The sequence below is a fragment of the Brachyspira sp. G79 genome (assembly GCF_002379365.1).
Taxonomy (GTDB): Bacteria; Spirochaetota; Brachyspiria; order Brachyspirales; family Brachyspiraceae; genus Brachyspira.
In genome coordinates this window covers 983,257-1,040,927 of record NZ_JQIU01000008.1, presented here as the reverse complement: position 1 = coordinate 1,040,927, position 57,671 = coordinate 983,257, and the positions used below count along the sequence as shown (strand labels likewise).

Sequence of the window (57,671 nt, the reverse complement as noted above, 5' to 3'; positions counted from 1 at the left end):
ATTAATATGATTTGCAGGATTAAAAAGCGACTGATGTTCATGCTGCCCATGAATATCAACTATTAAATCTCCAAGTTCTTTTAATTCAGCAACTTTTACCCCGACATTATTTATAAATGATTTACTTTTTCCGTCTTTAGTAATTTCTCTTTTTATAGTAAGTTCATCATTATTAATTTCTATATTCCATTCTTTTAATTTATTTTTTACTATTTCTGAAGATGACTGAAGTTTGAAGTTTCCAGTAACAATGAGTCTGTCTCCGTTAGAGCCTACCATTCTTATAGAGCCTTTTTCACCAGTAATAAGTTCTAAAGCACTGATTATAATACTTTTTCCAGCTCCAGTTTCTCCAGTAAGTACATTAAAACCGCTACTGAAATTAATTTTTAATTTATCTATCAAAACAAAATTTCTTATTTCAAGATACTTAAGCATTATCTGCCCCAATTAAGTTTATTTCTAAGTATATCATAAAACAGTCTGTTAGCACTTTGAAATATATAACAGCTTTTATCACTTATTTGTGCCTTTATTTTATCATAATTTTTAAATTGGCATATATCATATCCATCTATAATAACCATAGCTTTTAGAGATTTTTCTGTTAATTCTAATTCTATAGTATCATGTTTTGGAATAACAAGCGGTCTGAACGTAAGCGAATGCGGAGCTATAGGTACAAAAGATATGGCATCAATACTAGGCGACACTATAGGACCTCCAGCACTTAATGCATATGCAGTAGAGCCTGTAGGTGTAGCTATTACTACTCCGTCTGCTACTATTGAAGATATAAGTTTGCCTGATATCATAATATTAATATATATAGCCCTTCCAGAACATTTGCTAAGTACAAGTTCATTAACAGCTAAATATTCTTTAATAACTTTCTTATTAGAAGAATATAGACTTACAGATAATAAAGTTCTAGGCTCTATTTCATAAAGGGTTTTTTTTCCTTCAAAATATTCATTAAGTATCATATATGCTTCATTTGGAGGAATCTCTGATATAAAACCAAGTGTGCCGTTATATATTGGAAGTACAGAAATATCATATTTTATGGCTATTTTTAAAGCGGATAATAATGTACCGTCTCCGCCAATAGATATAAGCATTGATACATCTTTTAATTTTCTTATTGCTTTTTTGATATTCATATAAGTAGATATATCATAATCTATTATGATAGGTTCTATATTGTATTTTTTTAATATCTTTTTAATATTTTTTAGAATGCAAGCAGGATCACCCCTAAGCGTATTTACTATAATTCCTATTTGCTTTTTTGCTTTGTTGTTCATATTAATAATCAAAACTCAAAAAATAATTCATTTGATTATATCAAACTGTTTCCAATATATCAAGTTATATATTGATAATTTTTTATTTTTATAATAAACTATTGATATGATATTGTTTAGTTTAATTTATTTTTTGTTGGGATTTATCCATACATTATTATGCATTATTATAGCATTTCCTATTTATCCGTTTATACGTATATTTAGTAAAAAGAAAGCAAAATATTGGGTGCATTCAATGGCAAAAGTTTGGGGAAGAGGACTCATGAAAATGGCTTTTATCTCTTTTGATTTGGAGGGAAAAGAAAATTATAATCCTAATAAAACATATCTCCTCACTCCTAATCATCAAAGTTCATTTGATATATTTGCATGTTTTTCAATATTTAAAAAGTCATATGCTTTTGTTTCAAAAGATACTTATGGGAAAGTACCTTTAATAGGTTTTGGTATGTCGCTTGCCAATTATATATTTGTAAAAAGAGGTACTGTGGGTGCTGTAAAATCTATAGATGATATGGAAGACAGATTAAAAAATGGTACTAGTATAGTTATATATCCAGAAGGAAGCAGAAGTGTTGATGGAGAAATAAGAAAGCCTAAAAGAGGAATATTAAAAATAGCAGAGAGATGCCCTGATATAGAAATACTGCCTGTTGTTATATATGGAACTAGAGATATTATGAAAGCAAAGAGTATTAGAATTAATCCTTTTAGAAAAATAAAAGTAAGATTTTTAAAACCTTTCTATTTAAAAGATATAGAGGGAGATGATAATACCAAATTAAATTATTGGTATGAAATTATGGATAAGAATTATAATGAGCTTAAAAATAGAAAATAAACTATAAAAAATTATCTGTCCATTACTAGTTTATACTTGAACAATTTTATTTTGTCAATTGGTACATATTATATAGAATTATTAACCTTTTTGCCGCACAAAAAGTTTTTATCCTTGTATAGGTTTCATGAAAAATGCAATTGCTAGAACTTTATATTTTAAAAATATGCATTAAATGTATGATAATCTCTAAAATTTGGGTTAAAAATGCAGTTTTTTTGGTTATTTTATACCAATAAAAGAACTGGGGTGCTGCGTAGCACACAGCATGGTTGGCAAAGCCCTGCAAATATTTTAAATTTAAACAATTAATCTTTACAAATTGTAATTGTTTAGGTATATATGAATCGGTAATCAATTTTTATTAATAAATAATAATTTATAACTTTAAAAAAGTAAATCGCTACAAGAATAACTTATAGCGATTTTGGAGTTTTATGTACTTATAAAAAATTGATAATTTTCTTTTTTAATAAAGAGCTTTTAGTAAATTAAATAAACTATTATTTTTAGTAGTAATACTATATTAAATAAGTATTAAAGTCAATATATTTATATGCATTTTTTTATAATTTTAAATTAAAGCCGTAAAGCTGATTAAACTTTACGGCAATGGTGTAATAAAATTTTATTTTTAATTTGTTTAACTTGCTAATGCAGCTTTAGGATCTGTATATTCAATTCCAAATGCTTCAGCAACACCTTTAAATGTACATTTTCCATTATAAGTATTAAGTCCAGTAAGCAAAGTATTATTTGTTTTGCAAATTTCTTCTAATCCTTTTTCTGCAAGCATTATTCCATAATGAGTTGTAGAATTGGTAAGTGCTATAGTAGAAGTTCTTGCCACAGCCCCCGGCATATTGGCGACACAGTAATGAACAATATCATCTACTATAAATATAGGATCATCATGAGTAGTAGGGTGAGATGTTTCAAAGCATCCGCCTTGGTCAATAGCAACATCTACTATTACAGCCCCTTTTTTCATAATTTTTAAATGTTCTTTTCTTAATAGTTTAGGAGCTTTAGCACCCGGTATAAGTACGCTTCCAATTACAACATCAGCAGTTTTAAATAACTCTTCTAAAGTTGAAGGAGCACTAAAATATGTATTTATTCTCATATTGAATATTTGATCTATATACGATAGTCTTGCTACATTAATATCAGTAATAGATACATTAGCCCCAAATCCCATAGCTATCTGAGCTGCATTAAGACCTACAACACCAGCACCTAATATAACAACATTCGCTTTTTGAACACCCGGAACACCGCCTAATAATACACCTTCTCCTCCGAATTTCTTTTCCATATACTTAGCAGCTTCCTGAATAGATAACCTTCCAGCTATTCCGCTCATAGGAGCTAAACAAGGCAGCTGATTCATTTCATCTTTCATAGTTTCGTATGCTATTGATCTTATTTTTTTCTTTAAAAGCATTTCAGTTAAAGGTTTATCAGCAGCTAAATGCAGATATGTATATAATATTTGATTTTCTCTAAAATATTCATATTCTTCTTCTATAGGTTCTTTTACTTTAATAATCATATCTGCTTCAAATACTCTTTTTTTATCAGCTATTTCAGCACCAACTTTTTTATATTCTTCATCGCTAAATCCTGAACCTTCACCTGCACCTTTTTCCATAATTACTTTATTGCCATGCAGTATATAATCAGCAGCATTAGCTGGTGTTAATCCAACTCTGTACTCTTGATTTTTAATTTCTTTTGGGCATCCTATAAGCATATAAAAACTCCTTTAAAATTAAAATTACTTCATATAGAAGTATATTATATTATATATAAAATTCTATATATATACAATATAGTTATTTAATTATGGTTTGTCAAGAAATAAATTAGTTTTTTATTTAATTTAATATGTTTTTATTTTGTATTTTTGTTTGATTATTACATATTTAATATGAATACTATATACAATAAATTTTTGTACATAATTTGAATATTATACTTGAAAAAATTAAATTTCATATTATAATATATGATAATAAAAATGGTATTAGTTAATTTAATTTAATATCAAATCACTTAAAAATAATAGGAGAATATAAGGTGAATATTAATAATAATGCCTCTCAATTAAAAAAGGAAATTTTGGTAAAAATAGCATTAATGTTTATTGAAGACAGATTGATAGAGGATATAGATAGATTGCCTATAGAAATTATACCAAGAGATAGTAAATCTATAAGATGCTGTATACATAACGACAGGGAAATCATAAAAAATAGAATTATGGCTAGACTTGGAATAAGTGTTGAAGGTAAAGAAGACAGCGGAATACCATTATCTGAATATGCTAAATTAGCATTAGAGAGAGAAAAACCAACTTGGCCTATGCTTACAGTACTTGATGAGGCATGCAATGCTTGTGTTAGGGCAAATTTTATGGTTACTAATGCTTGTCAGGCTTGTTTAGCAAGACCTTGTATGATGAACTGTCCTAAAAATGCAATTACCATTTTAGATGAAAAAAGGGCACATATAGACAGCAGCAAATGTATAAACTGCGGATTATGTTTAAAAAATTGTCCTTATCATGCTATAATATATATACCTGTTCCTTGTGAGGAATCATGTCCTGTAGGAGCAATTAATAAAAATGAACAGGGTAAAGAAGTAATAGATTATCATAAATGTATATTCTGCGGAAATTGTATGAGAGAATGTCCTTTTAGTGCTATGATGGATAAGGGGCAGCTTTTAGATGTTTTAAAACATCTAAAAGAAGATAAAAAAGTTAATGTTATGTATGCTCCAGCCATAGCTTCACAATTTAATGCTAAACCAGGACAATTAAAAAGTGCTTTATTAAAAATAGGATTTAATAAAGTTTGGGAGGTAGCTTTGGGTGCTGATGTTACTTCTGACAGAGAGGCAGCTGAGTTTGAAGAGAGGATGGAGAGAGGAGATAAACTTATGACTACTTCCTGCTGTCCTGCTTATGTTAAAGCTGTTAGAAAACATGTACCTGAATTGATACCTTGTGTATCCGAAACTAAAACTCCTATGCATTATACTGCTGAAATGATGCATGCTGAAGATCCTGAGGCTGTTAATGTTTTTATAGGTCCTTGCCTCGCTAAGAGAAGAGAGAGCATAGATGATGATTTGGTAGATTATTGTTTATCTATGGAAGAGCTTGATGCTTTATTTATAGCTACTGGTACAGAAGTTGCTAAGGAGCCTGATTTGGATATAGAAACTGTTCCTACTGCTTCTGGAAGAAAATATGCCATGAGCGGCGGTGTAGCTGAAGCTGTTAAAATAAGATTAAAACACCCTGAAAAATTAAAATCTGCTGTTATTAACGGACTAGATAAAGAAGGTATGAAACAGCTTAAAGGATATGGTAAAGTTCAGTCGGGAGAAACCCCTGTTACCGCTGATACACCTAATCTTGTTGAGGTTATGGCTTGTAACGGAGGCTGTGTAGGAGGTCCTTGCGTAGTAAAAAATCCTAAAGCTGCTGCTGTTCAATTACAAAGATACGCTTCTACTGGTACTGAAGTTAAAAAAGACTAATAGTTTTGTTAAATAAATAAGTAATAATTAAAGGCAGGAGTTTAATACAATGGCTCTTGCCTTTTTTATGTATTTAATTATTCTGTCAATAATTTTTCTATATTTTTCAAATTTCTTTCTTTAGCATAGTATAAAGCATCATTTCCTTTACTGTCTTTTATGTTTTTGTCAGCATTATGCTCTAATAGAAGTTTTACTATTTCTACATAGTTAATAGTGTCTTTTCCAAATATTGCTATTTCAAGTAAAGCGGTTCTTGATAAGTTATCTGCATGATTAACATTTATATCAGTATTTTCAAGCAGAAATTTTACTGTTTCCCAATGTCCTTTTTCGCATGCCAGTGTTAAAGCATTTGCTCCATATATATTAACTACTTTAGTATCAGCATTAACATACATTATTTTTATTGTATTTATATATCCTTTCTCGCAGGCATATAAAAAAGGAGAATTAAATTTATTATCTTGTATATTAACATTTGCCCCATTATCAATAAAAAGTTTAGCCATTTTCATATCATTTTTATATATTGCTATCATTAATGGAGTTCTTTTCATATCATCTTGTATATTAACATTAATACCCATTTCTATATATTCCTGTACTGTTTTTATATCTCCACTATGTACAGCTGAAAAGAAACCTATTTTTATATCTGCAAATAATATTGCATTTGATATTAATAAACTGATAATAATTAACAATTTCATATTAAATCCTTAAATTGTAGTCTTTTTGCCAAGTCAAACAATATATTTTTATATTGCTAAAATAACATTACTATTAAAATAACTGAAAAATACTTCCAAATATAAAAATTATGATAACATATTTTAATTTTTTTTTATATTTAAAATATAGTATTTATTTTGATATATTTTTACAGTTAGTATAAATATATAGTTTTTAATAGACGTTTTTATTATATTTTTAATAATGGAATTAAAAAAATATCCGAATAATTATTAAAGAATTATAAAAATAATTAGGAATTGAAAGTGCGTTATATAGGCAGTTTTATAGCGTTTATTTTATTTTGTACAGTCAATCTAAATGCGGCTGTTATTAATGTTTTTTCTGATACAAATAATATTTATTACAGTTCAGTAGATAATATTACTAATAGTTTTGTATTAAATAATGGTAATTCAGATGAAGTATCAAATGATATGACATTGATATTTGAGAGAACTATTTTAGGGTCTTCATATTTTCATGGATTAAGCTACAGTTCAGATATAAAATATATAACTGGTGCTAATGGAGGAAAGGCTGTATTTTTTCCAAATATTAGGTCTTATGTAAAAATAGATCATTATTTAGATAGTTCTGATGATGTTTCTATGTCAAGTTTTACTTTTGAATTTTATTTAAATCCTTATAGAGTAAGAATGAATTCTAAAGTTCTTTCAAAAATGGCTATATATAATGATAATGGTGTTACAAAATATGCAGGTATAAGAGCAAATATTATTAATGGCAGATTAGTTTGGCAGTTTAATAATTTATTTTCTTATAATGGTCAGTATACAAATGTTACTTTATCAGGAGGAGAGTATTTAAAGGAAAATGAATGGAGACATCATAGTGTTAGTTTTGATGCTTCTACAGGAAAATTAGTAAAATATATAGACGGACTTGAAGAAGAAGTTATATATTTAACAAGTACAGGGGATAGAAACGGATCTCCTTATGTTGCTGAATTTGAAAATATCAAATTAGATCCGCTGTATTTGGGACAGGGTTTTATAGGAGGGTTAGATTCTTTCTATTTTACACCTGATTATAAACATGATTTTAATTTATATAGGTATTCATCAAATGGAGAAATAATAAGCAGAGTTATAGATTTTGAAGATAAAAATACATTTATAGACTCTATAAATTATACAGGAAGTTTTACGAATGGCTGCTATATAGACCTTTATTATAGAACTTCAGATTATTATTTTGCCCCAGATGATAATAATATAGCTTGGCAGTATTTAGATAATAATACTAATGCTATTACATCTAATGTAAGATATCTTCAGATAAGAGCTGTATTGAATAGTAATGCTGATAGAAATATAACTCCTATATTAAATAATGTTGATATTTTATACCATAAGGGAAGACTTCCGCAGACACCTGTTAATTTAACGGCAACAGCAGTTAATAATAATTCTGTTATGTTAAAATGGGATAGTGTTCATGAAGATGTTGCTGGCTATAAAATATATTACGGCACAAAGCCAGGAGTTTATAACGATGCTGAGTATACTCCTATACGGATAGGAAATCAGACTGAATACTATATAGAAGGACTTAATACAAATGAGGTTTATTATTTTACTATAACTGCTATAGGTGGAGAAGGCGGGAATATAGAGAGCGGTTTTTCTAAAGAAGTTTATGTCAGACCAGTTCATTAAAATAAAAAAGGAGATTAACGTGTCTACTAATACTAAAGCAATGAAATTAAGTAATCTTGCAGAGGAACTTTTAAAGAAAGGAGTAAATGAAGAAGCTATTGAGGCTTTAAAAAGAAGTATGAGATTAAGTACTTCTGAAGACATGAAGTCGTATTTACAGGTAGCAGTTTCCTTATTTGAAAACGGTGATTATGAACATGCTAAAATATTTTTAAACACTTTCTTAGAATATTGGATGGCAGCTGAAGCATATTTTATTTTGGGGGCTATTGCCAAAAAAGAATACAGACTTCAGGATGCTTTTGAACTTTATAGAAAAGGAATTACATTATATACTTCTCAGAATCTTGATCCTTATTATGAGTTTTTATCTTTATGTACTATGCTTAAGGAAGAGGACAAAGGATTAGAAGCTGCTAAAAATGTACTTAAAATTAATTCAAAAGACAGAGTTGCTTTAGTTTATATGGCTAATTACTTCTTTAGAAATGAACTTTATAAAGAAGCTATGAATTTTTATAAAATATTAGTAGATAATAATTTGGCTGACCATAATGATTATCATTATTATGGCGTATGTCTTCATGAAATTAAAGATTATAAAAGAGCTGAAAATATGTATTTGCAGGCTTTGGCTATGTATCCTGCTGATACGCCTGAAATTCTTGCTCTTAAAAACCTTAGAAGCAAAAGTTTGAGAGATAATTATCCTAATTTGGAAGAAAGCAAGGCTAAATATACTAAAAAAATAAAAGAAAATCCTGATTCTAGTTCTTATTTCCATTTAGGCAATATTGAATTTATCAATGGAAATTATGAAAAAGCTGCAGAGTTTTATTCTAAAGCTAAAGAAGTTTATGAAGAGAAAGTATGTGTATATTAAATAATACTTTATTTCTAAAATTATTTATAATAAAATCTTTTATTATAAATCTGAATTATATATCTTAACTCTATTATTTTACAAAATAATAGAATTACTGATATATAAATAATTATATTTTGTCAGAATAATTTAATTAATAAAATAATCATTAGTTTTGAAGCAAGTATAATATTAAGATTATTACCTATTTTTATTATACATTTCATATATTTGTTGTATATTTTACATATTCATTAATAAAACTTTTACAATTTCATAATTATATAAAATTAATTTACTTTATTGACACTTATATATAATTGTACTATACTAAATTTATAAATTTTACATTTATCATTCATTTAATACAAATTTAGTGTTTTATTTAGGAGTCTATTATGAAGAAAATCCATAGTTTATCTTTTAAACTTCCAGTTACTATTAGTGTAATGTCTATATTGATGTTATTATTTTTATTATCGGCTTCAGTATATTTTTCAAATAAAGGTATAACCGAAAGTACAAATACAGGATTTGAAAATACTGTTGAGGGTTATGCTAACTTATTTGATTCTATATTAAATGCTCAGGTAATGGTTAACAAATCATATACAAGCGGTGCTAATATTAAGAATTTCTTTTCAAATATGACAGCATATAGTAATAATGTTTATTTAGATATAACTTCATTTGTAGAAAATAATAATTTTATAGAAAATATCTCTATTATGGATACAAGAGGTGTAATAGTTTTTGATAGAAACTCACAATTAATAGGCAGAAATTTTATGGATTTAAGACCTACTATGATGAATAAATTATTAGCAGGTGAAGAAGTGGCATTTGGAGATGATATTGTTAAATCAGCTGCTACAGGAGATCTTACAATATCTTTAGGTGTTAGAATACTTGATTATAATGATCAATTAATAGGTTATTTAGTTTCTATTATAAAAATAATGTCTATATATGATACTTATTTTAGTAATGTACGATTAGGACAGTCTGGTAGAATAGTAACTGTTAATAATAAATCTGTAGTTATAATGGATACTGATCCTGCAGAAATAAATAAACAAGCCCCAAGTGAATATAATAATATAATGCAAGGTACATCTGTATCTGGAAAGTTAAGATATGGTGTAAGAGAAGGATTTTATAAAAAAATGACTGCTCAGCCTTGGATAGTCGCTTATGCTATGGATACTAAAGAGATATACGAAGTTAATAGATCTATTATTGTAATAAGTGTAATAATAGGCATTATATCCATGGTTATTATGACATTAGTAGTATTTTTATTTACTAGAAGCATAATAAAACCTCTTAATATTATAGTTGAGGAAGCCAAAGAGATAGAAAGCGGTAGACTTATTATGCATAGAAGAAAGTTGAATAGAAAAGATGAACTTGGAGAATTATCACATTCTTTCCATAATATGAAATATAAATTAATAGAAGTGATAGAAACCACTTTGAATAATGCTGATAAGATGTCTCATGCGGCTAATGCCCTTGCTTCTGGAAATAAGAATTTAGCTGCAAAAGCAGAAAATACAGCAGCCAACCTTGAAGAGACTGCGTCTTCTATGGAAGAAATATCTTCAGCAATATCTATGGCTACGAATAATTCTGTAAAAGGGAATAATATGATGAATAGCTGTAAAGAATCTATAGAGAATGCAGCTTCAGTAGTATCAGAAACGGTAAAAAGTATGAATGAAGTTAATAATGATAGTGAAAAAATTAAAGATATAATAAAAGTTATAGAAGGAATTGCTTTTCAGACTAATATTTTAGCACTTAATGCGGCTGTAGAGGCAGCACGTGCAGGAGATCAAGGTAAAGGTTTTGCTGTTGTAGCAAGCGAGGTTAGAAGTTTGGCACAAAATAGTCAGACTTCAGCAAAAGATATTACAGAATTGATTAATCAGGTATATGATAAAATTAATAAGGCTAATGAAATTGTAGAGAGTCAGGAACAATTATTTATAGGAATAAAAGAGCAAATAGAAAATACAGCAAATATTATAAAAGATATAAGTGCCGCTGCCGTAGAACAGCAGTCTGGAGTAGCTCAGGTTAATAAAGCAGTTATGGAAATGGATACTATTACTCAGGAAAATGCTGCTTTGGTGGAAGAGTCTACGGCTTCTTCTATATCGCTTTATAATGATGCTAAAGAACTGCAGAATGTTGTGAGCTTTTTCCATATAGAAAAATAATTATAAAAAATTAATAAAAGCTATTTACAAAATAATTCATAGTTTTATAATAAAATAGCCTAAATGAATAACTGTTAATGTTTATCATAAAGGAATATATTTTTTAATTATATTTATCTTTTTTGGTGGTTTATGGAAAATAATAGAATTGCTGTTATAGGTATAATAATTGAAGACACCAATGCTGCGGCAAAGGTGAATGAAATTCTTCATAGCTACAGTGATTTTGTTATAGGAAGAATGGGTATACCTTACAGAGAAGAAAATATAAATATTATAAGCATAGTATTAAATGCTCCTATCGATAAAATTAATAGTTTAACAGGCAGACTTGGCATGATTGAAGGTGTTTCTGCTAAAGCACTTTATGCAAGTAAAAAATAATTAACAGTTTAATTATAAAATAGGAGTATATTTTATGTCTTTAGAAACTTTATTCAAGTACGATTCAAAATCAAAAAATGCAAATGAGTTTATTAATGATGAAGAGATATTAAAAACAATATCCAAAGTAGAAAGCGGCGATTATAATATAAGAGAGATATTAGATAAAGCAAGTCTGATGAAAGGCCTTGAACCTTATGAAGCATTAGCTTTACTTCTTTGCAATGATAAAGATGCTGAAAATGAAATGTTTGAGATAGCAAAGAAAATTAAATTAGAGATATATGGTAAAAGAATAGTTTTATTTGCTCCGCTTTATTTATCAAATTATTGTATTAACGGATGCGTTTACTGTCCTTATCATGCTAAAAATAGCCATATAGCAAGAAAGCAATTGAGTCAAGATGAGATTAGAGCAGAAGTTACAGCATTACAGGATATGGGACATAAAAGACTTGCATTAGAAACTGGAGAAGACCCTGATTATGCTAGTATGGAATATTTACTTGAATCTATAAAAACAATATACAGCATTAAACATAAAAACGGAGCTATTAGAAGAGTTAATGTAAATATTGCTGCTACGACAGTTGAAAATTATAAAAAGCTAAAAGATGCAGGAATTGGTACTTATGTATTATTCCAAGAGACTTATCATAAACCTACTTATGAGAAAGTTCACCCAAGCGGACCTAAAAGCAATTATGAATATCATACTGAGGCAATGGACAGAGCTATGGAAGGCGGTATTGATGATGTAGGTATAGGTGTATTATTTGGGCTTTATGATTATAAATATGATTTTACTGCTATGCTTTATCATGCTAAACATTTAGAAGATACTTTCGGATGCGGACCTCACACTATAAGTGTTCCTAGGATAAGACCTGCTGATGATGTAGATGTTAAAAGTTTCCCTAATGCTATTGTTGATAGTTTATTCAAAAAAATAGTTGCTGTTTTAAGAATTGCTGTTCCTTATACTGGAATAATAGTTTCTACAAGAGAGAGCCAAAAATCAAGAGAAGAAGCATTAGAGGTTGGAGTTTCTCAAATAAGCGGAGGATCAAGAACTAGCGTAGGAGGATATGTTGAAGAGGAAGAGGAGAATTCAAAGCAGTTTGAAATATCTGATAACCGTTCTCTTGATGATATTATTAAATGGCTTTCTGATATAGGATATCTTCCTAGCTTTTGTACTGCTTGTTATAGGGAAGGAAGAACAGGAGACAGATTTATGGCTTTTGCTAAGAGTGGACAAATAAAAAATTTCTGTCAGGCCAATGCTATAATAACTTTAAAAGAATATGAAAACGATTATGCCAAAGACGAAACTAAAAAATCTATAGATAAAGTTATGGCAAATGAAATAGAGAGAGTACCTAATGAAAAGGTTAAAATGAAATTAGTAGATGCTTTAAAAGGCATAGATGAGGGAAGAAGAGATTTTAAATTTTAATTTGTATATTATCTAATTTTATATATTGGGATATAAATTATTGATTTAATTTTATGAGATATTTATTGCACCGAGCAGAAAAATGCTTTTATTTGCTCGGTGTATTTTATATACCTAAATAATTATAATAGACTTGTTTCAAAACTCAATTTATTAATACTTATAGCTTTTTAATTTCACATTTTTTAATTATAGCTTGGACTTCACAGTTGTGCGTACTTTTTTCCAACGCTCTGTGTACCGTAGTCAGAAAAAATCTATACTTGATACTAAATTTAGAAATTTATCCTGCATATAAAATATAATTTAGTATTATTTTACACTTGTACTTTTATGAAGCATATCTGAAGTATCGAAGTACGACCGCTACTAAAGGAAGTATGATTAGGTATGGTGTGAGGCTGGCTTCACCAAAAGTTGAATAAAAAAATTAACAAACTTAAAAATTTTCAGTATATTGTATAAGTCATGAAAATTATAAGTGCTTGACTTTTTATATTTTTTATATATAATTTCTTACTATGAAAGGTAATTTAATTTCACTTACTTTTAAAAGTATCTATGCTTATTACTTCTTCTACTATGGCGTTTAAGACGCCAGAGTATCTATTTTTCTAATTAAAACAAATTTATATATTTAAACTTTTTATCAATACTTAATTTTTATATTTTAGCTTATCGATTTTAAATTAATTATTTTATTTAAGGAGAATTTATTATGATAGTAGTAATGAAACCAAATACTAAAGAAGAACATATTAATAATATTATAGAAAGATTAAAAAATGCAGGTCTTGGCATCAATAAAAGTGTAGGAGTAGACTATACAGTAATAGGTATGGTTGGGGATACTTCAAAGATAGACAGAGATTTAATTTCATCTTTACCAGGAGTATCTAAAGTATTAAAAGTGCAGGAACCATTTAAAAGAGCAAATAGAGCATTCAAAAAAGAAGATACTGTAGTTGATGTAAGCGGTGTAAAGATAGGAGATGGCAAACCTACAATTATTGCAGGACCTTGTTCTGTTGAAAGCGAGGAGCAGGTTATTAATATAGCTAAAAGTGTAAAGGCTTCTGGTGCTTCTATACTTAGAGGCGGGGCTTTCAAACCTAGAACTTCCCCTTATGCATTTCAGGGGTTAGCTTTGGACGGACTTAAAATATTAAAACTTGCAAGAGAAGAGGTTGGAATACCTATTGTAAGTGAGATTGTATCTATAAGACATTTAGAAGATTTTGATAATACAGTGGACATGATTCAGATTGGGGCAAGAAACATGCAGAACTTTGAACTTTTAAAAGAAGTAGGAAAATTAAAAAAGCCTATACTCTTGAAAAGAGGTTTGTCAAACACTATAGAAGAATGGCTTATGAGTGCTGAGTATATACTTAATCAAGGCAATGAAAATGTTGTGTTATGTGAGAGAGGCATAAGAACATTTGAAACTTATACTAGAAATACATTTGATGTGAGTGCAATACCTGCAATAAAACGTTTAAGTCATTTGCCTGTTATAGGAGATCCTTCGCATGCCAGCGGAAAATCATGGATGGCTCTTCCCTTAACATTGGCAGCTATTTCTGCAGGTGCTGACGGTATGATTATAGAGGTGCATAATGATCCAGAGCATGCTTTATGTGATGGAGCACAATCTATAAAACCCGATGTATTTGATGATATTATGGAAAGTGTTAATATGATATCTGATACAGTTCAAAAAATAAAGAAAACATAACGGTAAAATTATACTAAATAATTAATTTATATAATTATTATTATCTTTTTTAAGAGATGAATATATTTTGTTCTGTTCATCTTTTTTATTTGAATAATATTTTATATTGATTTATATAAAATATATTATAAAATCTTTCAAATAAAAATTTAGGAGATATTATGAGATCAGCACAGATTGACAAATATTCAAAAGACATTGATATAAAAATTAGAGATATAGCAATACCAGATATAACTGATGATGAAGTATTGGTTAAAGTAAAGGCAGCTGCAGTAAACCCGCTTGAAATATTAATACTAACAGGCAGTGTAAGACTTATACAGGATTATAAAATGCCTCTTACATTAGGAAATGAATTTTCTGGTATAGTTGAAAAAATAGGTAAAAATGTAAAAGATTTTAATGTTGGCGATAAAGTTTATACTCGTATGCCTATACAAAAAATAGGTGCTTTTGCGGATTATGCTGCGGTAGAAAGTAAGTTTTTAGCCTCTATGCCTAATAATTGCAGTTTTATTGAATCGGCAGCAATACCTCTTACGGCACTTACAGCTTATCAGGCACTTAAAGAAGAATTAGAAGCCAAAGCAGGTGAAACTGTATTGATAACAGGAGGGTCTGGAAGTTTCGGAGAGATGGCAGTGCCTATTTTTAAATATTTCGGGCTTAATGTCATAATTTCTGGTAATGATAGATCTAAAGAGCATTTTATAAGTTTGGGTACTGATAAATATATTGATTACCGTAAAGAAAATTATTGGGAGTTAGTTTCAGGCGTTGATTATGTTATTGATACTCTTGGGGCAAAAGAGTTTGATAAAGAGTTATCTGTTTTAAAGAAAGGCGGACGTATATTGAGTTTAAGAACAAGTCCTAATAAAAAATTTGCTGAAGTTCATCAATTTCCTTTCTTAAAAAGAAGTTTATTTTCTTTGGCAGGTTCTAAATATGATAAAAAAGCTATGAAAGAAGGAAAAGAGTATAGATTTATGTTTGTAAGAGCTGACGGCAGAGAGCTTAAAGAAATTACAAGAATAGTAGAAGATAAAAATATAAAGCCTAAAATATTCTCTAAAGTATTTAATATTGAAGATACAAAAGAAGCTATTCAAACTATGTCTAAAGGCGGTATTGAAGGTAAGATCATCATATCTATGTGATTATTTTTTAATAAAAAATTAAATAACTTGCATGCAGTATAATTTGAGAAAACTATATGAAATTATATTGTAAAGCAAGTTTTTAAATAGCCGATAATTTTAACGAATAATTTTATTTACAGCAAGGAGGCGTTAAAATTATGGGAGTCAAAAAGTATTTCTTTTTATTGCTAGTATTATTGGCAATGAATAGTATATATGCATTTGCAAATCAAAATATTATCAGAGTACAATTAACAGATGTAAAAGCTCCATATACTATTAATATCAAAGGTCCTTATAAAGCGTACAATTACAAATATGAAAGCGAAATAATATCAGCTTTAACTAATGAAACTGTAATGGTTGTAGAAAACAGATTAGGTTTAAAAGTTAATGAAGTAGGTGTTTATAAAGAAGGAATAGTATTTGAAACACAAGACGGATTTACTTTAAACGGAAAAGAATATTATGGTTCTTTAATGTTTATTCCATATAATGATACCATGATAGTGGTTAATGAGCTTAATATTGAAGACTATGTTAAAGGTGTTTTACCTCATGAGATGTCTCCAGATTGGCCTATGGAAGCATTAAAAGCTCAGGCAGTTGCAGCCCGCACTTATGCAATGTATCATATATTAAAAAATGCTAATAAACTTCCTTTTGATGTTGATAATACTACAAAATATCAGGTTTATAATGGCAAAGAAAAAATGAGCTGGTCTGTAGAACAGGCTGTTGACAGAACAAGATATGAGATTGCCGTTTATAAAGGTAAAGTTATAGCTACATATTTCAGTGCTTTATGCGGCGGACATACTGATAGTGCTGAAAATGTATTCGGTGTTGCTGTGCCTTATTTGGAAGGTGTTTCTTGCCCTTACTGCAATGCTCAGATTAAACCTTGGACTAATGCTTTAAGCTATAATGAACTTAATGATGATTTAGCTAATTATTCTGTACATGCAAGCGAAAAATCTTCTATTGGTATTAGCACTGATCCTAAATCTGGAAAGGCTACTAATATAAAAATAGATGATAGCGATATTACTTCAAGAGATTTTAGAAGTACGCTTTCTCCTAAATTGGTACCATCACTTAATTTTACTATTAAAAAAGTAGACAATGGTATAATAATCACTGGTAAAGGAAGTGGACATGGTGTAGGTATGTGCCAATGGGGTGCTTACGGTATGGCTCAGGTTAAAAAAGATTATAAAGAGATTTTAAAGTTCTATTATAATGGTATTGATATTGTTGATTATAATAGAGTTAATAAAGAATTTGAACCTGATGTTTGGGGAAAATAAAACTTTATAGCTAGATAAAAATTAAAGGCTTGTATTAATGAATTTTAATGCAAGCCTTTTTTCTTATTATTAAATAAAATTATTTCTTTACCAAATTATATAATAAATTAACTTCCTTAATTTTTGTAGAATAAGGCGGATATTTTGTTTTTACTTCAAAACCATATCCTTTAGTTAAAACGGTTGTTTCTTTTGAAAAGCATTTAAAACTGTAATAACCATGATAATTACCCATTCCGCTGTTTCCAACTCCTCCAAATGGGGCATTAGAATTTAATATATGGCTTATAGTATCATTAACAGAGCAGCCTCCGTAACTTATCTTCTCTATAAAATAATAATTAAAATCAATATCTTCAGAGAATATATACATAGCAAGAGGATTAGGACATACTTTTTCTATTATATCTCTGGCTTCTTCTTTTGTTTTATAATAAAGTATTGGGAAAATGCTACCGAATATTTCATCTTTTATAATATTAGTTTCTAAGTTTTTTGGTTCTACTAATGTTATAGAAATAGACAAATTATTATCATCATATTCCCCGCCGTAAATAATTTTGCCGTCATTTAAATATGATTTTAATCTTTTATAGTGGTTTTCATTTATTATTCTGTGTAGCTTTTTTTCATCATTGAATAATTTTATTTCATCATTAAATGCTTTTAAAAATTTTTCTTTTAAGTCTTCTCTAATTAGTATATAGTCTGGGGATACGCAAGTTTGACCCGAGTTTATAAACTTGCCCCATATAATTCTTTTTACAGCCTTATTAAAATTATCTCCTTTTATATCATCAATTATAACAGGTGATTTTCCACCAAGCTCTAATGTTACAGGTGTAAGAAACTCTGAAGCGTTTGACATAATAATTTTTCCAACTCTTGGAGAACCTGTAAAAAATATTTTATCATATTCTATTTTGCTTACATTTTCTGGCGGTATACTTTTATCTACAACAGCAATATATTCTTCATCAAATGTATCTTTAATAGAATTATATATTACATCATAAACAGTAGGTGTTAATTGAGAAGGTGCTATTATAGCGGTATTGCCAGCTCCTATTGCACCTACAAGTGGAAGAAAAGTTAATTGTATTGGATAATTCCAAGGCGATATTATTAATGATACTCCAAATGGTTTATTTATTATAGTGGTTTTTGAATCTATAGTTACCATATTCCTTTTTGCATTTTTATTATGCATCCATTTTTTTAGATTTTTTATGAATGTTTTAATCTCTTCCATTACAAAAAATAATTCTGTACCTATAGCTTCAAATTCTGACTTCTGCATATCTTTATACAGAGCGTCTATAAAATCTCTTTCATATTTTATCAGCATTGATTGTAATTTTTTTAACTGTTTTATTCTAAAATCGTATGATAATGTTTTTGAACTTTTGAAAAATTGTTTTTGTTTATCTCTTAATTCTGTTAAATTCATTTTCCCTCCGTTTTTTGTTTAAATATATAAAAAATAATAAGAAAATTACATACTTTTTTATAAAATTTTAATTAAATATATAATCATTATGGTAAGTCAAAATGTAAAATTTGTTTGCAAAAAATGAAAAAAATAATAAAATAATAATTACTATATAAAAACTATTTTTGATGAGGTTCAATGAAAAATCAAATTCTTCATATATTTAATAAAAGAGTATTATTATTTGCCGTTTTTTTTGAAGCTATTATTATAATAATGACTTCTATGTTAGATGCTAAGGGAATATCGTTAAAAGAGAATATTATATCAAAAAACAAGATTAATTATGGAACTGCTTTAGAACTCTATAACAGAGAGAAATATTTAGAGGCTTATAATCAATTTACAAATATAATGAATACTCAAGAAGATTTGCTTATAAAAGATTATATTATATATTATGGGGCTAAAAGTGCATTATATACTAATATGTATAATGAAGCTATAGATTTGTATTCATTACTTATGAAAGAGTATCCGCGTTCATCTTTGTATCCTTATGCAGAACAGTATAAGGCATTGGCGGAGTTTTATAGAGATGATTATCCAGTGAGTAATTTTTTTAACAGTAAAGCACAGAAATGGATTAAAGAGTTTGTAGGTATTAGAGCATTAAGAGATACTGATGATACCAATAAGGCTAAGATGATAGCTTATGAGCTTTTAAGCAGATTTTTAAATAGAGAAGCTATTATATATTATAATAATAATTATGAAGAAGATATAATGTCATTTGATAATGATTTGAAATATAAAGTTTCTACTGAGCTTTATGAGGCTGGTTATAGAAAAGCATCTTTACAATATTTTGAATATTTTTATGATAATAATTTATATAAAGCAAATTCTACTTACTATATGGCAAGAATAAAACAGCAGGCAGGAGAGAGAGAAGATGCGGCAAAATTATTTGATGAGTATTTGTCAAATGCAAATAATAAAACTCATAGAAGATTAGGTATTTATTATTCTGCTGATAATTATAACAGATTAAAAAACTATGATAAATCGCTTGAACTTTATAATACTTTTTTGAAAGAATACCCAAGAGATGATTATGTGCCTAGAATATATAATAATTTTGTGAGTGTAAGTTTAAATAGAAATAATCTTGTTCAGGCAAAAACTTATTTAACAAATGTTATGACAAAATTTCCAAAAAGCTGGCAGACAGAACTTGCTTTAAAATCATATTTAAGAAAATCATTTAAGTTAAAAAACAAAACAGAAACTTATTTTGCAACTAAGGCTTTAGAAGATAGATATCCTAGTTTTAGGCATGATTTTGCTTTATCTTGGAATATGTGGACTGCTGAAGAGTTTGGAGATGATGAAAAAAGAGATGACTATATAATGAAAAGCCTTTTAAGCAGTAAAAGTCATTATTTTATTAAAGGGGCATTAAGTCTTGCAAGCGATGAGATGATTAGTAATGTAAAACTTAGCAATACTTATTATTTAAATGAAGCTAAAAAGTATTATGCTGACTCTAATTTTACTAAATCTATGGAGATGCTTGATAAAGTGCAGTTTTTAAATTATGCTGCTACAGGGAAGGAAGATAAAACTGAAAAAGAGGCTAGAAGTATAGCAAAAAATATACTTATGCAAAGCAGATTTGTAAAAGAGATGTATTCTAAAATGAGTGAGAATGATCTCTTTAATGAACTGTCTCTTCAAACTAGAAGAGAAATTAATAAGGCTATAGTGCTTTATTATTACGGAGATTATGACAATGCATATACAGAGTTTGATAAAGTATTCAAAAAAACTCAGGTAACATATCCATTATATTATTTTGCTGAGAAAATATTTATAAGTTCTGAAAATACAAAAAGGCTTATGCAGATATCAGCTAATATAGGTAAATATTTCGGATATCCATATTCAGATAATACTGACTTGCTTCCAGATGAGCTTAGAAGAAAAGTTTATCCTAGATATTTTGATGAGTATGTAGTACCAGAGGCTAAGTATTATAAGATAGAGCCTGCATTTGTATACGGAATAATGAGAGAGGAGAGTTTATTTGATCCTAAGGCTAGGTCTTGGGTTGGAGCTATGGGGCTTATGCAGCTTATGCCTACAACAGCCGCTGCTGAGAACAAAAAAGCAAGATACAGATATGATCCTTTAGATTTAACAGACCCTAAACAAAATATTAATTTGGGAGTTTCGCATTTGGGCTGGCTTTTCAGCAGTCAGAAAGCAAGCAATTATATACTTGTGGCAGCAAGCTATAATGCAGGTTCAGGACGCGGAAGAAGGTGGAAAGCTGAATACGGAACTAATAATATGTACCGTACAGGAAGATTTATTGATATAGAAGAAACTGAGTATTATGTAGAGCGTGTTATAAAGAGTTATGAGTTTTACAGTAAGTATTATAAGGATTAGTATTATAATATTTGTTATTTTGTTAAGTATTTAATAGTATGATATATTACATTTTTGTATATATTGATGTTATTATTAAATAATTTTAAATAATAATTAAAATTATTTTTAAGTATATAGCTAAACAACTATATTTTGTCAAATTTCAATTATTTAAAAATGTAATGATGACTTATAAATAGTATAAAGTATTATTTAGTATTAATAAAATAAGTTTAAAATGTATTATAATAACTATGTTTTGCTTAAAAAATGCATTCTTTTTGTCACCAAAAGAAGTGGGGATTCGGGGGCTAGCCTCAGAAAATATTAAAAACATGAAAAACAATTTTTGACAAACTTAAAAATTTTCAGTATATACTGTAATAATTTTATTTTATCAACTGATGCACTTTATATAGAATTATCGAGTTTTTTGATGCCCATGCTATTCGGACTTCGTAAAAGTTTTTATATTCGGATACGCTTCGCTAAAAATATAATTGGTAGAACTTTATATTTTTAAAATATGTATTTAATAATACATAAGATTCAGGTTACACCTTGCCTACTGCACGCAGAGCGAGGTTTATACTCCACGAGTGTACAGGTGTCATAAAAGAACTGGGACACAACTGTGAAACCCTGCAATATTTAAAATTAAAAAATTAATTTTTTACAAATTGTAATTATTTAAGTATATTCTCTATTTTAGAAGTTAAATTTATTTATGAATAAAATATTTATTTTTTACAAATAAAAAAGCCCTGTTTATATAAAACAGAGCTTATTATTTTTACGATTTTTTATTATATTTTTTTAAATACTATAGAAGCATTATGTCCGCCAAAACCGAAAGAATTACTTATGGCATATTCTATTTTGTAATCTTGAGCAGTATTAGCAACAACATCTAAATCACATTCAGAATCTTGTTCATCTACATTGATAGTAGGGTGAACTTTTCCTTCAATCATACTCATAATTGTAGCAATAGCTTCTATACCGCCTGCAGCACCCAAAGCATGACCTGTCATAGATTTAGTAGAGTTTATTTTTATTTTTTTAGCATGATCTTCGCCTAAAGCCTTTTTAATAGCTTTTATTTCAGCAATATCTCCTACAGGAGTAGAAGTACCATGAGTATTAACATAGCTGATTTTATCAGGTGAAATTTTAGCACTTTCTATAGCCAAAGACATAGCTCTTGCTCCCATAGCACCGTCTTCTAAAGGAGCAGTGATATGATTAGCATCAGCAGTAAAGCCGTAACCGCAAACTTCAGCAAGTATATTAGCATTTCTTTTTTTGGCATGTTCATATTCTTCAAGTATCAATATACCAGCACCTTCAGCAATAACAAATCCGTCTCTTCCTTTATCAAAAGGTCTTGATGCTTTTGAAGGCTCATCATTTCTAGTAGATAAAGCTCTGGCATTATTAAAACCAGCTATAGTAAGAGGATTGATAGTAGCTTCAGAACCGCCTACTACCATAATATCAGCTTCATTATCTTTTATATGTTTATATCCCAAACCTATAGAGTGGTTTGAAGAAGCACAGGCAGTAACAGTACTGTAGTTAGGTCCGTTCATTCCATATTCCATAGAAATAAGTCCTGGTGTCATATTAATTATCTGCATTGGTACAAAGAAAGGTGAAACTCTGCTAGGACCATCAGCAAGTATAACATTATGATTGGATAGAAGAGTAGTTATTCCGCCAATACCGCTGCCAAGAACACATCCTGCTCTTAGAGGATCAAAGCCTGTTTTAGGTTCTATACCAGCTTGTTTAAAAGCATGATAAGCTGCATATACTCCAAAGTTAATGAAAGGATCTAATCTCCTTAACATCTTTTTATCAGAATAATAATCGCCTTCTAATGGTAAAGCTTCAGCACCGATTTTAGTAATAAGCTGCTCTTTTTCTGGATCAAAATATTTGCTTAATGTTTTAATTCCAGAAACTCCATTAAGTAAGTTATTCCAAAAAGTTTTAACATCATTTCCTAAAGAACTTACTATTCCAAGTCCTGTTATTACAACTCTGCGTTCACTCATATATAAAACTCCTATGATTTACAATATATTAAAAAATTTCCCGTAAAAGATTTTAATATATATCTGTTTACGGGAAAAATATAATATATTAATTATTTTTTATGTTCTTCGATATATTTAGCAGCATCTGCTACATTTTTGATTTTTTCCTGATCTTCTTGAGGAATTTTGATGTCATAACGTTTTTCTAATTCCATGATTAATTCTACTAAATCAAGTGAATCAGCGTTTAAGTCATCTACAAAAGAAGCTGTATCAGTAATTTTGCTTTTGTCTGAGATGTTTAATTGATTAGCAACAACATCTTTAATTTCATCGATTAATGCCATTTTTTAATCTCCTTAATTTTTTATAATTTATAATAAAGTGCCTATTTTTATTAAGCACGTTATATACCTTTTCTATATTTTATTAAATAATTACATAGACATTCCGCCGTCAACAGCAATAACTTCCCCAGTAATATAGCTGCTCATATCTGATGATAAAAATAATACTAAGTTGGCAACATCTTCTGAAGTACCTAATCTTTTTAAAGGAGTTATACTCATAATTCCTTTAACAGTATCTTCAGGAAGTACATCTGTCATATCTGTTTGAATAAATCCCGGTGCTATAGCATTTACACATATATTTCTAGGAGCAAACTCTTTAGCCATAGACTTAGTAATACCAATAATACCAGCTTTAGCAGCAGCATAATTAACTTGTCCAGCATTACCCATTTTACCTATAACGCTTGATATATTAATTATTTTTCCTTTTCTAGCTCTTAGCATAGTTTTTGCAGCTTCTCTTGACATATAAAAAGCACCTGAAAGATTTGTTGATATTACATCATTCCAAGCACTATCGTCCATTTGTATAACAAGCATATCTTTAGTTATACCTGCATTATTTACAAGTATATCTATAGAGTTAAATTTTTCTATAGTTTTAGCTATTACTTCTTTGCAGGATTCGCTTGATTTTGCATCATGCTGTAATGCTAAAGTTTCTATATTATAAGATGATTTTAACTCTTCAGCGACCTGAGAAGCTTTATCAAGATTTGTAGCTGTAACTACTATATTAGCTCCTTCTTTGGCTAAGGCTTCAGCTATTTTTTTACCTATTCCTCTGCTGGAACCTGTTACTATAGCTGTTTTATTTTTAAGATTTAAGTCCATATTTATCCTTTTTATATGTATAAAAGATATATAATAAATATACGCCTATATTAAAACAAAATATGATAAATTTGTCAAGCAAAAATCATAACTTTAAAATGTTCGACTTTTTTGGTTTAAAAGTCGAAGTAGTTAATTTTTACTATTAAGATTTTATATAAATTGATAGTGTTTCACATTAGACTTGTTTCAAAACTACTTGACAAGATTATATATAAAAATTTAACAATTATAAAAATAATGTTTTACATGTTTTATAAACTATTATTTTGATATATTTTCACGACTGCGGGCTGTGCCTGCTTCTCGCCTGCCTACGGCACGCAGAGCGTACGGCAAAAGAAGTGAGGGTGTGGGAGCTAGTCCTACAATTATAAATAAAATTAGTTTTGAAACAAGTCTATTTATATTTGATAAAATAAAACAAGAGATAAATACATACTCTTGTTTTATTTATATATTAATTATTAAATATTATTTTTTAGTTTTTACTTCTTTTGGTTTATCCTCTTTTCTAGTTTTAGATGATTTAGATGTTTTATTTTCAGATGATTTTTTTAAAGTTTTTTCACCTTTTATCATGTCCATTGCTGCATTTATCAATTCTTTAGCCTCTTTTTTAGTTTTAGCTTCTGCAATGATACGCACAATAGGCTCTGTATTTGAAGAACGTACATGAAGCCAGCCTTCTTCCAAATCTATTTTTATTCCGTCAATAGCTGTTATTTTAGCTTTAGGGTACTCTTCTTTTACTTGTTTTAAGAAATTATCTTCATCAATTTTTGATACTTCTAATTTTTCTTTTACTATTTCATATTTAGGTATTTCATGAACTAGCTCTGTTATAGTTTTTCCTGTTTTAGCCATTAATTCTAATATTAATGCTATACCCAAAAGCGAATCTCTTCCCGGTGTTACAGCAGGAACTATTATTCCACCATTGCCTTCGCCTCCGAAGTATAATTTATTTTTTACAACATGAGAAGAAACATTTATTTCTCCTATCTTTGTACGGTCAACAGAATATCCTTTTTCTTTTGCCAAATCATCTATCATTCTTGAAGTAGATAAGTTTACCGCAGCATTTCCTTTTCCTACAAGCCATAAATATTTAGCACATAAAGCCAAAGTATACTCTTCGCTTATTATAGTGCCGTCATCAAGAACTATAGCAAGTCTGTCAGCATCTGGGTCTTGAGTAAATCCTATATTGACCTTATTTTTTTTCACTAACTCTGACAAACTCTTCATACTAGCAGCAGAAGGTTCAGCAACATGGGCAAATTTTCCTGTAAGCTCATTATTTATTGAAACTTCTTTTACTCCTAATTCTTTTAATAGTTGAGGGGTAGCAAATAAACCTGTACCATTGACATAATCGCATGCCGCTTTAAAATTAGCTTTTTTTATAGCATCAACATCTATAAATCTTATAATACGTTTTATATGCTCTTCTATAGCATTATCTATTTTTTCATATGTTCCTGTTTCTAATGCTTTAACAAATCTTGAAGATTTTTTCTCATAAAGTTTCATAAGTTCATTAACAGCTTTCTCATCTAAAAAATGTCCGCCTTTACCTATAAGTTTTAAAGCATTCCATTCTATAGGATTATGACTTGCAGATATCATTATACCGCCATGTATTTTTAGTTTTTCAACCATATATAATGCGGTAGGTGTAGGTGTTATTCCTATATCTATTACATTTATGCCTGATGCCATTAATGTAGAAGCAACAGCATTTAATATAGATTCTCCTGTTATTCTTGTATCTCTTGCTACCAAAACTTTTGCCTTTTTTGGGAATAGACATGCAAATGCCGAAGTATAATCTACTATAGTTCTTATATCTAAACCATCTCCTATTATTCCTCTTATTCCTGATATGCTTGTTTTTAATGTTGGCATTTAAAACTCCTGAAAAATTATATGACTATATTATAAAATAAGTATATATAAAAGTAAAATATTTTATTTTATAATTTTTATTGATATTTGATTACTTAGTTTGGCGTTCTATACTGAAGGTTGTGAATTACACTAATAATATTAAAAATACATCATGCTATGATGATGAGTACTGCTTAGTCTGTTAATACAGTTTCGGTATTCTATTATAAGGCTTTTCATATCCGTTATATTAATATACCCATCTGAAGATATTGATACGCCTCTTACTCTGTTTAATTCTCTTTCTATAAGTTTTACATCTTTTATATCTGTTAAAGTTTTTATATCATTTAATGTATATAGTAAATTTACAGAATTAACATCTTCTGTAAGTATTTCTGTTTTTAATATATAATAAAGTGTTATAAGAAGTTTTGATAATATATCATCTATAGTAAGAACCATTAGCTTTAATATGGTATTCCTTATTTTCACGCTTACCATTTTTATATAGTAAAGATTAAGTTCAGGGTCATGTTCTGACATATTTATTAATTCATTTCTTGTTACTTTTTTTACTGTAGTGTCTTCTAAAGCTATAGCACAAGTTGAAAGCGGAAGATACTGCAAAACTGGCTTGTATCCGTCTATCATAGTATTTTTTGAATAAATGGCTCTTGTAATTTGTTTAGAATTTATTATATTGTATATTCCAATTATTCCAGATTTTATAATATAAAGTGCATTAGTATATTCCAATTCTGTATATAAACAATATCCTTTTTTATAATAGTATACATTATCATCATTTTTTTGCGGTTCTTCTATTGGAGTTATTTCTGATAGTTTATCTTTTACATCATCAGCATTTTCTGGGAATAGTTTTGTATATTCGTTATATAGTTTGTATGCAATATGTTTAAATCCGTTTTTATTATAAACATCTGCCATATTCATTATTTCTTCTTTTGTTCTTATATGAGAAATTTCTTTATTTTTTGAAAGCTGCATATAATATCTTCCAAGCCAAGTTTCAAATGAAGCATCTAAATTTTCAGCTATTTTTATCATTAACTCTTCATTTTTTGTTTTGACAACTTCTTCTATATCCACTTCTATAGCTTCTACATCTTCCATTGCCTTTACATTAAAGAAATAGGGCTCATTTAATAAAATATTTACTAGTCCTAAAATGTCGCCTTGATTGAATTCTATATTATAGTTAAAAGTACCGTATGATATAGCTTTGCCTTTTGTTATTATATAAAATACATCTTTAGGTATTTGATCTTTAATGTAAATAATAGTTGATTTTTTAAAATGTATAGTATTATATCCGTGCATATGTTTTATCCGTAGTTATATTACTTTATTCTAATTTATTATCATTATTAGTCAATATTTAGTTTTTATTTTTATTTGTCATATTCAGTTTTTTTGTAAAAATCACAGTTTACCGAATGATCATTTACTATACCAATACCTTGCATATAGCTGTATATAATAATACTTCCCACAAATTTAAAGCCTCTTTTTGTCAAATCTTTACTTATAGTGTCAGATAATTCATTTCTTGCGGGAATAGCTGATTCATCATCTAATTTATTATCTATTTGTTTATTATTTGTAAAAGACCATATATATTTATCAAAACTTCCATACTCTTTTTGAACTTCTATAAATTTATTAGCATTTACTATAAGAGCATTAATTTTTCTTTTATTTCTTATTATGCCTTTATTATTTAATAGCTCTTCTATTTTTTTATCGTCATATTCAGCTATTTTTTTATAGTCAAAATTATCAAATGCCTTTCTCATATTCTCACGCTTATTTAATATGCATCTCCAGCTAAGGCCTGCCTGCATACCTTCTAATATAAGCATTTCAAATAATTTATTTTCATCATGGCATATTCTGCACCATTCTTCATTATGATATTTTATTTCTATATCTGTTTTAGCCCATTTGCAAATATTATTCATTTATTTTATATATCCTAATTTATTTTATTTGTTTATTCTATATTAATGCTGCATTCATCATTATCTATTTTTATGTTATACAATCCTTTTTTTAAAGCTGCAGAATAGTTATCCTTTTGACCAAATATATTTACTATTTTCTCTCCGTTATGCTCTATAACACACCAGTTTTTTATATCGTTTATATTAATAAAATATTCGTTACAGCTTTTACTTATTTCTATATTTTTATAAACATAAATATCATTATTATTATTATCATCTCCTCTTGATGCCATAGGAGATATTCTGCTGAAATAAAGCATATAATCTATTATACCGTCTTTTATATTGATAACTGATTTTTTCTTTGATTCTATAAACATATTTGAATCCTCTATATTTTCCATAATAAACAAATCATTTTTTAGGCTGCTTACTTTTCTCTGAAGCTCTTCATCTGTTTCAAGCATACTTAAAAAGTTATCAGAAACTTTTATTCCATTAACATAGTTTATGATTTCTTCTTCTGTATAATTCTTTTTATTCATATATTATTCCATTAAATTTTTAAAATTTTCTTTTAAATCAGATTTAATCTTATTAATTATTTTTGTAACTGTATTGCTTGTGATATTTAAAAGTTTTGCTATAAAACCATAAGGTACATTTATTTTATTTTGTGCAGCTTTTTATATAATCTTGTTTTTGCTTGCCAAATGCACAGTAAATATTCCCTTTTTATTATTTTCTTCTATCTTAGCATTAACTTTTGCTATTTTATCCTGCTGTTTTAATATTTCATTATATTTATTTATATATGTTGCTCTTGCTTTTTCTATTATAGAATATGCTTCTTCATAGTTTATATTAAAATACTTCATTAATGGAGATATAATAAGATTTATAAATAATTCGAGATTATGTATAAAGAATGCTATGGAATCTCTACTTTTAAACTCTTTTTCTATATAGTTAAATATATTTAAAGCTATTTTTCTATATTGCTGTCATCATTATAATTTTCAATATATTCATTTATAGAGTATGATTTTGTTTCATAAAGCACATCATGAAGAGTAATAGCCTCTCTTTCATATAATGATTTATATAATGGAGCGTCCATTGATATTTCTTTTTATTGTATTTTTCTTTCTTTTTTTGAAGTCCAAAAAATTAATGTAATGCGTTCTTAGGGTATATGTAAACCAAGTAATAAATTTAGCATTTGTTTCATTGTATTTAAGTATTATATTATCTATTCTTTCAATATAGTATGAGTAAAACTCCAAAGCCTTTTCATGATAAGCTCCGAAAACTTTTCTAGGGTAGTTATAAATATAGTTTGATAAATGTTCATTGATTTCTCTTAAAGCTATTATACTTTTTGTAGCTTTGTACTCAGAAATTTTCTTTTTCATAAACTCATCATCAATCATTGTCGTCCTCATACTTTAATATATTATAAAACATCTCTTTCATTTTTTCATCTTTGATATTTGCTTCTTTTATTATTTTATCCATCCATTCTTTATGTTCTTTAGTAGGTTCTTTATGTATATCAGATTTTTTATTTAAATTTTCTGATAGTTTATTGCTATTAATCTCTCCGATTCTTGTCTTTAATTCTGCTACTTCTATATTGGTTTCTTTTTTTATATTTTTGAATATGTTTGTTCTGTTCATAAATATTTCATTAGCCCATACGCTGTCTCTTACAGCTATAGTAAGAACGGCATTTCTAAAAAAATAGAGGATAGCATATTTTGGATAAAACTTCTCCCATAATATCATTCCATTTTTGAGATATTTTTATATAACTTGCTAAATTGATATTTTGATACAATTTATTATCAGAGTATTCTTCTAATGTATTTTTAATAGTGTGCATATACAATAATCCTAATGATATATAATACAATAATTTTTTATATAATCAATTAATTATTAGTATTATTTTGAATATTTGTTGATGATGTAGTATTGGTTGAAATATTATTTATATCATTTGTTATAATATTATTATTTGTGATTATAGAATTAGTTATTATATTATTGGTATTAAGGATTATATTGTTTGTATTTATTGCATTAGTATATATTTCGTTGGTATATATATTGTCCATTTCTATGGGTTTAACTTCAACATCTTCATCATAAGTGATATTGATATTTTTATTTGTAGATACAGTTTTATTTTCTGCTATTTCATTTATTTCATTGTCTGTTTCCGTATTTTTACCAGATATTCTGTTTATTATGCCTTTTACTCTAATTACAGAATCTCCTAAACCTCTGTAATTAGGATTTATTTTATATGCTTCCTCGTATACATTTAAAGCAGAACTAAAATTTCTGTCTCTTTCATAAGTAGCAGCGAGATTAACCATATAAACTACATTATTAGGGCTATATACAGTTGCTTTAAGAAAAGAAGATTCTGCCTGTTTATAATCTTCTACATATAAATATAAGAGCCCTAAAAAATTATTCATATAAGCATCATTAGGGTCTAAACTTATAGAATATCTTATAGATTCTATAGCCTTATTAGTATCCCCCAATTTATATAATGCATAACCTTTTTGGAAATGAAGTTTTGGTGAGAATCTATTAACTATTATTCCGCTTCTTGCTGCCCTAAGCATATTTGTATAATCTCTAAGATTCATATATGAATTGGCGAGATTTTCAAAGTATTCTATTTTTAATATAGGGGAGTTTTCTATTTCATATTCAAATAATTCGGCTGCTTTTTTATAGTTTTTAGCATTATAATAACGGTATGCATTAGATAAATTTTTTCTATTGTAAGTAAATACTTCATTAGTTTGAGGGTATAATGATAATGTAATAAAAAAAAGAGCTATTAGTACCTTATTAATGAGCATCTTTTTTGAAACTTTGAAGTCTGAAATCGTTTATCATAGCATTAGCATAAGCTATAGTAGCATCATACATTTCTTCTTTACTTTTTCCTTTAAAGAATTTGTATACTCTAGGAGACTGAACATTTAAATAGTCTGGAAGTACTATTTCTCCGTCATTGCTAGCTTTTAGTGCTATCGTTTTAATATTGTTCATTTTTTCAATAAATGCATGAAGGAAAAATCCAGATTCTTTAAGTATAAATTGTTCAGCTCTGCTTGAGTTATCTCCATTGTTTAAAGCATAAACATAATCAACAAATATCTGAGGAACTTTTGTTTCACCCACAGGTATAATAAACTTTTGGAATTGATTATCATAATCTTTGATAGCAGTTTCCACAACATAGTCGCTTGCAGGTCCGCAGCAGAAGAATCTAATAACAGAGAAACAGTTATATAATTCTTTAAAAGCACCATATAAATGTCTTATTTCATCATCAGCTTTAGGGTGAATATCTTCTAACGGGTATTTTTCTGTTGCACTTTTGAATTTTTCTATCATATTGTCAACTTTATTCATAAAAGAATTTTCTTTAGCTTTTTCTTCTTCTGCTTTTTTTCTTTGGCGTTCTAATTCTCTATCTCTTAATGTAGTTTTTATGTCTTCCAATATTTTTATTTCTACTATTAGAAAGTTTGATAAATCTTGTCTGTTTTGTAAAGCTTCTCTATATCTGTCATTAAAACTGTTTAGATTGTATATTTTATTACCATATTTTTCAGCACCTTGTTCATATTCTCTTCTTATTTTTGCCAAGGTGGTATTAATTTCTTTATCGCTTAAACTCGCCATTGCAGACTCCTTAAAAATATTTCTAATTTGTAAAATGTTATTACAATATATCGAAAACTATCATTAATAGATTATACAATTTTTTAAAAATAAATCCAGTATAAAAAAATATTATACTTTTTAATTAATAAGCAGTACACAAATTTATTATTATTTTTTAATTACTTATCTATCATTATATTGAGTATTTCGATGTCCGTACCTTTCATACCTTCTTTAGCCATTCTTCCTATGCTGTCAATAGTAGCTTCAATATTATCTTTTACAAGACCGTCTCCAGATTTGAACACTTTTCCGTCTTTTGCTAAATTATAAGCAAGTATTCCGCAGTCAAGAGCCTCTGATATTTTTGAAGCACATGAGGATTTAGCACCATCGCAGACCATACCTCCTATAGTACATAAAGCATTTGTAATAGTATCACAAATAATTTTGTAATCGGCATTATTAAGATATGCTATACCAGAAGCAGCACCAGTTGCAGCACAAACAACTCCGCAGAATGCTGAAAGTTTTCCTATATGTTTTTTCTGAAGTATTGCAATCAAATTTGAAAGTACCAAGGCACGGTATAGTTTTTCTTCAGAGGCATTCATTTCTTTAGCATATATTATAACAGGTACAGATACAGTTATACCCTGATTTCCGCTTCCAGAGTTTGTAACTACAGGCATAGGACAGCCGCCCATTCTGGCATCAGAACCTGCAGAAGCATATGCCTTAGCTCTGTTGCGTACATCTTCACCGTAATATTTTATTAATGTTTTTCCTACACCAGAACCGTAATCATTTTTTAATCCTTCTTCGGCTATTGCAGAGTTTAAATCAATTTGTCTTTTAATGGTTTCTCTAATATCTTCTATATTGACTTCATTTGCAAAGTTTAATATGTCTTTTATATTTAAAAGTTCTCTGTCATCATGTTCTTTTTGTTTTAAAGAATTATCAGCAGAAAATAGTTCATTACCATCTTTTATAATCCTTGTTATATTGGTATGTGCATTTTTTATTTCTACTAATGCAGAAGAATCTTTGTATTTAGCTTCTATTATAATATGCAAATTTTCAGAACCTTCTATCAAATCACATTGACAAAAGTTATTACTTATAAGTTCTTTAGTTTTTTCTATATCTTCTTTTTTAATTGATGATAAAACTTCAAGATTTTTATTAGCATCTCCTCCCACTATACCTAAAACAGCAGCTACATCAATACCCTTTAATCCGCCTGAGTTTGGTACAGTAACACCTTTAACATTTTTAATAATGTTACCACTGCATTTTACATTTACAGAATCAGGCATATTTCCAAGTACTTCTCTTACTTTAGCACCTGCAAAAGCTATAGCTATTGGTTCGGTACAGCCTAATGCAGGTATTAGTTCTTCTTTTAATATATTTATATAACTACCATATAAAGTTTTATCCATAATTATTTGTCCTTTCAATAAATGTATTATAATTAGTATTATATTATTCTTTATATTCAAAATCAATATTTTTAATAAATTATTTATTTTAGTTTTATAAAAAATTTACGATTTATAAAATTAAATGATTTATTTTATGAAAATATTATTTTTTTTATAATAGTATTGTTTACACTATTGATTTTTTTCTATTTTATGATATTTATAACAGATAATTTTTGAGAGAATTAAATTATGATACCTAGATTACATTTAAAAATAGTAGCAAGATTTAGAGAAGTTTTCGGACACAAAGGCGATACAAAATTATACTTTGCTCCCGGAAGAGTAACAATAATAGGGGAGCTTATAGATTATTCAGGCGGAGATACTATAACTACTGCTGTAGACAGAGGTACTTATATAGTTACAAGAAAGAGACCTGATAATAAAGTTAATATATATGCCCATTCTTTTAAGGCAAAAAAATCATTTACTTTAGATGATTTAGAAAGGAATAAAGAAGATGAATGGGCTGTTTATTTTAAGGGCGTTTTTTTTGTTATTTTGGAAAAAGAGTACAAAATACATGGTATGGATATTTTTGTTTATACCGATTTGCCTTTTAATACATCTTTGGCATCTTCAAGTTCATTATGTGCTTGTTTAACGTATGCTGTTTTGGATATTAATAATATAAAAGATGTTGATCCTATAGAAATGGCAAAACTTTCTTATGAAGGCGAAATAAAATATGCTTCTCATAGAACTTCTTTAAGTGATCATGTTACAATATTTATGTCTAAAGAAAATACATTATTTTTCTTTAATATGAAAACACTTAAATATGAATATTTTGATTTTAATTTAGGTGACTATTGTATGGCTGTTGTTAATAGTAATAAAAAAAGAACTTCAAGCGACAGTGAATATAATGCCAGAAAAAGAGAATGTGAAAATGCATTAAAAAAACTTAAGGATAAAAAGCCAAATTTAAAATCTCTATCAGATTTAAAGCCTAAAGATGCTGATTTTATAAAAGATACCCTTCAAAATAAAGAGCAGAGACGTGCTTTATATGTTTCAGCAGAGCAGGACAGAGTAAATCAGGCGGTAAAAGCTATTAAAAAGGGTTCTGTAAAAGATTTGGCTAATTTGATACTTAAAACTCATGATGGTTTGAGTAAATTATATGAGGTATCTACTGCTGAACTTGATATATTGGTTGAAGAAGCCACTAATATGGACGGAGTTTTGGGTGCTAGAATGATAGGTACTGGGTTTGGAGGCGGAGTTTTATTATTTCTGAAGAAAACTGAAGTTGAAAACGTTATAGAAAATTTATATGCTCATTATAAAGAAAGAACAAGAAGAGATGCTGATGTTTATATATTAAAGCCTTCTAATGGCACAAGAGTTCTTCCTACTGAGGAATAATTTTTTTAGTGACTATAAATTATACATTATCATTTTATTAATAATTAAATATAGTAAAATTAAAATTTTGTATATATTAAATCTGCATATAAATTTGTATATTATGACTTTTTAATATATAATAGTTAGTTATATTATAATAGGAAGTGGTTTTATGACATTATCTGAGATAAAAAATACAGTATCAAATATTAAGGAACAGTCTGAAATATTAAGGGGGTATCTTTGACCCTGATTCTATTTATAAAAGGGTTAAAGAGATAGATGAAATATCAGCTAAAGATGACTTTTGGAATGATAATATAAAAGCTCAAAAATTAATGAAAGAGAGAATGCTTCTTCTCGATAAGATAGAGCCTGTAGAAAATCTAATAAAAAATTCTAATAATATATATGAACTTGTAGAAATGGCTATAGAGTCTAATGATACAGAAATGGAAAAAGAACTTGAAGGCGAATGTTTAGAACTTCAGCGTATTTTTGATGAACTTGAAACCAAAAATCTATTTTCTGGAGAATTTGATAGTAAGAATGCATATTTAACTTTGAATGCGGGTGCAGGCGGAACAGAAAGCTGCGATTGGGCTTCTATGCTTTCAAGAATGTATGTACGTTTTTGTGAAAGACATGGTTTTACTGTTGAAACTACTGATGAACTTCCAGGTGATGAGGCTGGAATAAAACAGATAAGTTTTTATGTTCAGGGGCTTTATGCATATGGTTATTTACGTTCTGAGATAGGTGTTCATAGATTGGTGAGAATATCTCCTTTTGATGCCAATGCTAAAAGACATACCTCTTTTGTGGCAGTTAGTGTTATGCCCGATATAGATGAAGATATTGAAGTAGAAATAAACCCTTCAGATTTGAGAATAGATACATATAGAGCTTCAGGGGCAGGCGGACAGCATGTTAATAAAACTTCATCAGCTATAAGAATTACACATATACCTACTAATATAGTTGTTCAGTGTCAGGCAGAAAGAAGTCAGCATAATAATAAAGATATGGCTATGAAAATGCTTAAAGCAAAACTTTATCAGCTTGAAAAAGAGAAACTTGATAAAGAAAAACAAAAAATAGCTGGAGAGAAAACTGATATAGCTTGGGGAAACCAAATTAGAAGTTATGTTTTTCAGCCTTATCAGCTAGTTAAAGATTTAAGAACTGGGCATGAAACTGGAAATATGAACTCAGTTATGGACGGTAATATTGATGAGTTTATATCAGCATATCTTAAACAGCAAATAAAAAAATAACAATTTTTTATATAATTTAAAATTACTAATATAATCTTTTATTATAAAATAATCAAAAAAACTTTATGCTTTATGTAGTTTTAGTAAAATAAATTTTACTATTTATCATATAAATGAAACTTTTATTAAATAATATTATGTTAATTATTGACATTTTTATACATAAATAGTATAGTGTCTATAAATAAAACATGGAGAATATTATGTTTAAAAAGATTACGCTTGTAGCAGCTATGATATTAGTTTTAGCTGCTGCTATGCCAAAAAAGGCAGAAGCTGCTTATTCTGATGGTGCAGCAATAGGAGCTTCATTATTTTTTGGATATCCAAATCAGGGTTTAACTTTAGTAGGACAATTTAAAGGTGTACCTTTGATGTTTGGTGTTCAGGCTGTTGCCAATATAGTTAATACTGGTTATCAATATTTTGGTGTTGGTTTAACTATGGATTGGTGGGGATTAAAAATACCTTTGGGTAAAGCAGGGGAGTCAGATGTTCATTTTTATTTAGGACCTGGACTTGCTGCTGATACTGCTTTTGGTTCAGATTATTGGTCTATTAATGCAGGATTAAGAATGCCTATAGGTTTCTCTTTCTTAATAAAACAAAAATGGGAGATTTTCTTAGAACCTGCACCTGTTCTTAATGTTATACATGCTGATAGTTATGGTGTATCTTTGTTAGGTCTATATCTTGGAGATACTGATGATAGACATAGAAATCGCTGGAATTTTGGACATTTTCTACATCTAACATTCCAGTTCGGATTCAGATATTGGTTCTAATATAAAAATGTAATTGAAATTAATGGCCTCGCTTTTTATTTAAGCGGGGCTTTATTTTTTGTAAAGATAATTTCTTTACTTTTCGATATTATTTTTTATATTTATTAAAAATAATAATTAAATACTAATTTGGACTTTTATACTATGTTTAGAAAAATGGCAGTTTATGCTTTTATAATAATTTCTTTTTGTTCTATTTTTTCATTATCATCAAAATTATATGCCGATTACCCAGATGGAAGCAGTGCTGGATTTTTTCTTAGATTTAGTTTCCCAAGTCAGGTATCTTTAGGTGTAACAGGAAAATTTGATGTTGTTCCTTTTATGTTCAGCGGTATATTTAATGTAGGTATATCTTCTAAAGGCTGGGCATGGATAGGATTAAGTGCTAGTGCAGATTGGTGGGGATTAAAGCATAGACTTGGAGAGGCTGGAAAATCAGATGCTTGGCTTTATTTTGGGGCGGGGGCTGAGGCTGTTGCAGAGTTTGGTAATAATTATTGGAATATAGGTTTAGGTTTTAGAGTTCCTCTTGGTGTTTCTTTTATAGTTGATAGAGATTGGGAGATATTTTTGCAGATTGCACCTGGACTTAATGTAATAGCTGTAGGTAGTGAGGGATTTGGTACTTTTGGTTGGTATCCTAGTCATACAGGCTGGACTTTTGCCAAATTTTTTAGATTTTCTGGTGATTTTGGATTTAGATATTGGTTTTAAATAATTTAATCCATTTTCTGACTTTCTAATAATTTTTTTATCTCTTCATTTGCTGAGTTATTTATTAGGTTTATGGCATTATTATCTATAGAGGCATTATTTATTATAAGTGTTCTGCACATTTCGTAATTATTATTTTCTATTGATATGCATAATGGAGTATATCCCCTTATTTCATCTTTTATATCAGCATACGCTCCATTTGACAATAATTTTTTTACAGCATATATATTATTATTTTTCACTGCCATATGAATAGGAGCATATCCTTTATAAATATTGTTTAATTCTGTCTTTGAATTTATTAGTATATTCATAGCTTCAGTATAGTTATTTTCAGCTGCGATATTTATAGGCATTGCATTATTATTATTTAATATATTAAGATTAGCATTGTATTTTATGAGCAAGTTCATGACATTTGTATATTCTATTGATTTGTTTAAGTTCATTACTGCTAAATGCATAGCGGTATTACCGTTTTTATCTTGTATATTAGGATCAGAATTTTTTGATAGTAAAAGACTTACACTTTCAAGTAATTTATTAGAATCATTTTCTATTACATACTGCAAAGGTGTTTTGAAATTGGCATTTGTATTATTAACATTAGCACCTAATTTTATTAATTCTTCCGCTGCTTGAATGGAACCAGCACCTACAGCATAATGAAGCATTGTATTTGTATCTTTTGTATCTACATCTATCCCCAAAGTTTTTACCAAATAGTTTATATTTTGAGCATTATTTCCAATAGAAGCAGATTTTATTAATGATATAACATCTTCACTGTTCATAAGAAGATATATATTTTTATTTAAGTAAAGCTCTAATATTTTTGGGTTTGCATATTCTGAAGCTAGAAACTCACTTCTTGGTTTTTCTTTCATTTGAAAATTAATATTAGCCCCAGAATCTATTAACAATTTTACACTTTCAAAGTTATTATTAATAGCAGCAATGTCCATAGCAGAATAGTATGAAACATTTATATTTTTATTATTATTTGTGATATTTGTATTTTTATCTAAAAGTATGTTTAAATCGGTATATGGGGAGTTTTTTAATGCGTTTATAGAAGAGGTTTGATTATTTTCTGCAGCTATATGCAGCAGAGAATATCCTCTTTCATCTTTAGTATTAGGGCTTACATTTTGAGATAATAATGTTTGTATAGTTCTTACATCTCCTATTTTGACAGCATTTATCATTTTGTTTTCATTTTCAGTTACAGCGTATAGATTTATGATATTTATAAATATAAGAGCTATTATAATTTTTTTCATTATTAGTCCTATTAATAATATTATGTATACTAATACTATATAATAATCGTTTTTATATTAATTTTTATTATAATTTTTTTGTGATATTTATTTTAATTTATGTAAATATAAGAATAAAAATATTGAAAAATAGGAAAATATAATATATACTTATGCTAATCTTTGGAGGTTTTTAAATGGCAAGCATAGAAAGAGAAAGAGCTATTGAATTATTTAAAAAATACAATGAAGAGCAGTCTCTATTTAAACATGCTTTATCTGTAGAGGCAGTTATGAGATATTTTGCTAAAAAATACGGCGAAGATGAAGATGAGTGGGGTATGGTTGGATTTTTGCATGATATGGATTATGAGAAATATCCAGATGAACATTGTATAAAAGTTAAAGAGATACTTGAAGAAGAGGGACTTCCAAGAGATTTTATACGTGCTATTCAAAGTCATGGTTACGGACTTTGTACTGATATTGAGCCTTTAAACAATATGGAGAAAACATTATATGCGGTTGATGAGCTTGCAGGTTTTATTACAGCATGTGCTTTAGTGAGACCTTCAAAGAGTTTGGACGATATGGAAGTAAAATCAGTAAAGAAGAAATTAAAAGATAAAGCATTTGCAGCTAAAGTTGATAGAACAGTAATAAATAATGGTGCTGATATGTTAGGAGTTCCCATTGATGAACTTATTAAAGAAACTATACAGGCACTTATACCTATACAGGAGAGTATAGGTCTTAAGAAAATTTCCTAAATTACGGATTTTGTGCTATGAGTAAAATAAAGATATTGACAATAGTGGATATGCAAAATGATTATATGGAAGGCGGTCCTATGGCAGTAAAAGGTGCTGTAAAACTTGTACCTATAATCAATGATCTTATAAAAAATGGAGAATATGATGCTATAATTGCCACTCAGGATTGGCATCCTTCCAATCATATATCATTTGCCTCTACTCATGAAAAAGAGCCTTTTTCAAAAATAAAAGTAATAGATCAGGATACAGGAGATGAAGAGATATTAACTCTTTGGCCTCGTCATTGTGTTGCAAGGACTTACGGATCGGCTATAGTTGATGGGCTTAGAAAGAAGAGAGACTACATATATGTTCAAAAGGGTGTTGATCCTGATGATGAGGGAAATTCTGGTTTTTCTTATATGCATAAAGAGTTTATCGATGCTGCAAGAGAAAATAAAGAAACGCTGATACTTGATTTTGTTGGAGTTGCTTTGGATTACTGTGTATTTTATACCGCAAGAGATACTGCAGAATATGTAGCTTCTATTGATGCTGAGTATTTAGTCAGTGTTAATGTGCTTGAATATGCATCAGCTGCTGTTAATCCAGATGTAATAGAAGGGCTTTATTCATCATGCCCTCTTATTAATCTTAAAAAGGTTAGACTGTGAAGATTATTAGGCTTGATAAAAAAGAATATTCTAAAAAAGCCTATATTTATAAAAGTCCTATAGGGGATTTAATAATTACTTCTAATGATGACTGTCAATATATTACTTCATTAACATTCGATTTAAATGATAATCAAATTATTATAAAAGATGAAGAGCCTTCCATTATAAAAAGAGTAAAAAAAGAACTTGATAATTATTTTTCTAAAAACAGCAGTACATTTACTGTAGATTTAGGAGTATATGGTACAGATTTTCAATATAAAGTTTGGATTGAAACTTCAAAAATACCTTTCGGAAAAGTTTTGACATATTCTGATATAGCGAAAAATATTTCAGATAAAAAAGGAAGTATAGCAAGGGCTGTAGGCACAGCTGAAGGAAAAAACAATATAGCTATTATAATACCTTGTCATAGGGTTGTAGGTTCTAACAGAAGATTAACTGGTTATGCTGGAGGATTGGATAAAAAAGAATATCTGCTTTCTCATGAAGGATTTAATATCGTAAATCTTAAAATTATGCCTTAATGATTTTTGTTTAAAGAGGTTGTTTTTTATGCTTAAAAAGACTTATAAAACCAGCAGACTTTTTTTAGTTCAGCCGAGCATAAATATGGCAGAGAGTATAACCGATTTTTACAGCAGAAACAGAAATTTTTTTAAGCAGTTTGACCCTCAAAGACCTGAAGTTTTTTATAAAGTTAATACTCATAAAAACATCATAAAAAGAGAACTTGAAGAAATTAAAGCAGGAAGAATGCTTAAATTTTGGATTTATAAAATAGAAGATAAAAAAAGAATTATAGGAATGATTAATTTTACTAATATATTTATGGGAAGTTTTTTATCATCTACTGTAGGCTATAAATTAGATGAGTTTGAACAGCATAAAGGGTATATGACAGAAGCATTAAAAGCAGCAGTAATAATAGTTTTTAAAGAGTTAAAACTTCATAGAGTGGAAGCGAATATTATGCCTCATAATAAACCTTCATTAGAATTGGCAAAAAGATTGGGTTTTGAATATGAGGGACTTGCAAAAAAATATTTAAATATTAACGGTAAATGGGAAGACCATATTCATATGACTATAATAAATGATGAAGTATAAAATTATGTCAAATTATAAAGTATATCTATTGAAGTTTTTTTTATTTTTATTATACTTTATAAAATGAATAGAACTAATCAGTTTTTTGATAAAATTTTTCAGAATTTCGATAAGGTTTCTGATACTGAAAAGAAGAAAGTATTTCAAAGATTATCTACGCTTTGGTATTCGCAAAATATTATCATAGAAAATCTCGAAGAGGGTATAATAGCAATAGATAATGAAGGAATGATACAGGGAATAAATAAAAAGGCTTGCTTCTTATTTTCAATACCTAGAAACTCCGAAGGAAAATCTCTTTCAAAATGTATGCCTGATAATGATATAGGAAAAACTATACTTGAGCTTATTAATAGCAGCGACTTAGAAACTAAACTTTTAAAAGATAATGAAAATGAAAGAATACTTCAGATAAATATACTTCCTATAGGAGAGAACGGAAGAATTATAGGTACGCTTATAAAAGCATTCGATATAACAAAAACTTATGAGAGTGCTCAGAAACTTAAACGTGCAGAACAGCTTGCTTCTCTTACAACTCTTGCTGCTGGTGTTGCACATGAAATAAAAAATCCGCTTGGATCTATTTCTATATATGTTCAGCTTATAGATAAGATAATAAAAAAGAATATGGATAATGACTGTCAATGCTATAAGGATTTTAAAGAATATTCTGATATTATCAAAGAAGAAATTGGGAGGCTTGAAGATACAATTAACTCATTTTTGTTTTCTGTACGTAAACTAGAATTAAATATTGAAGATGTTAATATAAATGCACTTATTCTTTCTACAGTTTCATTTTTAAAATATGAGATAGAGAAAAATAATGTTAGTATAGATATAAAATTTGATAAAGACAATTTAATACTAAAATTAGATGAAAGATATATAAAACAGGCTTTAATTAACATAATACAGAATGCTATTGATGCTATGAATGATAATAAAGATAATGAAAAAGATCATAATAAAAAAGAGATTTATATAAAATTAAAAACTATTGATAACTATGCTATTATAAGTATAAAAGATACTGGCATTGGAATGAAAGAAGAGACATTAAATAAAATATTTGAACCTTACTTTACAACCAAAAGACATGGTACAGGACTTGGACTTACAAATGTAGTGCGTATAATAGAGGCACATAATGGCAATATAACAATAGAAAGCGAATATGAAAAGGGCAGTGAGGTTATAATAAAATTGCCTTTAAAGCAAGAAAATCAAAAATTTTTAAATACGGATTTATTAGATTATGCCTAAGATATTAGTAATAGATGATGAAAAAAATATAAGAGATGGTATCAAAAAATCATTAGAGTTTGAGGGTTATGAAGTAGTAACTGCAGAAAACGGAGAAAAGGGTATAGAAACCGTTTATAAAGGCGGAATAGATTTAGTTATAACGGATTTAAAAATGCCTGAAAAAACAGGAGAGGAATTTTTAAAAGATATACTTGAGTTTGATAAGCATATACCAGTTATAGTTCTCACAGGGCATGGCAATGTTGAAACTGCAGTTGAGATGATGAGGTTAGGAGCTTATGACTTTATGACTAAGCCTTTTAATCTTGATAAAATGCTTTTAATAATAGCTAGAGCATTAGAGAGCAAAAATATAAAAAAGACTAATGAAACTTTAGAAAAACGTGTTGACTACAATGAAAGTTTTTACGGAATGATAGGTCATAGTGCTAAGATATTAAAAGTTTATGAAGCAATAAAACAGGTGGCTAGAACTAAAGCTACAGTTCTTATAGAGGGAGAAAGTGGAACAGGTAAGGAATTAGTAGCAAGTGCTATTCATCAAATATCTGACAGAGCGAAACAGCCATACATTACTGTAAACTGTGCGGCACTTTCTGAAGGTGTACTTGAAAGTGAATTATTCGGTCATGAAAAAGGTTCTTTTACAGGTGCAGTTGATAAAAAGATAGGTAGATTTGAGGCAGCAAATAAAGGCACTATATTTTTGGACGAAATAGGGGAGATTAATCAGGCTGTTCAGGTTAAACTTTTAAGGGTGCTTGAAGAGAGGGTAATTGAGAGGGTAGGTTCTAACACTCCTATTGATGTTGATATAAGAGTGATTGCTGCTACAAATAAAAAATTGTCTGAAGAGATAAAAGCAGGTAAGTTTAGAGAGGATTTATATTATAGACTTAATGTTATAAAAATAGAGATGCCTCCTCTTAGAGAGAGAAGAGAGGATATACCGCTTTTGATAGATAATTTTATTAAAGAGTTTTCAAAGGTACATTCTATAGAAATAAATTCTGTTGATAAAAAAGTTTATAAAATATTATCGTCTTTACAATGGGATGGTAATGTTAGAGAGCTTAGAAATACAATAGAAACTATGGTTGTAATGTGCAGAGATGGTAAAATAGATGAAAACAGTATTCCTGATTGGGCATTGAAAAGCAGCAGTAATGATGATTTTGTTGTTGAAGAAAATGTTACTTTGGAAGAGCTTGAAAAGATGTATATTAACTATCTTCTTAGCCATAATAATTTTAATAAAGCTCAGGTTGCAAAAATATTGGGTATTGAGAGGGCTACACTTTATAGAAAGTTAAAAGAAGATTCTAAAGATTAATTATTTTATTAATAATAAATTGGAGGAGCTAATAAAAAACACTCCTCCTTAAAATTATTTTATTTTTTATTAAATCTATTAAAAAAATATTATTTAACTATAGTCATTATAACATCGCCAACTTCAACATCTCTATGTTCAGTTTTTTCTAATGATTTTAATTCTGAGAAGTTTGGTATTATAATAGGTGAAGTGATATCATATTCTTTTTCAATTTCTTCTTTGTCAAATTCTATTAATAAGGCTCCAGCTTTTACTTTACTTCCTTCCTTAACATGAGCTTTGAAATGTTTTCCTTTTAATTTAACAGTATCCATTCCTATATGCACAAGTATTTCTACACCTTTAGCAGATATTCCTATAGCATGATTACTGTCTACCATAGTAACAACTTCACCATCAACAGGAGAATAAACTTTTCCTTCATAAGGAATAATAGCCATTCCATCTCCAAGTGCCTTGCTTGAAAAAGCTTCATCTTTTACTTCAGTAACATCAATCAATTTTCCTTTTACAGGACTTTTTATTTCAATTTTTTTAGAGAATAAACCCATATAATGCCTCCTCATATTTTTTATAATTTTATCATAAAAGTTTTTAAAGTAAATAACCTTATATGTAAAATAAGTAAAATATATAACTATTTGTTTGTTAGTTAACAAAACTAACAAAAAGTGCTTGATAATATCATAAATAAGTACTATACTAGTAATATATGTAAAAATTATTGTTTTTTATTATTGTAATTTATAAAATTATTTTTTATATTAATGACGAAAATATAATTGTAAATAATTTTTAATAATAAAAGATAATTATTTTTTTTATTTTTTATGGAGGATATATGTTTAATTATCTACAAAGAATAGGTAAATCTCTAATGGTTCCAGTAGCTGTACTTCCTGCTGCAGCTATTTTGTTGGGTATTGGTTATTGGATTGACCCTAATGGCTGGGGAGGAGGAAGCCCTGTTGCGGCATTCTTTATTAAGGCAGGCGGAGCTATTATTGATAATATGCCTATATTGTTTGCTATTGGTGTGGCATTTGGTATGTCTAAAGATAGAAACGGAGCTGCTGCTTTGGCAGGACTTGTTGCTTTTTTGGTTGTAACAACTCTTTTAGCACCTGCTACAGTTGCTATGATTCAAAGTAAAGATGTTGCTGAAGTACCTGCAGGTTTTGCTAAAATTAATAACCAATTTATAGGAATACTTTGCGGAGTTATAGCTGGAGGTTTGTATAATAAGTTTGCTGAGGTAAAACTGCCTGAATTTTTGGCATTTTTCAGCGGAAGAAGGTTTGTACCTATAATTACTTCTGTAGTTATGATGGTAGTATCTTTCATCTTAATGGTTATTTGGCCTGCAATTTATGGTGCTTTGGTAGCTTTTGGTGAGGCTATAATAGGTCTTGGTCCTATAGGTGCTGGTATATACGGCTTCTTCAACAGACTTTTAATCCCTGTTGGTTTGCACCATGCTCTTAACTCAGTATTCTGGTTTGACGTTGCTGGTATTAATGATATACCCAATTTCTTAGGCGGTCAGGCTTCCATAGATGCTGGTACTGCTACTATAGGTGTTACTGGTATGTATCAGGCAGGATTTTTCCCTATTATGATGTTTGGTCTTTTAGGTGCTTGTGTGGCTTTTGTAAAAAATGCTAAACCTGAAAATAAAAATAAAATTAAATCTATAATGCTTGCAGCTGGTTTTGCTAGTTTCTTTACTGGTGTTACTGAACCTATAGAGTTTTCATTTATGTTTGTAGCTCCTGTATTATATGTTATACATGCTTTGCTTACTTGTATATCTTTGATTATTTCTGCTAGTATGAAATGGATGGCTGGTTTTGGATTCTCTGCTGGTTTAATAGACTTGTTATTATCTACTAAAAACCCTCTAGCTACTCATTGGTACATGCTTATTGTACAGGGTATAGTATTCTTTATACTTTATTTTGTTATATTTGATTTTGCTATTAGAAAATTTAATCTTAAAACTCCGGGAAGAGAAGATGATGATGAAGCAGAAATAGAAGTTACTGTTTCAGGTGATGCTTCTTATGCAGAAAAAGCATTATTACTTCTTCCTTTACTTGGAGGTATTGAAAATATAGTTGATATTGATAATTGTGCTACTAGATTAAGATTAGAAGTTAAAGATAATACTATTATACAGGCTTCTGAAATTAAAAAATTGTTCCCTGGTGTTTTAACTCCTGGAAAAACTTCTGTACAAGTAATTGTAGGACCTAAAGTACAGTTTTTGGCTGATGAGTTTAAGAAAATAGCTAAGAAATAATTAATTATTATAACATTTAAAAGTATTATAACCTGCAGTATTATTATTTTACTGCAGGTTTTTTATGTGTATATTATATAGAAATAAAATAAATATTGTGTTAATATTATAATAATTAAATATTATGAGGCTTAATAATGAAAGATAATAAAAAAAATATAAAATTTATACTTCCTTTAAGCTTGTTAGGAGGAAGAGGAAATATATTAAAAGTGAATAATTGTGCTACTAGATTGAGACTCGAATTAAAAGATATAAGTAAAGTTGATGTTGAAGAGATAAAAAAATATTATCCAGCTGTACAAAAAATAAGTGGTACAGAACTACATATAGTAGTAGGTACTAATGCCAGTTTGCTTGCAGAATCTTTAGAAAGAATATTGGCTTCTGATGATAGTTCATGCAATAGGGCATTACTGCTTATTCCTTTGCTTGGAAACAGAGAAAATATATTAAAAGTAAATAACTGTGCTACTAGACTTAGACTTGAAGTAAAAGATATAAATAAAGTTGATGCTGAAGAAATAAAAAAATATTATCCAGCTGTACAAAAAATAAGTGATACAGAACTACATATAGTAGTAGGTACTAAGGCTTTTTCTTTGGCTGAGGAGCTTGAAAAAGTATTGAATATTCCTAATACTTCTTCTGGTGAAGATAGTAATGAAAACTGCTATGGAAGCAGAGCTTGGGCTATTATTCCTTTTATTGGAGGAATAGAGAATATAGTAAAAGTGAATAACTGTGCTACTAGACTTAGACTTGAAGTAAAAGACATAAATAAAGTTGATGCTGAAGAAATAAAAAAATATTATCCAGCTGTACAAAAAATAAGTGATACAGAACTACATATAGTAGTAGGCACTGATGCTAGTTTGCTTGCTGAAGCTTTGAAAAAATTATTAGAAAGTCAGAAAGTAAAAACAGTTTTGCTCCTTCCTTTGGTTGGAGGAATAGAGAATATAGTAAAAGTAGATAATTGTGCTACTAGATTAAGACTTGAAGTGAAAGATATGAGTAAAGTTAATACAGAAGAGATAATGAAGTATTATCCAGCTTTAGAAAAAATAAATAATAATGAACTTCATATAGTAGTAGGTACAGACGCTAATTTACTTGCTAATGAGTTTAAAACATTTACTTTATAAAAATAAAAAGTATATACTCAAATAAACATAGTTTTTCAAAAAATAATTTTTTAAATTTGTATATTTGCTGTACTTTGCTGCGAAGTTATGCTAGCACCTAATACCAGTTCTTAGATGCTATCCATCCGTAACTGAAGGAAATACTGCTATGTATGGGTATGGTACACCTTCTGCTAGAACTAAGTCTATGCCAACTCCACTTTGTTATGTAAAAAACTAAATTTTTAGATTAAATTTGGGTATTATCATACATTTAATATGTAATACCTACATATAAAGCTGTATCAATTGAGTTTTTAGCGAATAGTATTCAAAGGATAAAAACTTTGACGAAGTAGCCTTTTATGTATGTTTTATGCATGTGTGTGCGGCAAAAAGTTGATAATACATTGAGCAATTTAAATTGACAAAATAAAATTGTTTCAGTATATTATATTTTCAATTTAAAATTAAATAATTTTTTGATATAATATTAAGTTTTATAATTTATACTCTGTAAAATAATTAACTTTTTCTATTATGATTAAACTTCTTATTATGTTTTAAGTGAAAAATACATAATTTCATATTTATTTTCATGTTATTGATTATAAATGTGAAATATAACAATAAAAATCTATTTATATGTTATAAAAACTTGACAATTATATAAAAAGCTATTAAACTTTAAAGATATATGATTTTTTAATAATTTGTAATTTTTTTTGCTTAAAATAATTTTGATATATTAAGTATATGCATGACTAAAATAATAATATTTTATAAACAAAAGGAAGGGCTACATTATGTCAAGTATAAAATTTGAGCATGTAAGAAAAGTATATGATAATAAGGTAGAAGTAGTTAAGGATTTTAGTTTAGATATAGAAGATAAGGAATTTGTTATTCTCGTAGGTCCATCTGGCTGTGGAAAATCTACTACACTTCGTATGATAGCAGGATTAGAAGATATAACAGATGGTAAACTCTATATTGGGGATAGATTAGTTAATGATGTAGCTCCAAAAGATAGGGATATTGCGATGGTTTTTCAGAACTACGCTTTATATCCGCATATGTCAGTATTTAAAAATATGGCATTTGGTCTGGAATTAAGAAAAACTCCGAAAGATGAAATAAAAAAACGTGTTGAATGGGCAGCTAAGGTTCTTGATATAGCTCATTTATTAGACAGAAAGCCCAAAGCATTATCAGGAGGTCAGCGTCAGAGGGTAGCTTTAGGAAGAGCTATGGTAAGAAATCCATCTGTATTTTTATTAGATGAGCCTTTATCAAACCTTGATGCCAAATTGAGAGTGCAGATGCGTACAGAATTAATTAAACTTCATAAACAGCTTCAAACTACTTTTGTATATGTAACTCATGACCAGGTAGAGGCCATGACTATGGGTACTAGGATTGTTGTTATGAAAGATGGCGATATTATGCAAGTTGATGATGCTAAAACACTTTATAATAGTCCTAAAAATTTATTTGTAGCTGGATTTATTGGGGCTCCTCAGATGAATTTTATAAATGCTGTTTTAACTAAAAAAAGTGGAAAGTGGTATGCTAGTTTTGACAGATATGAAATTGAACTTAATAACGAAAGAATTTCAAAAGTTGATGATTCTTACGATGGAAAAGAAGTTGTACTTGGAATAAGACCAGAAAATATTTCTTTATATAAAGATAAATCAGAAAGCAGTTCTCCAAATTTAATACAGGCTATTATTGATGTTATTGAGATGATAGGTTCTGAAAGTTATTTATATATGAACTTTGGAGATTCTCAAATTACTATAAGGATAAATACAAGTGATGATTATGAAAGAGATCAGCAGGCATTTATGGATTTTGATTTAAATAGACTTCATATATTTGACAAAGATACTCAGAAAAATATTTTAGTAGAGCAGTAAGTAATAATAAAATAGTAATACTAAAATAAGGCTTTGCTTTTTGATGCAGAGCCTTATTTATTATAAATATTTAAATTATTAAGATATTATGCTGTCTAATATTTTAAATAATTCTTCTTTACTTTCGCATTTCATAAGATCAATTTTTTTTTCCATTTTATATCCAGTAAGATATTTCATAACAAATTTACGCATAAAATGTATGCCGCTTATTTCACCATACAACTCACAGCATCCGTTTATATGTTCTTTAATAATGTTTTTTAAGCTGTCATTTTCTGTTATATCATTATTATAATAATCATTATCTTCAAATATTGTATTAAGCTCTCTAAATATCCAAGGATTGCCAACAGCACCTCTTCCCACCATTATGCCGTCTACATTTGATATATTAAATGCTTTTAATGCATCTTCTTTTGTTTTTATATCCCCATTTCCTATTAGTATATAATCTTTTCCAAGTGCATCTTTTACTTTTGCTATAGCCTCCCAGTCAGCAGTGCCTCTGTATAAATCGCTTGCATATCTTCCATGCAATGTAAGAAAGCATGCTCCATTTTCTTTTAATGCTAATGCTCTTTCTATTTCCCCGCCTTCTCCTCGTTTTAATCCAAGTCTTATTTTTACGCTTACAGGTAAAGGCGATACGCTTTTTACTGCTTTTAATATAGAAATCATTTTATCTGTATCTTCTAAAAGTCCAGCCCCTCCGTTATTTTTTACTACTTTTTTTGTGGGGCAGCCCATATTAATATCTATAAATGAAAATCCGCTTAAATTGGTTATTTCTATTGCTTTTTTATAATCATCTTCATTAGCTCCGAATAGCTGAAGAGATATTGGGTATTCATCTTCTTTATGCTCCATATATCTGTAAGTTTTTTTAACCTGTCTTGCCAAAGCAGCAGCACTTACAAGCTCTGTTATAAGAAGTCCTGCTCCAAATCTTCTTGACAATCTTCTAAATACATAATCAGTATATCCAGCCATTGGTGCTAGAAAAAATCTTGATGGTATATTTATACCTTCTATTGTTATGCCTCTTTTCATACTTTCCTTAAAAATATATATAAATTTTTCTCTATAATATATACAATTAATAAAAAAACTTCAATATCATATCACTAAATAAAACTAATCTTAATTAATCAAGTTTTGCAGCAAATATAATTAATTATAAATATATGTTGACTATAAAATACACTATGATATAATAAAATAGTATGTACTAATAACGTTAGAGGTATTGTGTGGATATATATGATATAGTAGATAATCCAGAAAAGCAGCTTGAAGTATTTTCAGGTATTATCAAAAGAATGAATGCCAGCAGTGATCATGATGAAACTTTGGTTACAATCATATCAGAAATAAAAACTATAATGTATACAGATTCTATTCTTTTATATTTGGTAGATCAGGAATTGTATAATCTTCACTACGAAATGTCCATAGGTCCTTTAGGGAGTAAATTTTTCGGAAATATTATAGATAGTGAAAGACCTCTAGCTGTAAGAGCTTATACTACATCATCTTCATTATATTCTAATGATCCTCAGGACGATTCTGCTTTTATTCCTATGAAAGAAGTATTAGGAGAAGAGCTTAAAAATATATTATTTGTACCTCTAAAAGTAAGAAAAAAAATATAGGCTCATTATTTTTAATAAATAAAAAAAATGGTAAGTTTATAGAGCAGGATACAGTTGTAATGTCATTATTTGCAAATATTGTATCTTTAGCTTTAGTTAATAAAATGGTATATGACAGAGCACAGTCAAGGGCTTATGAGGTTGGTGCTTTGTATCAGATGTCTATTTCTATTAATAAATGCGAAACTATAGAAGAGATACTCAATGATAATATTAGTATAGTGTGTGAGGCGTTTGAAGCTCATCGGGTATCTGTAATATTAAAAGAGAATGGAGTTTTCAAGTTTAAGGCTGGTATTGGTATTGATGAAGATGTTCTTAAATATGGAGTTGTAACTGTTGATGACAATGTACTTTCAGAAGTTCTTCGTACTGGAAAGCCTGTTTATTCTTATGATGTAGACAGAGATAGCAGATTCAGACCTAATAAAAATCTTAGATATAAAAGAAATAGTTTTATGGTAGCTCCTATAGTAGCGAAAGATGAGATAATAGGTTTTCTTTCTGCTACAGAGAGAAATATTGATAAGGCATTTAATTTAAGTAATTTATCGCTTTTAGAGATGCTTGCTCAGCAGATAGGCGAGAATTATATGCATGTATTATTATCTGAAGAATCAAAAATAAAAGAATCTTTAACAGAAGAGATTAATTTTACAGAACAGCTTCAGAAAAGCGTACTTCCTAAAGAGTTCCCTAATGATGGTTTATTTGATATAGCAGCGGTAAGCATACCAAGTAAAAATGTAGGTGGCGATTTCTACGATTATATAAAGATAAGTAATACTAAATATGCTCTTGTTATAGCTGATGTATCTGGTAAAGGTTTGGGGGCTGGATTTTTTATGACTATGACACGCTCTATACTTAGAGTGTATTTTTCTGAGATGGACGATCCTGCCAAAATATTAGAATCTGCCAATAAGCATATATACAAAGATTCCAATAATGGTATGTTTGTTACTTGTTTCCTTCTTGTTATTGATACTGAAAATAAAACTCTTACATATTCTAATGCAGGACATTTAACCCAGTATTTAATTAAAAAATATCAAATTAGTTCTTTAGATTCTATATATGAAATGCACACTCATGGTAAGCCTTTAGGATTTATTGAAGATGCTTCATATCAAAATAAGCAGATTTCTTATTCTAACGGAGATACTATTATTTTATATACTGACGGTATCACTGAAACTTTCAATAAAGATGAAGAAGAATATGGCGAAGAAAGGCTTAAAAATATTCTTAAAAATGATTATGATGATGCTAAAGAATTAGTTGATGATATAGTTAATGAAACTATTTCTTTCAGAGGAAAAACTCCTCAGTTTGATGATATCACTCTTTTAGTTGCAAGATTATTATAATATTTTGTTGATATATTTGTAATTATATTATACTATACTAAATTATATTTGTTATGGAGATTAATATGAAAAAAATACTTTTATTAATTACAATTATGTCTTTATTTATAATTCAGTGTGGTAATAAAACTGATAATCAAACAAATGTTAATGTAAATACTGTTAATACAAATGAGTCAGTACAGTCAAATAAAACTATACCAGCAACAGAAATATTATCAAAAGAAGATGCAGCATTTTTAGAAAAAGTAAAAAATAAAATATTAATAGGCGGAAATTCTCAATATACTTTCAAAGATAACGGAGATATAGAGTATGTATTTGAGCATGGAAGTTATAGAGAAGATAAAAATTACATATTTGAATCTTCAAAAGATGGAACTAATGCCTACTATTATGAAACTTATAATATACAAGATAGATACAAAGAAGGACCAAGCAATATAGCTACAAATTATAAAGGCTTTTCAGTAATAAACGGAATTCTTTATGAAGATAATTATGCAGGCTATGAAGGCGACCCTATTGAAACAATAATGACTAAATGGGAAAAAGAAAATTATTATTCTAATTATTACTACAGAGAAGTAAAAGAAAATCCTAATTTTGATAATTTTCCTTATGAGAATAAAGCCGATGTAACTTTTGATGAGTACAATAGAATATCAAGAGGCATATTAATATCAAAATCAGATTACAGACCAGAAGAAGTAGGGGATATTAATAATTATAATTTTGATAATGTATATACAAATGGTTATAATGCTTCTATCGAATTAAAGAAAAATGATGACGGAACATTCTATTTCTATGCTGTTAACATAACTACAGATGAAAATGGACAAACAGTAACCAATATTCAAAGTACAGATGTTAGTAAAATGTTATTATCAGAAAATCAGTATGTTGAACCTTATTGCGGTATAGGTTCTCAGACTTTAGATTATGAAGAGGTTGTAGGTGCTGATGGAGGTTATATTATATCTATTCAGCCTATAAATATTGATACTATTATGGTAACAGAGCCTAACGGAAGCTATGGATTTACTGGTATATATAAAAAAGCTCCTGAAATAATAAATGCTGATGATAAAAGCACTAAAGAAAAAGCGTATTATAATGCCTGCAGATGGTATGCTGAAAATTACAGTGAATTAAATGATATTTTTAATAAAACTGTAGATTTTGATTTTGAGGGCGGCGGATATTATGAGATTAACATGGAGAATGTATATCTCTATATAGCTAAATTTGAAAATTCAGGATATTTTTCTGACAATTATATTAAAAATTTAGAAAATAGTTTTGAAGAAATAAAAAAGCATTTGGAAGAAAATAAACAAAATGACGGAGCTGTTGAGGGTATGGAAGCAGACTGGTTTTTAGCTACACAGGAAATTGATTATTATCTTAATATTATAACTAATGAAATGACGCTTAAAGATATAGTAAATTATGATGGAGATTCTCTATGCATAAGGAGTGATGCAGGAGAGTCTGTAATTTTAGAGGTTAAAAAATATGGTGATGAATGGCTTATTGAAAAATAAATAAAACAAATAATATAAATTTTTTAATAAAAAAATAAGGCTTTACTTAATTACTTAATTTGTAATGGTAAAGCCTTAATTATAAATTCAAAAAATACTATTTAATACTTTTATTCTTATTATACTTTTTATTAAGCACCCTAGAAGAGCAGTCCAAACTATAATCAGCAAAACTTTCTTTATCTTTCATATAGTATGCAAGTCCTGCTACCATAGCGGCATTGTCGGTAGTGTATTTTAAAGCTGGAAGATAGCATTCAAAATCTTTTGAGTTTCCAAATCTCTCACGAAGATAACTATTGCAGGCAACCCCTCCAGATAATGTAACTCTTTTTATACCGCTTTTTTGTGAGTATTTAAGAGTTTTTATATATAAAGGCTCTATAGCACTTATTTGAAAGGCGGTAGCTATATTTTCATTTGTAGCTTTGTATCCTTCTTTTAAATATTTTTTTGTAGAGTATACGCATGCTGTTTTAAGTCCGCTGTATGAGAAATTGTATTCATCTATACCGTTAAGTAAAATAACAGGGTATTTTATTGCTTCTTTATTTCCTTCTTTTGCAAGTTTATCTATTATAGGTCCTCCTGGGTATCCTAGATTTAAAAACTTGGCTACTTTATCAAAAGCCTCACCTACAGCGTCATCTAATGTAGTACCTACAACTTTATATTCTCCGTAGTCATGAACTTCTGTTATTATAGTATGTCCTCCAGATACAACTAATGCTATATATGGAAACTCTATATTATTTGTAAGATGAGGTGAGTAAATATGTGCTGCTATATGGTCTAATGCTAGTAATGGTTTATTTAGTGAAAAAGCCAATGCCTTTGCACTTCCTACTCCAACAAGAAGAGAACCTAAAAGCCCTGGTCTGTTTGTAACTGCAAATAAATCTATTTCCTCTAATGAGGTATCAGCATCTTTTATAGCTTTATCTATTACATAAAGTATAGCTTCCAAATGTTTTCTTGCTGCAATTTCTGGAACTACTCCTTGAAAATCTTTATGAGCGTCTATTGATGAGCTTAATACTGATGATAAAACTTTATTTCCATCTTCAACTATTGCCACAGAAGTATCATCGCAGGAAGTATCTATGCCTAATATTTTCATATGTTCTCCAATATATTTTTAGTGATTATAATATATATATTTATATTTGCAAATAGTTTTTATTAATTAAGAATTATATACTATCATTACTGCTTATATTTTTTAATATACTCTTTATTTCAAATGGGGAGAGATTTTTATTTTTTTCTTTAAGAAGAGCGACTATTCCAGATATATGCGGAGCAGCAAAACTGTTTCCAAGCATTGTCATATATGAATTGTTAACCCAAGGTACTTTTACATATAAACCTCTTGCCAAAAACTCTATGCAGTTGCTGTCTCTGAAATAAAACTCATATTTATCATCGCTTGCTATAGCTTCAACAGATATTACAGAAGAAAATATTGACGGTATGCTTGGTATGGGCTCATTATTATCAGCAGCAACTAAAGTTATATTTTTATAATATGCTTTGTCTAATAAATTATAAAAATTGCTACTGTATGTCTTATTTGTAGTTCCTAAACTCAAATTTATAATATCCATTTTGTTTTCTATAGCCCACTCTAAACCTTTTAAAAATACATCTACTTTTCCAGACAATTTATTTCCCAATACCTGTATGCTGTAGAGTTCAGCATCTTTAGCTATAGAATGTATTATTCCAGCACATGCAGTTCCATGTCCGTACTGATCATATCCTTTATAATCTTTAATAACAGCTTCATCATTTTCGTATTCTACTACAACACCTCCTTTTATTGGGTTATTATCTTTAAATGCATTATGAGAGGCTTCTATACCGCTGTCTATAATTCCAATTTTTACTCCCTTTCCGCTCAAACCTTTTAATATATCATCTTTATTTATATGGAATATTTCAGACTTCATAATTTATTTCCTTAACAGCATTTTTTCTAAATGTACTAAATAATTATTCAAAAATTGTTTACAGAAAACTAGTTCTCTTTCATCTATATTTCCTATTTTATTTAAAAGATTTGAAATTTCCAGTGCCTCTTTTAATATTGGGTTTTTAGTATATGAATCAAGCTTTTCAATAACTTTTTCTCTTTTAGAAATATCTTTAAGAGATGAGGCTAATATTTCTCTTATATTTCTATCAGTATAATTATCTTCAATAACAATAGAAGCTATTTTTGCAAAAGAATATAAATGATTCATATCCTGCTGTGAAAAATGAGAATTATCTTTTTTATTTATAACTTCCAAAACTCCTATAACTTCATCTTTTATTTTTATAGGTACTATTGCTATATCATCTATTTCTATTTTTATAGTATTTTCTGTATCATGCAAAGCAGAACTTACTGATTTATACATATCTTTGTTCTCTGATATATCTGCAATATTTAAAGCCTGTCCAGACATAAATACATTTCCTGCAATACCTCTGCCTATATGTACTTTAAAATCTTCAACCTTTTCATTGTTTATTGTCTTATATGCTTTTAATACTAAATATTCCATATCATCATCTAATAGAAGTAAATGTCCTGCTTCAGCATCTGTTATTGATACAGCAGTATCTATGATTATATTAAAACAATCCTCTTCCTGCTTTGAAGCTGTAATTAAAAGAGCAAAATCCATCTGCTTTATAAGTGAATCCAGATTTAAACCATCCATATTATATAATACCTTTATCAAAAACTATATTTAATTAAATATATTAATAGTATTATAGTATATTTAATTAAATATCTTTATATATTAATTAACATATTTTTATAAAACTTCAAGTAAAATATTTTATTTATGTAATTTTTATAAATAAATAAAATATTGTATAAAAAATTATATATTTATAATTTTTATTTATAATTATTTATTATACCATTAGTTTTATTATAGTAGTTTTTATATGATTTTCTGTTGGGGCAATAATAAATAGTCATTTTGGCATATCAAAATCGGTTTTCAGTAAGATTATTATTTAAATTATGGAAACATATTTAATTATTATGTTACTATTATCATATTTTTATATAATGTCTTATATTAAATTTAAAAAATTATTATAATGAAATTAATATTTATAAACACTCTTTTATTTTAAAATCTATTGCATCTTATATTTTTATATATTATTTTTATTATTTATTTCCTCATATTAAAATTTTATTATAGATATACATTTCGTGACATTTATTTCTTTTTGATTAGTACCTAAATATGTAATTTTACTTCTTGTTGAATTATTATATTCATATATAAGTCCTGCACATTTTATTTTGTCAAAAGCGGAATGTTCATATTTTACATCTGCCATACATAGATTATTATCTATATCATAAAATAAGATTTTTATAACATTACCGTTATCATCATATTCACGTGTAAGTTTATGAAATCCAAAAAACAATTTTTTTGAATTAAGATAAACAGTTTTATTTTCATTACTGTCATAATAAGTTTCTTCAGTAGGCAGTCCTATATCATTATAACTGTATCTGCATATTGCATATCCTGATGATATATTTTTATAGTTTCCGTTTTCATCTAAATAAGCATTTTCTATAATATTACCTTTTTTATCATATTCTATTGAATGAGAAGCATAACTTTCATAACATAAATATTCATGGCTGTATACATAGGCATTGATTTTATCATCATTGATATCATAATATGAAATATTAGTAATTCTATTATGATCATTATACATTATCAATTTTTATGATAATTATAATTGTTTAAAATATTATTTGT

At 28.2% G+C, this 57,671-nt stretch carries 53 protein-coding genes and 1 pseudogene (1 of these 54 running past the window's edge); 27 read left to right on the top strand and 27 right to left on the bottom strand.

Features of this window, described 5'->3' with window-relative positions; translation table 11 throughout:
* Positions 1 to 438, bottom strand: partial view of a DNA repair protein RecN gene (gene recN, locus KQ44_RS05960; RefSeq protein ID WP_096736652.1) — the beginning only. It extends 1,287 nt beyond the left edge of the window; 438 of the gene's 1,725 nt are visible here — the first part of the coding sequence; it begins with the start codon at positions 436 to 438; its stop codon lies beyond the left edge, outside the window.
* Complete coding sequence (locus KQ44_RS05955) at positions 438 to 1,307, bottom strand: NAD(+)/NADH kinase (protein ID WP_096736651.1); 870 nt, start codon at positions 1,305 to 1,307, stop codon at positions 438 to 440. Before KQ44_RS05955 ends, recN begins: the two co-directional genes overlap by 1 nt.
* A 106-nt stretch (positions 1,308 to 1,413) precedes the next feature.
* Between KQ44_RS05955 and KQ44_RS05950 the strand changes: the two genes are divergently transcribed.
* Positions 1,414 to 2,151 (top strand): lysophospholipid acyltransferase family protein, encoded by a 738-nt coding sequence (locus KQ44_RS05950; protein ID WP_096736650.1) that lies wholly within the window; start codon positions 1,414 to 1,416, stop codon positions 2,149 to 2,151.
* Between the two features lie 643 nt (positions 2,152 to 2,794).
* Here KQ44_RS05950 and ald read toward each other — a convergent pair.
* Positions 2,795 to 3,907 (bottom strand): alanine dehydrogenase, encoded by a 1,113-nt coding sequence (gene ald, locus KQ44_RS05945; protein WP_096736649.1) that lies wholly within the window; start codon positions 3,905 to 3,907, stop codon positions 2,795 to 2,797.
* Between the two features lie 326 nt (positions 3,908 to 4,233).
* On the opposite strand from ald, the gene KQ44_RS05940 reads away from it, so the two are divergent.
* Positions 4,234 to 5,706, top strand: a complete 1,473-nt coding sequence (locus KQ44_RS05940; RefSeq protein ID WP_096736648.1) for a 4Fe-4S dicluster domain-containing protein — start codon at positions 4,234 to 4,236, stop codon at positions 5,704 to 5,706.
* 77 nt (positions 5,707 to 5,783) lie between these two features.
* Here the strand turns inward: KQ44_RS05940 and KQ44_RS05935 are convergent, their stop codons facing one another.
* Positions 5,784 to 6,419 (bottom strand): ankyrin repeat domain-containing protein, encoded by a 636-nt coding sequence (locus tag KQ44_RS05935; protein WP_096736647.1) that lies wholly within the window; start codon positions 6,417 to 6,419, stop codon positions 5,784 to 5,786.
* 288 nt (positions 6,420 to 6,707) lie between these two features.
* Here KQ44_RS05935 and KQ44_RS05930 point away from each other — a divergent pair, with 288 nt between their 5' ends.
* The 8 genes and pseudogenes from KQ44_RS05930 to KQ44_RS05895 all read left to right on the top strand — a co-directional run bounded on the left by KQ44_RS05930 (position 6,708) and on the right by KQ44_RS05895 (position 17,249).
* Positions 6,708 to 8,123, top strand: coding sequence for a fibronectin type III domain-containing protein (locus tag KQ44_RS05930; protein WP_096736646.1), 1,416 nt, complete (start codon positions 6,708 to 6,710; stop codon positions 8,121 to 8,123).
* A 19-nt stretch (positions 8,124 to 8,142) separates the two neighbouring features.
* On the top strand, positions 8,143 to 9,006 hold the full coding sequence (locus KQ44_RS05925) for a tetratricopeptide repeat protein (RefSeq protein WP_096736645.1): 864 nt from the start codon (positions 8,143 to 8,145) through the stop codon (positions 9,004 to 9,006).
* 380 nt (positions 9,007 to 9,386) lie between these two features.
* The gene (locus KQ44_RS05920; RefSeq protein WP_096736644.1) at positions 9,387 to 11,213 is read left to right on the top strand and encodes a methyl-accepting chemotaxis protein; all 1,827 of its coding nucleotides are present in this window, start codon (positions 9,387 to 9,389) and stop codon (positions 11,211 to 11,213) included.
* Positions 11,214 to 11,345: 132 nt separating this feature from the next.
* Positions 11,346 to 11,597 (top strand): TM1266 family iron-only hydrogenase system putative regulator, encoded by a 252-nt coding sequence (locus KQ44_RS05915; protein ID WP_096736643.1) that lies wholly within the window; start codon positions 11,346 to 11,348, stop codon positions 11,595 to 11,597.
* A gap of 34 nt (positions 11,598 to 11,631) precedes the next feature.
* Complete coding sequence (hydG, locus tag KQ44_RS05910; protein WP_096736642.1) at positions 11,632 to 13,056, top strand: [FeFe] hydrogenase H-cluster radical SAM maturase HydG; 1,425 nt, start codon at positions 11,632 to 11,634, stop codon at positions 13,054 to 13,056.
* Between the two features lie 718 nt (positions 13,057 to 13,774).
* Positions 13,775 to 14,819: pseudogene (gene aroF, locus KQ44_RS05905) on the top strand (3-deoxy-7-phosphoheptulonate synthase).
* Positions 14,820 to 14,955: 136 nt separating this feature from the next.
* Positions 14,956 to 15,957, top strand: coding sequence for an NADP-dependent oxidoreductase (locus KQ44_RS05900; protein ID WP_096736640.1), 1,002 nt, complete (start codon positions 14,956 to 14,958; stop codon positions 15,955 to 15,957).
* 185 nt (positions 15,958 to 16,142) lie between these two features.
* A complete protein-coding gene (locus KQ44_RS05895; RefSeq protein WP_205676573.1) occupies positions 16,143 to 17,249 on the top strand; it encodes a SpoIID/LytB domain-containing protein in 1,107 nt (368 codons plus the stop codon).
* 79 nt (positions 17,250 to 17,328) lie between these two features.
* On the opposite strand, the gene KQ44_RS05890 is transcribed toward KQ44_RS05895, so the two are convergent.
* Positions 17,329 to 18,699: an aldehyde dehydrogenase family protein gene (locus KQ44_RS05890; protein ID WP_096736638.1), complete on the bottom strand. Its 1,371-nt coding sequence runs from the start codon at positions 18,697 to 18,699 to the stop codon at positions 17,329 to 17,331.
* A 180-nt stretch (positions 18,700 to 18,879) separates the two neighbouring features.
* Here KQ44_RS05890 and KQ44_RS05885 point away from each other — a divergent pair, with 180 nt between their 5' ends.
* Positions 18,880 to 21,138, top strand: coding sequence for a transglycosylase SLT domain-containing protein (locus tag KQ44_RS05885; protein ID WP_096736637.1), 2,259 nt, complete (start codon positions 18,880 to 18,882; stop codon positions 21,136 to 21,138).
* 788 nt (positions 21,139 to 21,926) lie between these two features.
* On the opposite strand, the gene fabF is transcribed toward KQ44_RS05885, so the two are convergent.
* The 15 genes from fabF to KQ44_RS05825 form a co-directional block, all read right to left on the bottom strand.
* On the bottom strand, positions 21,927 to 23,180 hold the full coding sequence (gene fabF, locus KQ44_RS05880; RefSeq protein ID WP_096736636.1) for a beta-ketoacyl-ACP synthase II: 1,254 nt from the start codon (positions 23,178 to 23,180) through the stop codon (positions 21,927 to 21,929).
* A 92-nt stretch (positions 23,181 to 23,272) separates the two neighbouring features.
* A complete protein-coding gene (gene acpP / locus KQ44_RS05875) occupies positions 23,273 to 23,509 on the bottom strand; it encodes an acyl carrier protein (RefSeq protein WP_013115070.1) in 237 nt (78 codons plus the stop codon).
* 90 nt (positions 23,510 to 23,599) lie between these two features.
* Positions 23,600 to 24,349: a 3-oxoacyl-[acyl-carrier-protein] reductase gene (gene fabG, locus KQ44_RS05870; protein ID WP_096736635.1), complete on the bottom strand. Its 750-nt coding sequence runs from the start codon at positions 24,347 to 24,349 to the stop codon at positions 23,600 to 23,602.
* A 474-nt stretch (positions 24,350 to 24,823) separates the two neighbouring features.
* Positions 24,824 to 26,260 carry a phosphoglucosamine mutase gene (gene glmM / locus KQ44_RS05865; protein ID WP_096736634.1) on the bottom strand — a complete coding sequence of 479 codons (1,437 nt, stop codon included), beginning with the start codon at positions 26,258 to 26,260 and terminating at the stop codon, positions 24,824 to 24,826.
* A gap of 141 nt (positions 26,261 to 26,401) precedes the next feature.
* Entirely contained in the window at positions 26,402 to 27,586 is a 1,185-nt protein-coding gene (locus KQ44_RS05860; protein ID WP_096736633.1) for a cyclic nucleotide-binding domain-containing protein, read from the bottom strand.
* Positions 27,587 to 27,657: 71 nt separating this feature from the next.
* Positions 27,658 to 28,227, bottom strand: a complete 570-nt coding sequence (locus tag KQ44_RS05855; protein WP_096736632.1) for a DNA-3-methyladenine glycosylase I — start codon at positions 28,225 to 28,227, stop codon at positions 27,658 to 27,660.
* A 32-nt stretch (positions 28,228 to 28,259) separates the two neighbouring features.
* A complete protein-coding gene (locus tag KQ44_RS05850; RefSeq protein WP_096736631.1) occupies positions 28,260 to 28,757 on the bottom strand; it encodes a hypothetical protein in 498 nt (165 codons plus the stop codon).
* Positions 28,758 to 28,898: 141 nt separating this feature from the next.
* On the bottom strand, positions 28,899 to 29,090 hold the full coding sequence (locus KQ44_RS14895) for a hypothetical protein (RefSeq protein WP_240516508.1): 192 nt from the start codon (positions 29,088 to 29,090) through the stop codon (positions 28,899 to 28,901).
* A gap of 107 nt (positions 29,091 to 29,197) precedes the next feature.
* Positions 29,198 to 29,332 carry a hypothetical protein gene (locus KQ44_RS15395; RefSeq protein WP_276307032.1) on the bottom strand — a complete coding sequence of 45 codons (135 nt, stop codon included), beginning with the start codon at positions 29,330 to 29,332 and terminating at the stop codon, positions 29,198 to 29,200.
* Complete coding sequence (locus KQ44_RS14890) at positions 29,313 to 29,645, bottom strand: hypothetical protein (protein WP_240516507.1); 333 nt, start codon at positions 29,643 to 29,645, stop codon at positions 29,313 to 29,315. Before KQ44_RS14890 ends, KQ44_RS15395 begins: the two co-directional genes overlap by 20 nt.
* A complete protein-coding gene (locus KQ44_RS05840; RefSeq protein ID WP_346426125.1) occupies positions 29,638 to 29,892 on the bottom strand; it encodes a hypothetical protein in 255 nt (84 codons plus the stop codon). Before KQ44_RS05840 ends, KQ44_RS14890 begins: the two co-directional genes overlap by 8 nt.
* A 55-nt stretch (positions 29,893 to 29,947) precedes the next feature.
* Positions 29,948 to 30,097 (bottom strand): glycoside hydrolase 100 family protein, encoded by a 150-nt coding sequence (locus KQ44_RS14885; protein ID WP_240516505.1) that lies wholly within the window; start codon positions 30,095 to 30,097, stop codon positions 29,948 to 29,950.
* A gap of 49 nt (positions 30,098 to 30,146) precedes the next feature.
* Positions 30,147 to 31,097: a tetratricopeptide repeat protein gene (locus KQ44_RS05835; protein ID WP_096736630.1), complete on the bottom strand. Its 951-nt coding sequence runs from the start codon at positions 31,095 to 31,097 to the stop codon at positions 30,147 to 30,149.
* Positions 31,087 to 31,929 carry a hypothetical protein gene (locus KQ44_RS05830; protein ID WP_096736629.1) on the bottom strand — a complete coding sequence of 281 codons (843 nt, stop codon included), beginning with the start codon at positions 31,927 to 31,929 and terminating at the stop codon, positions 31,087 to 31,089. Before KQ44_RS05830 ends, KQ44_RS05835 begins: the two co-directional genes overlap by 11 nt.
* A gap of 161 nt (positions 31,930 to 32,090) precedes the next feature.
* On the bottom strand, positions 32,091 to 33,359 hold the full coding sequence (locus KQ44_RS05825; RefSeq protein ID WP_096736628.1) for an L-serine ammonia-lyase, iron-sulfur-dependent, subunit alpha: 1,269 nt from the start codon (positions 33,357 to 33,359) through the stop codon (positions 32,091 to 32,093).
* Positions 33,360 to 33,593: 234 nt separating this feature from the next.
* Between KQ44_RS05825 and galK the strand changes: the two genes are divergently transcribed.
* The 4 genes from galK to KQ44_RS05805 all read left to right on the top strand — a co-directional run bounded on the left by galK (position 33,594) and on the right by KQ44_RS05805 (position 37,536).
* Positions 33,594 to 34,775 (top strand): galactokinase, encoded by a 1,182-nt coding sequence (gene galK, locus KQ44_RS05820; RefSeq protein WP_096736627.1) that lies wholly within the window; start codon positions 33,594 to 33,596, stop codon positions 34,773 to 34,775.
* 154 nt (positions 34,776 to 34,929) lie between these two features.
* A protein-coding gene (gene prfB, locus KQ44_RS05815) for a peptide chain release factor 2 (protein ID WP_096736626.1) occupies positions 34,930 to 36,034 on the top strand; the annotation gives its coding sequence in 2 pieces (ribosomal slippage) (positions 34,930 to 35,001 and positions 35,003 to 36,034; 1,104 coding nt in all).
* Between the two features lie 203 nt (positions 36,035 to 36,237).
* Positions 36,238 to 36,819 (top strand): hypothetical protein, encoded by a 582-nt coding sequence (locus tag KQ44_RS05810; protein ID WP_096736625.1) that lies wholly within the window; start codon positions 36,238 to 36,240, stop codon positions 36,817 to 36,819.
* A gap of 144 nt (positions 36,820 to 36,963) precedes the next feature.
* Positions 36,964 to 37,536 (top strand): hypothetical protein, encoded by a 573-nt coding sequence (locus tag KQ44_RS05805; protein WP_096736624.1) that lies wholly within the window; start codon positions 36,964 to 36,966, stop codon positions 37,534 to 37,536.
* A 5-nt stretch (positions 37,537 to 37,541) separates the two neighbouring features.
* On the opposite strand, the gene KQ44_RS05800 is transcribed toward KQ44_RS05805, so the two are convergent.
* Positions 37,542 to 38,822: an ankyrin repeat domain-containing protein gene (locus KQ44_RS05800; RefSeq protein WP_096736623.1), complete on the bottom strand. Its 1,281-nt coding sequence runs from the start codon at positions 38,820 to 38,822 to the stop codon at positions 37,542 to 37,544.
* Positions 38,823 to 38,998: 176 nt separating this feature from the next.
* On the opposite strand from KQ44_RS05800, the gene KQ44_RS05795 reads away from it, so the two are divergent.
* The 6 genes from KQ44_RS05795 (at position 38,999) to KQ44_RS05770 (ending at position 43,948) form a co-directional block, all read left to right on the top strand.
* Positions 38,999 to 39,571: an HD domain-containing protein gene (locus KQ44_RS05795; protein WP_096736622.1), complete on the top strand. Its 573-nt coding sequence runs from the start codon at positions 38,999 to 39,001 to the stop codon at positions 39,569 to 39,571.
* A gap of 17 nt (positions 39,572 to 39,588) precedes the next feature.
* The gene (locus tag KQ44_RS05790) at positions 39,589 to 40,230 is read left to right on the top strand and encodes an isochorismatase family protein (protein WP_096736621.1); all 642 of its coding nucleotides are present in this window, start codon (positions 39,589 to 39,591) and stop codon (positions 40,228 to 40,230) included.
* A complete protein-coding gene (locus tag KQ44_RS05785) occupies positions 40,227 to 40,760 on the top strand; it encodes a methylated-DNA--[protein]-cysteine S-methyltransferase (protein WP_096736620.1) in 534 nt (177 codons plus the stop codon). Before KQ44_RS05790 ends, KQ44_RS05785 begins: the two co-directional genes overlap by 4 nt.
* A gap of 28 nt (positions 40,761 to 40,788) precedes the next feature.
* Positions 40,789 to 41,343 carry a GNAT family N-acetyltransferase gene (locus tag KQ44_RS05780; protein ID WP_096736619.1) on the top strand — a complete coding sequence of 185 codons (555 nt, stop codon included), beginning with the start codon at positions 40,789 to 40,791 and terminating at the stop codon, positions 41,341 to 41,343.
* Positions 41,344 to 41,406: 63 nt separating this feature from the next.
* A complete protein-coding gene (locus tag KQ44_RS05775) occupies positions 41,407 to 42,612 on the top strand; it encodes an ATP-binding protein (RefSeq protein ID WP_096736618.1) in 1,206 nt (401 codons plus the stop codon).
* Entirely contained in the window at positions 42,605 to 43,948 is a 1,344-nt protein-coding gene (locus tag KQ44_RS05770) for a sigma-54 dependent transcriptional regulator (RefSeq protein WP_096736617.1), read from the top strand. The genes KQ44_RS05775 and KQ44_RS05770 overlap by 8 nt, the downstream gene beginning before the upstream one ends.
* Positions 43,949 to 44,037: 89 nt before the next feature.
* Here the strand turns inward: KQ44_RS05770 and KQ44_RS05765 are convergent, their stop codons facing one another.
* Positions 44,038 to 44,502: a PTS glucose transporter subunit IIA gene (locus KQ44_RS05765; protein ID WP_096736616.1), complete on the bottom strand. Its 465-nt coding sequence runs from the start codon at positions 44,500 to 44,502 to the stop codon at positions 44,038 to 44,040.
* A gap of 290 nt (positions 44,503 to 44,792) precedes the next feature.
* Here KQ44_RS05765 and nagE point away from each other — a divergent pair, with 290 nt between their 5' ends.
* The 3 genes from nagE to KQ44_RS05750 all read left to right on the top strand — a co-directional run bounded on the left by nagE (position 44,793) and on the right by KQ44_RS05750 (position 49,302).
* Positions 44,793 to 46,253 (top strand): N-acetylglucosamine-specific PTS transporter subunit IIBC, encoded by a 1,461-nt coding sequence (nagE, locus tag KQ44_RS05760; RefSeq protein WP_096736615.1) that lies wholly within the window; start codon positions 44,793 to 44,795, stop codon positions 46,251 to 46,253.
* Between the two features lie 137 nt (positions 46,254 to 46,390).
* Positions 46,391 to 47,401, top strand: a complete 1,011-nt coding sequence (locus tag KQ44_RS05755; protein ID WP_096736614.1) for a PTS transporter subunit EIIB — start codon at positions 46,391 to 46,393, stop codon at positions 47,399 to 47,401.
* A gap of 785 nt (positions 47,402 to 48,186) precedes the next feature.
* Entirely contained in the window at positions 48,187 to 49,302 is a 1,116-nt protein-coding gene (locus KQ44_RS05750) for an ABC transporter ATP-binding protein (RefSeq protein WP_096736613.1), read from the top strand.
* 78 nt (positions 49,303 to 49,380) lie between these two features.
* Here KQ44_RS05750 and KQ44_RS05745 read toward each other — a convergent pair whose 3' ends face one another.
* The gene (locus tag KQ44_RS05745) at positions 49,381 to 50,355 is read right to left on the bottom strand and encodes a tRNA-dihydrouridine synthase family protein (protein WP_096736612.1); all 975 of its coding nucleotides are present in this window, start codon (positions 50,353 to 50,355) and stop codon (positions 49,381 to 49,383) included.
* 200 nt (positions 50,356 to 50,555) lie between these two features.
* Between KQ44_RS05745 and KQ44_RS14880 the strand changes: the two genes are divergently transcribed.
* The 3 genes from KQ44_RS14880 to KQ44_RS05735 all read left to right on the top strand — a co-directional run bounded on the left by KQ44_RS14880 (position 50,556) and on the right by KQ44_RS05735 (position 53,877).
* Positions 50,556 to 50,957, top strand: coding sequence for a hypothetical protein (locus KQ44_RS14880; RefSeq protein ID WP_240516504.1), 402 nt, complete (start codon positions 50,556 to 50,558; stop codon positions 50,955 to 50,957).
* Positions 50,958 to 51,016: 59 nt separating this feature from the next.
* On the top strand, positions 51,017 to 52,327 hold the full coding sequence (locus KQ44_RS05740; protein WP_240516503.1) for a SpoIIE family protein phosphatase: 1,311 nt from the start codon (positions 51,017 to 51,019) through the stop codon (positions 52,325 to 52,327).
* A gap of 65 nt (positions 52,328 to 52,392) precedes the next feature.
* Positions 52,393 to 53,877, top strand: coding sequence for a hypothetical protein (locus tag KQ44_RS05735; RefSeq protein WP_096736611.1), 1,485 nt, complete (start codon positions 52,393 to 52,395; stop codon positions 53,875 to 53,877).
* Positions 53,878 to 53,974: 97 nt separating this feature from the next.
* On the opposite strand, the gene tsaD is transcribed toward KQ44_RS05735, so the two are convergent.
* The 4 genes from tsaD to KQ44_RS05715 all read right to left on the bottom strand — a co-directional run bounded on the left by tsaD (position 53,975) and on the right by KQ44_RS05715 (position 57,627).
* Positions 53,975 to 54,997: a tRNA (adenosine(37)-N6)-threonylcarbamoyltransferase complex transferase subunit TsaD gene (tsaD, locus tag KQ44_RS05730; RefSeq protein WP_096736610.1), complete on the bottom strand. Its 1,023-nt coding sequence runs from the start codon at positions 54,995 to 54,997 to the stop codon at positions 53,975 to 53,977.
* 73 nt (positions 54,998 to 55,070) lie between these two features.
* A complete protein-coding gene (locus KQ44_RS05725; RefSeq protein WP_096736609.1) occupies positions 55,071 to 55,829 on the bottom strand; it encodes a S8 family serine peptidase in 759 nt (252 codons plus the stop codon).
* A 3-nt stretch (positions 55,830 to 55,832) separates the two neighbouring features.
* Positions 55,833 to 56,588: a GAF domain-containing protein gene (locus tag KQ44_RS05720; protein WP_096736608.1), complete on the bottom strand. Its 756-nt coding sequence runs from the start codon at positions 56,586 to 56,588 to the stop codon at positions 55,833 to 55,835.
* A 484-nt stretch (positions 56,589 to 57,072) separates the two neighbouring features.
* The gene (locus tag KQ44_RS05715; protein ID WP_096736607.1) at positions 57,073 to 57,627 is read right to left on the bottom strand and encodes a hypothetical protein; all 555 of its coding nucleotides are present in this window, start codon (positions 57,625 to 57,627) and stop codon (positions 57,073 to 57,075) included.
* Positions 57,628 to 57,671 lie beyond the last annotated feature (44 nt).

What these genes read in the sequence shown, in the direction of transcription:
- KQ44_RS05955 (WP_096736651.1), bottom strand. Translation starts at nt 1,307, where the DNA reads ATGAACAACAAAGCAAAAAAGCAAATAGGAATTATAGTAAATACGCTT.
- KQ44_RS05950 (WP_096736650.1), top strand. Translation starts at nt 1,414, where the DNA reads ATGATATTGTTTAGTTTAATTTATTTTTTGTTGGGATTTATCCATACA.
- ald (WP_096736649.1), bottom strand. Translation starts at nt 3,907, where the DNA reads ATGCTTATAGGATGCCCAAAAGAAATTAAAAATCAAGAGTACAGAGTT.
- KQ44_RS05935 (WP_096736647.1), bottom strand. Translation starts at nt 6,419, where the DNA reads ATGAAATTGTTAATTATTATCAGTTTATTAATATCAAATGCAATATTA.
- KQ44_RS05920 (WP_096736644.1), top strand. Translation starts at nt 9,387, where the DNA reads ATGAAGAAAATCCATAGTTTATCTTTTAAACTTCCAGTTACTATTAGT.
- KQ44_RS05915 (WP_096736643.1), top strand. Translation starts at nt 11,346, where the DNA reads ATGGAAAATAATAGAATTGCTGTTATAGGTATAATAATTGAAGACACC.
- hydG (WP_096736642.1), top strand. Translation starts at nt 11,632, where the DNA reads ATGTCTTTAGAAACTTTATTCAAGTACGATTCAAAATCAAAAAATGCA.
- KQ44_RS05900 (WP_096736640.1), top strand. Translation starts at nt 14,956, where the DNA reads ATGAGATCAGCACAGATTGACAAATATTCAAAAGACATTGATATAAAA.
- KQ44_RS05895 (WP_205676573.1), top strand. Translation starts at nt 16,143, where the DNA reads ATGAATAGTATATATGCATTTGCAAATCAAAATATTATCAGAGTACAA.
- KQ44_RS05890 (WP_096736638.1), bottom strand. Translation starts at nt 18,699, where the DNA reads ATGAATTTAACAGAATTAAGAGATAAACAAAAACAATTTTTCAAAAGT.
- KQ44_RS05885 (WP_096736637.1), top strand. Translation starts at nt 18,880, where the DNA reads ATGAAAAATCAAATTCTTCATATATTTAATAAAAGAGTATTATTATTT.
- fabF (WP_096736636.1), bottom strand. Translation starts at nt 23,180, where the DNA reads ATGAGTGAACGCAGAGTTGTAATAACAGGACTTGGAATAGTAAGTTCT.
- acpP (WP_013115070.1), bottom strand. Translation starts at nt 23,509, where the DNA reads ATGGCATTAATCGATGAAATTAAAGATGTTGTTGCTAATCAATTAAAC.
- fabG (WP_096736635.1), bottom strand. Translation starts at nt 24,349, where the DNA reads ATGGACTTAAATCTTAAAAATAAAACAGCTATAGTAACAGGTTCCAGC.
- glmM (WP_096736634.1), bottom strand. Translation starts at nt 26,260, where the DNA reads ATGCCAACATTAAAAACAAGCATATCAGGAATAAGAGGAATAATAGGA.
- KQ44_RS05860 (WP_096736633.1), bottom strand. Translation starts at nt 27,586, where the DNA reads ATGCACGGATATAATACTATACATTTTAAAAAATCAACTATTATTTAC.
- KQ44_RS05855 (WP_096736632.1), bottom strand. Translation starts at nt 28,227, where the DNA reads ATGAATAATATTTGCAAATGGGCTAAAACAGATATAGAAATAAAATAT.
- KQ44_RS05850 (WP_096736631.1), bottom strand. Translation starts at nt 28,757, where the DNA reads ATGAATAAAAAGAATTATACAGAAGAAGAAATCATAAACTATGTTAAT.
- KQ44_RS14895 (WP_240516508.1), bottom strand. Translation starts at nt 29,090, where the DNA reads ATGAAGTATTTTAATATAAACTATGAAGAAGCATATTCTATAATAGAA.
- KQ44_RS15395 (WP_276307032.1), bottom strand. Translation starts at nt 29,332, where the DNA reads ATGGACGCTCCATTATATAAATCATTATATGAAAGAGAGGCTATTACT.
- KQ44_RS14890 (WP_240516507.1), bottom strand. Translation starts at nt 29,645, where the DNA reads ATGATTGATGATGAGTTTATGAAAAAGAAAATTTCTGAGTACAAAGCT.
- KQ44_RS05840 (WP_346426125.1), bottom strand. Translation starts at nt 29,892, where the DNA reads ATGAACAGAACAAACATATTCAAAAATATAAAAAAAGAAACCAATATA.
- KQ44_RS14885 (WP_240516505.1), bottom strand. Translation starts at nt 30,097, where the DNA reads ATGCACACTATTAAAAATACATTAGAAGAATACTCTGATAATAAATTG.
- KQ44_RS05835 (WP_096736630.1), bottom strand. Translation starts at nt 31,097, where the DNA reads ATGCTCATTAATAAGGTACTAATAGCTCTTTTTTTTATTACATTATCA.
- KQ44_RS05830 (WP_096736629.1), bottom strand. Translation starts at nt 31,929, where the DNA reads ATGGCGAGTTTAAGCGATAAAGAAATTAATACCACCTTGGCAAAAATA.
- KQ44_RS05825 (WP_096736628.1), bottom strand. Translation starts at nt 33,359, where the DNA reads ATGGATAAAACTTTATATGGTAGTTATATAAATATATTAAAAGAAGAA.
- galK (WP_096736627.1), top strand. Translation starts at nt 33,594, where the DNA reads ATGATACCTAGATTACATTTAAAAATAGTAGCAAGATTTAGAGAAGTT.
- KQ44_RS05810 (WP_096736625.1), top strand. Translation starts at nt 36,238, where the DNA reads ATGTTTAAAAAGATTACGCTTGTAGCAGCTATGATATTAGTTTTAGCT.
- KQ44_RS05805 (WP_096736624.1), top strand. Translation starts at nt 36,964, where the DNA reads ATGTTTAGAAAAATGGCAGTTTATGCTTTTATAATAATTTCTTTTTGT.
- KQ44_RS05800 (WP_096736623.1), bottom strand. Translation starts at nt 38,822, where the DNA reads ATGAAAAAAATTATAATAGCTCTTATATTTATAAATATCATAAATCTA.
- KQ44_RS05795 (WP_096736622.1), top strand. Translation starts at nt 38,999, where the DNA reads ATGGCAAGCATAGAAAGAGAAAGAGCTATTGAATTATTTAAAAAATAC.
- KQ44_RS05790 (WP_096736621.1), top strand. Translation starts at nt 39,589, where the DNA reads ATGAGTAAAATAAAGATATTGACAATAGTGGATATGCAAAATGATTAT.
- KQ44_RS05780 (WP_096736619.1), top strand. Translation starts at nt 40,789, where the DNA reads ATGCTTAAAAAGACTTATAAAACCAGCAGACTTTTTTTAGTTCAGCCG.
- KQ44_RS05775 (WP_096736618.1), top strand. Translation starts at nt 41,407, where the DNA reads ATGAATAGAACTAATCAGTTTTTTGATAAAATTTTTCAGAATTTCGAT.
- KQ44_RS05770 (WP_096736617.1), top strand. Translation starts at nt 42,605, where the DNA reads ATGCCTAAGATATTAGTAATAGATGATGAAAAAAATATAAGAGATGGT.
- KQ44_RS05765 (WP_096736616.1), bottom strand. Translation starts at nt 44,502, where the DNA reads ATGGGTTTATTCTCTAAAAAAATTGAAATAAAAAGTCCTGTAAAAGGA.
- nagE (WP_096736615.1), top strand. Translation starts at nt 44,793, where the DNA reads ATGTTTAATTATCTACAAAGAATAGGTAAATCTCTAATGGTTCCAGTA.
- KQ44_RS05755 (WP_096736614.1), top strand. Translation starts at nt 46,391, where the DNA reads ATGAAAGATAATAAAAAAAATATAAAATTTATACTTCCTTTAAGCTTG.
- KQ44_RS05750 (WP_096736613.1), top strand. Translation starts at nt 48,187, where the DNA reads ATGTCAAGTATAAAATTTGAGCATGTAAGAAAAGTATATGATAATAAG.
- KQ44_RS05745 (WP_096736612.1), bottom strand. Translation starts at nt 50,355, where the DNA reads ATGAAAAGAGGCATAACAATAGAAGGTATAAATATACCATCAAGATTT.
- KQ44_RS05740 (WP_240516503.1), top strand. Translation starts at nt 51,017, where the DNA reads ATGTCATTATTTGCAAATATTGTATCTTTAGCTTTAGTTAATAAAATG.
- KQ44_RS05735 (WP_096736611.1), top strand. Translation starts at nt 52,393, where the DNA reads ATGAAAAAAATACTTTTATTAATTACAATTATGTCTTTATTTATAATT.
- tsaD (WP_096736610.1), bottom strand. Translation starts at nt 54,997, where the DNA reads ATGAAAATATTAGGCATAGATACTTCCTGCGATGATACTTCTGTGGCA.
- KQ44_RS05725 (WP_096736609.1), bottom strand. Translation starts at nt 55,829, where the DNA reads ATGAAGTCTGAAATATTCCATATAAATAAAGATGATATATTAAAAGGT.
- KQ44_RS05720 (WP_096736608.1), bottom strand. Translation starts at nt 56,588, where the DNA reads ATGGATGGTTTAAATCTGGATTCACTTATAAAGCAGATGGATTTTGCT.
- KQ44_RS05715 (WP_096736607.1), bottom strand. Translation starts at nt 57,627, where the DNA reads ATGTATAATGATCATAATAGAATTACTAATATTTCATATTATGATATC.